At 66.9% G+C, this 56,791-nt stretch carries 56 protein-coding genes and 1 pseudogene (2 of these 57 running past the window's edge); 25 read left to right on the top strand and 32 right to left on the bottom strand.

Features of this window, described 5'->3' with window-relative positions:
• The 6 genes from BTO20_RS05760 to BTO20_RS05735 form a co-directional block, all read right to left on the bottom strand.
• On the bottom strand, positions 1–199 hold the 5' end (the start) of the coding sequence (locus BTO20_RS05760; RefSeq protein ID WP_269770331.1) for an LLM class flavin-dependent oxidoreductase. Its footprint begins 1,196 nt before the window's first position; the window shows 199 of its 1,395 coding nt (coding positions 1–199); it begins with the start codon at positions 197–199; its stop codon lies beyond the left edge, outside the window.
• 12 nt (positions 200–211) lie between these two features.
• A complete protein-coding gene (locus tag BTO20_RS05755) occupies positions 212–1,054 on the bottom strand; it encodes an ABC transporter permease (protein ID WP_087074129.1) in 843 nt (280 codons plus the stop codon).
• Positions 1,047–1,850 (bottom strand): ABC transporter ATP-binding protein, encoded by an 804-nt coding sequence (locus BTO20_RS05750; RefSeq protein WP_087074127.1) that lies wholly within the window; start codon positions 1,848–1,850, stop codon positions 1,047–1,049. The genes BTO20_RS05755 and BTO20_RS05750 overlap by 8 nt, the downstream gene beginning before the upstream one ends.
• Complete coding sequence (locus BTO20_RS05745; protein WP_087081676.1) at positions 1,847–2,911, bottom strand: ABC transporter substrate-binding protein; 1,065 nt, start codon at positions 2,909–2,911, stop codon at positions 1,847–1,849. The genes BTO20_RS05750 and BTO20_RS05745 overlap by 4 nt, the downstream gene beginning before the upstream one ends.
• 95 nt (positions 2,912–3,006) lie before the next feature.
• Positions 3,007–3,963 (bottom strand): TauD/TfdA dioxygenase family protein, encoded by a 957-nt coding sequence (locus BTO20_RS05740; RefSeq protein ID WP_087074125.1) that lies wholly within the window; start codon positions 3,961–3,963, stop codon positions 3,007–3,009.
• Positions 3,964–4,045: 82 nt separating this feature from the next.
• A complete protein-coding gene (locus BTO20_RS05735; protein WP_087074122.1) occupies positions 4,046–4,729 on the bottom strand; it encodes an IclR family transcriptional regulator in 684 nt (227 codons plus the stop codon).
• Positions 4,730–4,826: 97 nt separating this feature from the next.
• Between BTO20_RS05735 and BTO20_RS05730 the strand changes: the two genes are divergently transcribed.
• A complete protein-coding gene (locus BTO20_RS05730; protein ID WP_087074120.1) occupies positions 4,827–6,407 on the top strand; it encodes an FAD-dependent oxidoreductase in 1,581 nt (526 codons plus the stop codon).
• Positions 6,404–6,745 carry a 4Fe-4S dicluster domain-containing protein gene (locus tag BTO20_RS05725; RefSeq protein ID WP_087074118.1) on the top strand — a complete coding sequence of 114 codons (342 nt, stop codon included), beginning with the start codon at positions 6,404–6,406 and terminating at the stop codon, positions 6,743–6,745. The genes BTO20_RS05730 and BTO20_RS05725 overlap by 4 nt, the downstream gene beginning before the upstream one ends.
• Here BTO20_RS05725 and BTO20_RS05720 read toward each other — a convergent pair.
• A complete protein-coding gene (locus BTO20_RS05720) occupies positions 6,738–7,073 on the bottom strand; it encodes an ArsR/SmtB family transcription factor (RefSeq protein ID WP_087074116.1) in 336 nt (111 codons plus the stop codon). The two genes, BTO20_RS05725 and BTO20_RS05720, sit on opposite strands and share 8 nt — an antisense overlap.
• 101 nt (positions 7,074–7,174) lie before the next feature.
• Here BTO20_RS05720 and BTO20_RS05715 point away from each other — a divergent pair, with 101 nt between their 5' ends.
• Both BTO20_RS05715 and BTO20_RS05710 read left to right on the top strand, forming a co-directional pair.
• Positions 7,175–8,389, top strand: a complete 1,215-nt coding sequence (locus BTO20_RS05715; RefSeq protein WP_087081674.1) for an MFS transporter — start codon at positions 7,175–7,177, stop codon at positions 8,387–8,389.
• 52 nt (positions 8,390–8,441) lie between these two features.
• Positions 8,442–9,467, top strand: a complete 1,026-nt coding sequence (locus BTO20_RS05710; RefSeq protein ID WP_083161476.1) for an NAD(P)H-dependent glycerol-3-phosphate dehydrogenase — start codon at positions 8,442–8,444, stop codon at positions 9,465–9,467.
• 3 nt (positions 9,468–9,470) lie between these two features.
• Here BTO20_RS05710 and BTO20_RS05705 read toward each other — a convergent pair whose 3' ends face one another.
• Positions 9,471–10,064 (bottom strand): helix-turn-helix domain-containing protein, encoded by a 594-nt coding sequence (locus tag BTO20_RS05705; RefSeq protein ID WP_232491047.1) that lies wholly within the window; start codon positions 10,062–10,064, stop codon positions 9,471–9,473.
• Positions 10,065–10,182: 118 nt separating this feature from the next.
• Between BTO20_RS05705 and BTO20_RS05700 the strand changes: the two genes are divergently transcribed.
• Positions 10,183–11,322, top strand: a complete 1,140-nt coding sequence (locus BTO20_RS05700) for a zinc-binding dehydrogenase (protein WP_087074114.1) — start codon at positions 10,183–10,185, stop codon at positions 11,320–11,322.
• Between the two features lie 18 nt (positions 11,323–11,340).
• Positions 11,341–12,780 carry an APC family permease gene (locus BTO20_RS05695; RefSeq protein ID WP_087074112.1) on the top strand — a complete coding sequence of 480 codons (1,440 nt, stop codon included), beginning with the start codon at positions 11,341–11,343 and terminating at the stop codon, positions 12,778–12,780.
• Here BTO20_RS05695 and BTO20_RS05690 read toward each other — a convergent pair whose 3' ends face one another.
• The 4 genes from BTO20_RS05690 to BTO20_RS05675 form a co-directional block, all read right to left on the bottom strand.
• Positions 12,781–13,290 (bottom strand): hypothetical protein, encoded by a 510-nt coding sequence (locus tag BTO20_RS05690; RefSeq protein WP_198344270.1) that lies wholly within the window; start codon positions 13,288–13,290, stop codon positions 12,781–12,783.
• A 28-nt stretch (positions 13,291–13,318) separates the two neighbouring features.
• Entirely contained in the window at positions 13,319–13,615 is a 297-nt protein-coding gene (locus BTO20_RS05685) for a hypothetical protein (RefSeq protein ID WP_083161470.1), read from the bottom strand.
• A gap of 130 nt (positions 13,616–13,745) precedes the next feature.
• A complete protein-coding gene (locus BTO20_RS05680; protein ID WP_087074111.1) occupies positions 13,746–15,245 on the bottom strand; it encodes a sensor histidine kinase in 1,500 nt (499 codons plus the stop codon).
• Positions 15,246–15,252: 7 nt separating this feature from the next.
• Positions 15,253–16,026: a response regulator transcription factor gene (locus tag BTO20_RS05675; protein ID WP_087074109.1), complete on the bottom strand. Its 774-nt coding sequence runs from the start codon at positions 16,024–16,026 to the stop codon at positions 15,253–15,255.
• A 465-nt stretch (positions 16,027–16,491) separates the two neighbouring features.
• Here BTO20_RS05675 and BTO20_RS05670 point away from each other — a divergent pair, with 465 nt between their 5' ends.
• Positions 16,492–18,657 carry a SulP family inorganic anion transporter gene (locus tag BTO20_RS05670; protein ID WP_087074107.1) on the top strand — a complete coding sequence of 722 codons (2,166 nt, stop codon included), beginning with the start codon at positions 16,492–16,494 and terminating at the stop codon, positions 18,655–18,657.
• A 105-nt stretch (positions 18,658–18,762) separates the two neighbouring features.
• Here BTO20_RS05670 and BTO20_RS05665 read toward each other — a convergent pair.
• From BTO20_RS05665 to grcC1, 3 genes and pseudogenes are all read right to left on the bottom strand, one after another.
• Positions 18,763–19,401, bottom strand: a pseudogene (locus BTO20_RS05665) (DUF1326 domain-containing protein); the annotation flags it as partial.
• Between the two features lie 191 nt (positions 19,402–19,592).
• The gene (htpX, locus tag BTO20_RS05660) at positions 19,593–20,468 is read right to left on the bottom strand and encodes a zinc metalloprotease HtpX (RefSeq protein WP_029371346.1); all 876 of its coding nucleotides are present in this window, start codon (positions 20,466–20,468) and stop codon (positions 19,593–19,595) included.
• A 68-nt stretch (positions 20,469–20,536) separates the two neighbouring features.
• Positions 20,537–21,544, bottom strand: a complete 1,008-nt coding sequence (grcC1, locus tag BTO20_RS05655) for a nonaprenyl/(2E,6E)-farnesyl/geranylgeranyl diphosphat synthase (RefSeq protein WP_198344269.1) — start codon at positions 21,542–21,544, stop codon at positions 20,537–20,539.
• 21 nt (positions 21,545–21,565) lie between these two features.
• On the opposite strand from grcC1, the gene menJ reads away from it, so the two are divergent.
• Both menJ and BTO20_RS05645 read left to right on the top strand, forming a co-directional pair.
• Positions 21,566–22,795, top strand: coding sequence for a menaquinone reductase (gene menJ / locus BTO20_RS05650; RefSeq protein ID WP_087074099.1), 1,230 nt, complete (start codon positions 21,566–21,568; stop codon positions 22,793–22,795).
• A 42-nt stretch (positions 22,796–22,837) separates the two neighbouring features.
• Complete coding sequence (locus BTO20_RS05645) at positions 22,838–23,197, top strand: hypothetical protein (RefSeq protein WP_232491046.1); 360 nt, start codon at positions 22,838–22,840, stop codon at positions 23,195–23,197.
• A gap of 52 nt (positions 23,198–23,249) precedes the next feature.
• Here BTO20_RS05645 and BTO20_RS05640 read toward each other — a convergent pair whose 3' ends face one another.
• Entirely contained in the window at positions 23,250–23,729 is a 480-nt protein-coding gene (locus BTO20_RS05640; protein WP_087081668.1) for a TspO/MBR family protein, read from the bottom strand.
• Between the two features lie 22 nt (positions 23,730–23,751).
• A complete protein-coding gene (locus tag BTO20_RS05635; RefSeq protein ID WP_087074095.1) occupies positions 23,752–24,750 on the bottom strand; it encodes a CobW family GTP-binding protein in 999 nt (332 codons plus the stop codon).
• A gap of 236 nt (positions 24,751–24,986) precedes the next feature.
• Between BTO20_RS05635 and BTO20_RS05630 the strand changes: the two genes are divergently transcribed.
• From BTO20_RS05630 to BTO20_RS05585, 10 genes are read left to right on the top strand one after another with little or no spacing between them, the layout of a single operon-like run.
• Positions 24,987–25,799: an MlaE family ABC transporter permease gene (locus BTO20_RS05630; RefSeq protein ID WP_087074093.1), complete on the top strand. Its 813-nt coding sequence runs from the start codon at positions 24,987–24,989 to the stop codon at positions 25,797–25,799.
• Positions 25,796–26,653 carry an MlaE family ABC transporter permease gene (locus BTO20_RS05625; protein WP_157680133.1) on the top strand — a complete coding sequence of 286 codons (858 nt, stop codon included), beginning with the start codon at positions 25,796–25,798 and terminating at the stop codon, positions 26,651–26,653. The genes BTO20_RS05630 and BTO20_RS05625 overlap by 4 nt, the downstream gene beginning before the upstream one ends.
• Complete coding sequence (locus BTO20_RS05620) at positions 26,650–28,032, top strand: MCE family protein (protein WP_087074091.1); 1,383 nt, start codon at positions 26,650–26,652, stop codon at positions 28,030–28,032. The genes BTO20_RS05625 and BTO20_RS05620 overlap by 4 nt, the downstream gene beginning before the upstream one ends.
• Positions 28,029–29,075 carry an MlaD family protein gene (locus BTO20_RS05615; RefSeq protein WP_087074089.1) on the top strand — a complete coding sequence of 349 codons (1,047 nt, stop codon included), beginning with the start codon at positions 28,029–28,031 and terminating at the stop codon, positions 29,073–29,075. The genes BTO20_RS05620 and BTO20_RS05615 overlap by 4 nt, the downstream gene beginning before the upstream one ends.
• Entirely contained in the window at positions 29,076–30,131 is a 1,056-nt protein-coding gene (locus BTO20_RS05610) for an MCE family protein (protein WP_087074087.1), read from the top strand.
• Entirely contained in the window at positions 30,128–31,231 is a 1,104-nt protein-coding gene (locus BTO20_RS05605) for an MCE family protein (RefSeq protein WP_087074084.1), read from the top strand. Before BTO20_RS05610 ends, BTO20_RS05605 begins: the two co-directional genes overlap by 4 nt.
• Positions 31,232–31,236: 5 nt before the next feature.
• Positions 31,237–32,295 carry an MCE family protein gene (locus BTO20_RS05600; RefSeq protein ID WP_087081664.1) on the top strand — a complete coding sequence of 353 codons (1,059 nt, stop codon included), beginning with the start codon at positions 31,237–31,239 and terminating at the stop codon, positions 32,293–32,295.
• Positions 32,292–33,515, top strand: coding sequence for an MCE family protein (locus BTO20_RS05595; protein WP_087074082.1), 1,224 nt, complete (start codon positions 32,292–32,294; stop codon positions 33,513–33,515). Before BTO20_RS05600 ends, BTO20_RS05595 begins: the two co-directional genes overlap by 4 nt.
• Positions 33,512–34,090, top strand: a complete 579-nt coding sequence (locus BTO20_RS05590; protein WP_087074080.1) for a hypothetical protein — start codon at positions 33,512–33,514, stop codon at positions 34,088–34,090. The genes BTO20_RS05595 and BTO20_RS05590 overlap by 4 nt, the downstream gene beginning before the upstream one ends.
• Before the next feature lie 19 nt (positions 34,091–34,109).
• Positions 34,110–35,015 (top strand): oxygenase MpaB family protein, encoded by a 906-nt coding sequence (locus tag BTO20_RS05585; RefSeq protein ID WP_087074078.1) that lies wholly within the window; start codon positions 34,110–34,112, stop codon positions 35,013–35,015.
• A gap of 166 nt (positions 35,016–35,181) precedes the next feature.
• On the opposite strand, the gene BTO20_RS05580 is transcribed toward BTO20_RS05585, so the two are convergent.
• Positions 35,182–35,871 carry a demethylmenaquinone methyltransferase gene (locus BTO20_RS05580; RefSeq protein WP_087081662.1) on the bottom strand — a complete coding sequence of 230 codons (690 nt, stop codon included), beginning with the start codon at positions 35,869–35,871 and terminating at the stop codon, positions 35,182–35,184.
• A gap of 26 nt (positions 35,872–35,897) precedes the next feature.
• Positions 35,898–38,537 (bottom strand): magnesium-translocating P-type ATPase, encoded by a 2,640-nt coding sequence (gene mgtA / locus BTO20_RS05575; RefSeq protein ID WP_087074075.1) that lies wholly within the window; start codon positions 38,535–38,537, stop codon positions 35,898–35,900.
• Between the two features lie 177 nt (positions 38,538–38,714).
• On the opposite strand from mgtA, the gene BTO20_RS05570 reads away from it, so the two are divergent.
• A complete protein-coding gene (locus tag BTO20_RS05570; RefSeq protein WP_087074073.1) occupies positions 38,715–39,068 on the top strand; it encodes an ArsR/SmtB family transcription factor in 354 nt (117 codons plus the stop codon).
• Between the two features lie 9 nt (positions 39,069–39,077).
• On the opposite strand, the gene BTO20_RS05565 is transcribed toward BTO20_RS05570, so the two are convergent.
• Positions 39,078–40,217: a glycosyltransferase family 4 protein gene (locus tag BTO20_RS05565; RefSeq protein WP_087074071.1), complete on the bottom strand. Its 1,140-nt coding sequence runs from the start codon at positions 40,215–40,217 to the stop codon at positions 39,078–39,080.
• 107 nt (positions 40,218–40,324) lie between these two features.
• Between BTO20_RS05565 and BTO20_RS05560 the strand changes: the two genes are divergently transcribed.
• Entirely contained in the window at positions 40,325–40,996 is a 672-nt protein-coding gene (locus BTO20_RS05560) for a DsbA family protein (RefSeq protein ID WP_087074069.1), read from the top strand.
• On the opposite strand, the gene BTO20_RS05555 is transcribed toward BTO20_RS05560, so the two are convergent.
• Genes BTO20_RS05555 through BTO20_RS05535 form a run of 5 tightly spaced genes read right to left on the bottom strand, consistent with a single transcriptional unit; the run spans position 40,954 to position 45,687 of the window.
• Positions 40,954–41,496: a DUF3592 domain-containing protein gene (locus tag BTO20_RS05555; protein ID WP_198344467.1), complete on the bottom strand. Its 543-nt coding sequence runs from the start codon at positions 41,494–41,496 to the stop codon at positions 40,954–40,956. The two genes, BTO20_RS05560 and BTO20_RS05555, sit on opposite strands and share 43 nt — an antisense overlap.
• An 8-nt stretch (positions 41,497–41,504) precedes the next feature.
• Positions 41,505–43,163, bottom strand: coding sequence for a 2-succinyl-5-enolpyruvyl-6-hydroxy-3-cyclohexene-1-carboxylic-acid synthase (menD, locus tag BTO20_RS05550; protein ID WP_198344268.1), 1,659 nt, complete (start codon positions 43,161–43,163; stop codon positions 41,505–41,507).
• Positions 43,164–43,172: 9 nt separating this feature from the next.
• Positions 43,173–43,961, bottom strand: coding sequence for an alpha/beta fold hydrolase (locus tag BTO20_RS05545; protein ID WP_087074065.1), 789 nt, complete (start codon positions 43,959–43,961; stop codon positions 43,173–43,175).
• Positions 43,962–43,994: 33 nt separating this feature from the next.
• Positions 43,995–44,708 (bottom strand): DJ-1/PfpI family protein, encoded by a 714-nt coding sequence (locus tag BTO20_RS05540; RefSeq protein ID WP_087074063.1) that lies wholly within the window; start codon positions 44,706–44,708, stop codon positions 43,995–43,997.
• Positions 44,709–44,718: 10 nt separating this feature from the next.
• A complete protein-coding gene (locus BTO20_RS05535; RefSeq protein ID WP_198344267.1) occupies positions 44,719–45,687 on the bottom strand; it encodes a GlxA family transcriptional regulator in 969 nt (322 codons plus the stop codon).
• Between the two features lie 100 nt (positions 45,688–45,787).
• Here BTO20_RS05535 and BTO20_RS05530 point away from each other — a divergent pair, with 100 nt between their 5' ends.
• Positions 45,788–46,132, top strand: a complete 345-nt coding sequence (locus BTO20_RS05530) for a type II toxin-antitoxin system HicB family antitoxin (RefSeq protein ID WP_087081658.1) — start codon at positions 45,788–45,790, stop codon at positions 46,130–46,132.
• A 172-nt stretch (positions 46,133–46,304) separates the two neighbouring features.
• On the opposite strand, the gene BTO20_RS05525 is transcribed toward BTO20_RS05530, so the two are convergent.
• The 5 genes from BTO20_RS05525 to BTO20_RS05505 are packed head-to-tail and all read right to left on the bottom strand — an operon-like array spanning position 46,305 to position 52,831.
• On the bottom strand, positions 46,305–47,450 hold the full coding sequence (locus tag BTO20_RS05525) for an LLM class flavin-dependent oxidoreductase (protein WP_087074059.1): 1,146 nt from the start codon (positions 47,448–47,450) through the stop codon (positions 46,305–46,307).
• A 9-nt stretch (positions 47,451–47,459) separates the two neighbouring features.
• A complete protein-coding gene (locus BTO20_RS05520; protein WP_087074057.1) occupies positions 47,460–48,605 on the bottom strand; it encodes an LLM class flavin-dependent oxidoreductase in 1,146 nt (381 codons plus the stop codon).
• A gap of 45 nt (positions 48,606–48,650) precedes the next feature.
• Positions 48,651–49,610 carry an o-succinylbenzoate synthase gene (locus tag BTO20_RS05515; protein WP_087074055.1) on the bottom strand — a complete coding sequence of 320 codons (960 nt, stop codon included), beginning with the start codon at positions 49,608–49,610 and terminating at the stop codon, positions 48,651–48,653.
• A 15-nt stretch (positions 49,611–49,625) separates the two neighbouring features.
• Positions 49,626–51,185: a long-chain-fatty-acid--CoA ligase gene (locus BTO20_RS05510; protein ID WP_087074052.1), complete on the bottom strand. Its 1,560-nt coding sequence runs from the start codon at positions 51,183–51,185 to the stop codon at positions 49,626–49,628.
• Positions 51,186–51,214: 29 nt separating this feature from the next.
• A complete protein-coding gene (locus BTO20_RS05505; protein WP_087074050.1) occupies positions 51,215–52,831 on the bottom strand; it encodes an amidohydrolase in 1,617 nt (538 codons plus the stop codon).
• 135 nt (positions 52,832–52,966) lie between these two features.
• Between BTO20_RS05505 and BTO20_RS05500 the strand changes: the two genes are divergently transcribed.
• Entirely contained in the window at positions 52,967–53,425 is a 459-nt protein-coding gene (locus BTO20_RS05500) for a YciI family protein (RefSeq protein WP_087074048.1), read from the top strand.
• 50 nt (positions 53,426–53,475) lie between these two features.
• Here BTO20_RS05500 and BTO20_RS05495 read toward each other — a convergent pair whose 3' ends face one another.
• Positions 53,476–53,715 (bottom strand): hypothetical protein, encoded by a 240-nt coding sequence (locus BTO20_RS05495; protein ID WP_087074047.1) that lies wholly within the window; start codon positions 53,713–53,715, stop codon positions 53,476–53,478.
• A 151-nt stretch (positions 53,716–53,866) separates the two neighbouring features.
• Between BTO20_RS05495 and fadD8 the strand changes: the two genes are divergently transcribed.
• On the top strand, positions 53,867–55,465 hold the full coding sequence (gene fadD8 / locus BTO20_RS05490) for a fatty-acid--CoA ligase FadD8 (protein ID WP_087074045.1): 1,599 nt from the start codon (positions 53,867–53,869) through the stop codon (positions 55,463–55,465).
• A 28-nt stretch (positions 55,466–55,493) separates the two neighbouring features.
• Here fadD8 and BTO20_RS05485 read toward each other — a convergent pair whose 3' ends face one another.
• Entirely contained in the window at positions 55,494–55,904 is a 411-nt protein-coding gene (locus tag BTO20_RS05485; protein ID WP_087074043.1) for a hypothetical protein, read from the bottom strand.
• A 400-nt stretch (positions 55,905–56,304) separates the two neighbouring features.
• On the opposite strand from BTO20_RS05485, the gene BTO20_RS05480 reads away from it, so the two are divergent.
• A protein-coding gene (locus BTO20_RS05480) for an RNA polymerase sigma factor (RefSeq protein ID WP_087074041.1) crosses the window boundary here: on the top strand, positions 56,305–56,791 show its beginning. It continues 749 nt past the right edge of the window; the window shows 487 of its 1,236 coding nt (coding positions 1–487); its start codon is at positions 56,305–56,307; its stop codon lies off the right edge, out of view.

The following is a 56,791-nucleotide window of genomic DNA, read 5'->3' as shown; positions in this document are numbered from 1 at the left end:
TGTGCTTGACGCGCGGGTCGACGGCCAATCCGTCGGCGAAGAACACCGAGTCCAGCAGGCCGCGTTCGGCGATCTGTGCGAGATTCTGAAAGTGCTTGACGCTGCTGAGGTTCCGGCTGTCGGTTCGAGGATGTCGCCATGCGGCTTCGTGGTGGCCGACACCCATCAGGAAGGCGTTGAGATGCAGTTGACGCGGCAAGGTACTCCTCTTCTACGTGGTGTGACGCCAGCCCGACAGGCGTCCTTCGATCGCCACGAGGACACCGTTGAAGGCGACCCCGACGAGGGCGATGGTGACGATGCCGGCGTACATGTTCGGAATCTGGAAGTTCAGCTGTGCCGCGGTGATCAGATAGCCGAGCCCGGCCTTGGCGCCGACCATCTCGGCGGCGATCAACACCAGGATCGACGACGCGGCCGCCATCCGCAGGCCGGTGAAGATCGTGGGCACCGCTGCGGGCAGGACCACCTTCTGGAACAGCCGCACCGGGGAAAGACCCAGGGAACGCGCTGATTTGACCAACAACGGGTCGACGGTACGCACCCCGGAGATGGTGTTGAGCAGGATCGGGAAGGCCGACGCGTAGATCACCAGCGCCACCTTGGACGTCTCCCCGATTCCGAGGATGAGCACGAACACCGGGAGCAGGGCCAGCGCCGCGGTATTGCGGAAGAGTTCCAGCAGCGGGTTGAGGAATTCGGCGACGGGTCGATACCACGCGATGGCCACACCCAGCGGGATGCTGACGACGACGGCGACGAGCAGCCCGACGAGTGCTCGCGACAGACTCGCCGAAACATGCTCCCAGAGCTGGCCATTGGCGCCCAGTGCGAACAAGGCACCGACGACCTCGCTGAACGGTGGCAGGAACACCTTGTCCACCAGCCCGATCCGGGGTGCTACCTCCCACAGCGCCAGGAACCCGGCCAGCGCGCTGGTGTAGCGGACCACCCGCCACAGCACCGCCGTACCGCGCCGAGACGAGTGCACCGGTGCCGGCGGAGCGGGCTGGGCGACGACGGGGGCAGCGGCCTCCGCGATGGCACTAGACATGCTGAACCTCCTGAGACTGTGCCCGTTGCACCTCGTCGTGCAGCAAGGTCCAGATGTGATGACGCTGAGCACGGAAACCCGCACTGGACCGCACATCGTCGGCGCTGCGGTCGATGTCGACATCGACAACCGTCTTCACCCGGCCCGGCCGTGACGTCAGAACAGCGACCCGCTGCCCGAGGTAGAGCGCCTCGTCGATGCCGTGGGTGATGAACAGGATGGTCTTGCCGGTGGCCTGCCAGATCCGCAGCAACTCCCCTTGCAGCGATTCCCGGGTCTGCGCGTCGAGCGCGGCGAACGGCTCGTCCATCAACAGCACCTCGGGATCGAATGCCAGGCTGCGGGCGATCGCGACGCGTTGCCGCATGCCGCCCGACAGTTCATGCGGGTAGCGGTCCGCGAAGGCCTGCAGGCCGACCAGCTCCAGATAGTGCTCGGCACGCCGACGACGTTCGGCGGCGCGTAAACCCTTTGCCTCCAGCCCGAATTCGATGTTCTTGCGGGCGGTGCGCCACGGCAGCAACGCGTACTGCTGGAACACGATGCCGCGGTCGAGTCCGGGCCCGGTGATCGGCCGTCCGTCGAGCAGGATCTCCCCTGACGTGGGTGTGCTGAGCCCGCCGAGCAGGTCGAGCAACGTCGACTTGCCGCATCCGCTGGGACCGACCAACACCAGGAACTCGCCGGCGGCCAGCTCGATGCTGATGTCCTCGACAGCGGTGAAACGGGCTTTCTCGCCGCGGATCTCGAACTGTTTGGTGACGTAGCGCATCTGCAACTTCGGTGTGGTGCTCATTTCTGTGCCAGGGCTCGGCCGTCGGGACCACTGCCCTCGGGATACGTCCCGTTGGCGTACGGGTTGAATTCGTTGGTGTAGAGGTCTTTCGCCTTGAGCTGACCGTCCTTGAGTTCCCCGTTGCGGACCAGCCAGTCGATCCAGATCTGCAACTCGCGCTCGGCGATCACCGCTCCGGGGACCGGGATACCCGAGCTGCGCCAGTATTCGATGGTCTTGGTGTCCTCGTTGCGGTTGCGCTTGGCGATGATCTCGTGGAACTTCGCGACCACCTGATCGCGTGGCGTGACCTGGGTCCAGCGGATGGCCCGCGCGGTGCCCTGCACGAAATCGGCTGCGGCTTCCTTGTTCTTGGCGATGAAGTCGTCGCGCATCACATAGGTGCCGTAGCTGAACGCGCCGAACAGCGACTTGTCGGTGAACAGCGGTCTGATGCCGCCACGCTCGGTCGCCGTCTCCCGCCAGATCGTGTTGAGCGCCGCGACATCGATCTGCTTTTCCCGCAACGCTTGTTCGGTGTTGACGGGTGGCACCACGGCGAGGGTGACGGTCTTGATCTCGTCGTTGGTCAATCCCTGCTCGGCCAGCCACTCCCGGGTGAGGAACTCGTGATGGGCACCGAGGGTGTTCATCCCGACCTTCTTGCCGATCAGATCGCGGGCCGTGTGGATCGGGCTGTCGGCCAGGACGTAATAGCCCGTGTATTCATCCTCATCGGCGCCGTACGAGCTCAATACCGAGGTTATCGGCGCACCCGCCGCGTTGAGCTTGACCACCGCCCCGTTGAACGCCGAGCCCACATCGATGTCCCCGGTGGCCACCGACTGGATGTCCTGCGGACCACTCGTGGTGTTGCCCACCCAATCCAGCTTGATGTTCTTGTAGTAGCCGAGTTCTTCGGCGAGTTCCTCGAACTGCACCTCGCCGGTCCAGCCTTGATAGCGGACCACGGTCTTGCCATCCGCAGTGCGGGCCGCGCCACCGGAGGAACCGCACGCAGTGACAAGTACTGCCAGCGCCGCGAACACCGCGACGGCGGACCTCGAACGTATCGACCGCATGACGGTCCTCCCCCTGTGGAATTGCCGGTAGACCTCGCCCATGGTGACAACGAACATCTGCGGGGTAACCCCTTAATCTCGCGCGGAGTCAAACCTCAGGCCTGGCCGCGGAACTCCGCGCCGGCGATCGATGTGGACGTCCGGCCATCGGGTCCCACCGGGATGTCGCCCTCCAACGTGGTGCGGTAGAGCACCCGCGTGACGTCCTGGTCGTCGAGGTCGGTGGGTGCCAGGTGCGCGGTGGCCCGGTTGTCCCAGAACGCGACACTGCCGGGGCGCCAACGGAACCGAACGGTGTATGCCGGTTTGGTCACCTCTTCGAAGAACAGATCGAGCAGCCGATCGCTCTGGGTGGGCGAGACCCCGATGATCTTGGCGGTGAAGCCGGGAGTGACGAACAGCGCGCGCTCTCCGGTCACCGGGTGCACCCGCACCACCGGATGCTCGGTGATGAGCGGGTTCTCCTTGGTTTTCGTCGCGTAGTCACTGTCCTGTGCCCACTGCGCTTTTCGACCGCCGAATCGGTGCTCGGCACGCAACTCGTCGGCCAAGCGGCGCAACGGGGCGGGCAATCCCTCATACGCGGCAACCAGATTGGTCCAGTGGGTGTCACCGCCCTGTTCGGGGACGATGTGCGCGCGCAGTATCGTCGCGGCCGGCGGGTTGATCAACGCGGTCACATCGGTGTGCCACTTGTTGTCGTAGCTGTACTTGCGCCTGCCGAATCGCTTGGCGTACTTACGGCTGTCCACCGCCAGAATCTCCGGAAACCCTTCCGGCGCTTCGTCGTCATACGGATGCGACGGCGTGACGTCGCCGAAGTACCGCGAGAATGCGATCTGTTCGGCGTGCCCGATCTGCTGATCATGAAAGAACAACACCTTGTAGCGGTGCAGGGCCTCGCGTATGGCGTCGGCCTGCGTCGTCGTCAACGTCTGCGACAGGTCCAGACCGTCGACGTCGGCGCCGATATGCCCTGCCACCGGAATGAACCGCAGCTGGGGTGCGGTCGAATCCTGTGTGGTACTCCTGGTTTCGGTGGTGACACTCATGAAAAGTCCCTTCTGCCGGTTGGCTCCAGTTCACCGTCGGAGGCACGTTGGGAGAAGCCGGTTTTCACCAGGTGAAAAAGACTCACCGCGAGGTTTTCTTCGGCATGGTGGCCGGCCGCGGGATCCGCTGTGCGTGGCGGTGCATCACCGGCAGGATGTCGTGGACGAGGTCGTCGGTCAGCCGTCGTCGCAACGCTTGGACACCGACCGCGCCCCAGGCGGCACCGTCGGAACCGAGCACCGGAACCGCGATGGCCCTGACATGGTCACCTTGCCGTCCTGTGGCGTCGGCGTAGCCGCGGCGACGCACGATGTCCAGCGACGGCGCACCGAGCCGCTTGCCGAAGGCAAGCATCGCGATTCCCATCGCGCTGTGCTGCAGCGGCTGACGCGGTCCTGGCAGCTGGTTGCCGCAGAATCTACTCACGGGCCGCGCTGAAAACAGCGTCAGCACATCGTCGTCGGCGAGCACCCCGAAGCTTGCGGTGATCTCGATACCCGCGGCGAGCGAATACAGGTGAGGCGCGAGCATGTGCACGTCGACGTGCTGAAGTGCGGGGGCAGCCAGCGCGACCAGGCCCAGCCCGATGCGGTAATCGTCGCCCGAACGCTCCAGAAGGCCATCGTCGAGCAGGGCCTGCGCCAGTCGGTAGGTGGTGCTGACCGGCAGGCCGGTACGTGCCGCGAGCGAGGTCAACGACAGCTCCGGCTCGGCCGGGCTGAAAGCACGCAATACGGCGATGGCCCGCTGCACAGCTTGGGGCATGAGCCGACGATGCCGCCGCAGGCGCGGCCGGACAACAGTTCCGGTTGCCGTGAGCACAACCCTGACAATCACTTTCGATGTCTGCCACTGTCGGGGCATGCTCGATCTCATCGCGGATGTGATGGTGGTGGGCGGTGGCCCGGCGGCAGCCTGGGCCGCGCTGACCGCAGCGCGTGACGGTGCGGACGTGGTGCTGGCCGACAAGGGCTACTGCGGCACGAGCGGCGCGACAGCCTCTGCCGGCACCGGCGTCTGGTATGTCCGCCCCGATCCGGCCGAACGGGAGGCGGCCATCGCCGCACGGGCAGCGCTCGGCGGTCATCTTGCCGATCATCGGTGGTCAGTGCGCGTTCTCGACGAAACCTATGCGCGGGTCAATGAATTGGCCGAGATCGCGCGATTTCCTTTTCCCACGGCGCCTGACGGGACTCCCTTGCGCAACGGATTGCAGGGACCGGAGTACATGCGCCGGATGCGCATCCTGGTCAAGCGCGCGGGGGTTCGGATCCTCGATCACAGCCCCGTCACCGAGCTGCTGATCGATCCGCAGGGTGCGGTCTCCGGCGCGGCGGGCTACCGCAGGCAGGCCCGGCAAGGCTTCCGTGTGCGGGCCGGCGCGGTCGTCGTCGCGACCGGCGGGTGTGCGTTCCAATCCAAGGCGCTGGGCTGTGACGTCAACACCGGCGACGGCGCACTGTTCGCGGTGGAGGCCGGGGCAGAGCTGTCCGGGATGGAATTCTCCAACGCCTACGGCATCGCGCCGGAGGGCACGTCGGTGACCAAGACGGCGTTCTATCACTTCGCCACGTTCTACCGCTCCGACGGCAGCGTGCTGGACGGCGCCAGCAGCCAGCAGCGCTCCCCCATCGCCGCTGAACTGCTGCGCGACAAGGTGTTCTGCCAACTGGACCGGGCGGCACCAGCAGATCGGGAAGCGATGCGCCGCGCGCAGCCCAACTTCTTCCTGACCTTCGACCGGATGGGCATCGACCCGTTCACGCAGAAATTCGCGGTCACGTTGCTCGCCGAGGGCACCGTGCGCGGCACCGGCGGAATCCGCGTCGTCACCGACGATTGCGCGACGACGGTCCCCGGCCTGTACGCAGCGGGCGATGCCGCGACCCGCGAGTTGATCTGCGGCGGGTTCACCGGCGGCGGCAGTCATAACGCGGCGTGGGCGATGTCGTCGGGCAGCTGGGCGGGACGCGGCGCCGCGCGGCACGCACGCAGCCTTGGGCCGCAAGCGCAGTCGCGACGGCTGCACCCGATCGGCTGCGGCGGGGTCCGCCCCACCGGATCCCGCCGCAGCACCGATCACCGGGCCGTCGTCACCGCCGTGCAACGCGAAGTGTTGCCCTACGACAGGAACTACTTACGGCGCGGTCCGGTCCTGGCCAAGGCGCTCGGCACGCTGGACGGCATCTGGGCCTCGGTTCGCGAGTCACTGTCCGGCGATGGAGAACTGCGGTTCAGGGCACGGGAGGCCGCGGCGATGGCCGCGCACGCCCGGTGGATGTACACCGCTGCCCTGGCTCGCACCGAGACCCGTGGCATGGCCAAGAGGCTGGATTTCCCCGATCAGGATCCCGCTCAGCACCGTCGTCTCGTCACGGGCGGTCTCGACGACATCTGGGTGCGGCCGGAACCGATACGCATGACGGCCGGGATGGCCTCATGATCGAGATCGTCTCCGCGCAGCGGTGCATATCCTGTGACAAGTGCATCGAGGTCTGCCCCACCAACGTCTTCGACCGTGGGCCGGCCGGAATACCGGTGATCAGCAGGCATTCGGATTGTCAGACCTGTTTCCAGTGCGAGGCCAACTGCCCGGTCGACGCGCTCTACGTGTCACCGTTCACGAAGCCGACGCCGTCGGCCGACGAGCACACCCTCGCCACCAGCGGGCTGCTCGGCAGTTACCGCCAGCAGATCGGATGGGGCAAGGGGCGCACGCCCGGTGCCAGGAATGCCATCGGGCCTGCGCTCGGGAACCGCGGCGGGCCGCTGATCAGCTGAGCGCCTCCGATTCGCGATTAGCCTGCGCCACAATCGAACCCAGCAGCCCGGGGATCGCATCGTCGACGTCTTCGATGCGCAGGCGCTGATGTGTGTGCCCCTCAGCGGGCTCGCGTTCGATGATTCCGGCGTCACGCAGGATGTTGAAGTGATGGGTGGCCGTCGATTTGTTGATGCCGTCGTACAGTTCAGCGCACCGCACCGGCCGCCCGGCGTTGTGTAGCCGGCGCACCATTTCCAAGCGCACCGGGTCCTGCAGTGCGCACAGCACCTGCCTCAGCGGCGCGACAGGGTGCCGGACCGGCTCGGCCAACTGCGCCTGAACCATGCTGTGCCCTCCATCACGCGATAATAGGTTTGACCATCATCAAACCCCGGGTAGCCTCATCGATGTTCGATGAACATCAAACTTACCCCACGGGAGTCCCGGTGACGCTGGAAGCAGACCGCACGGTCGGCAGTGACGCTCAGCGGTGGGCATACCCGCTGCTGCTCGTCTTGTGCGGGGTCGCGCTCGGGGTGTCCGGCGTACCTGCGCCGCTGTACGGGCTCTACGAGACGGTCTGGCATCTGACGCCGCTGGCCACCACCATCGTGTTCGCGGTATATGCCGTTGCCGCACTGGCAGCGGTGTTGATCTCGGGCCGGATCTCCGATGTCGTCGGCCGTAAACCAGTGCTGCTGGGCGCGCTCATCGCGATGATCGCCGGTCTCGGCGTCTTCCTGGTGGCCGACAACATGACGCTGCTGCTGGTGGCGCGCGCCATCCACGGCGCCGCGGTGGGCTCGATCGTCGTGGTCGCCGCGGCTGCCCTGCTCGATCTGCGGCCGCAGCACGGCGTGCGATCCGGCCAACTCAGCGGCGTCGCATTCAACATCGGGATGACCGTCGCGATCGTCGGCTCCGCGGTGCTGGCCCAGTACGCCCCGCATCCGCTGCGTACGCCGTATGCCGTCGTCGCGGTGTTCTGCGCCATCCTCGGCGTCGGCGTGGTGGCGTTGCGTGAAACACACACCGTGCGCCAGTCCGGCCCGATCCGTATCTCCAAACCCGCAGTGGCCCAGGACATCCGGTCTGACTTCTGGTTCTCGGCGATCGGCGCGATGGCGTCCTGGTCGGTGCTCGGAGTGCTGCTGTCGCTCTACCCGTCGCTGGCGTCGCACCAGACCCATATCGACAACCTGCTGTTCGGCGGCGGGGTCGTCGGTGTCACGGCATTCGCCGCCGCGATGGCGCAGCTGGCGGCCACCCGGGTCCCGGCGCACCGCGCGGCGATCGCCGGCGACGTCGGCATGGCCGTCACCTTGGTGTTGACCGTGCCGGTGCTGCTGACCCATTCCTGGCCGCTGGTGTTCGTGGCAGCGGCGCTACTGGGTGCGACGTTCGGGCTCGGGTTCGGCGGCTCGCTGCGTCACCTGTCGCATGTGGTGCCGGCCGATCAGCGCGGCGAGACCATGTCGGCGTTCTACGTCCTGGCCTACACCGCGATGGCTGTGCCGACGCTGCTTGCCGGCTGGGCGGCCACCCGCTGGGACCTGGCCACGGTTTTCCCCTGGTTCGCCGCGGCTGTCGCGTTGGCCTGCCTCACCGCGGCCGTCATCGGAGCTCGATCGCTGCAGGCTCAGAACCAGGGACCTGCGTAGGCAGCAACCGAATCGCGTCCCAGGCCGCCGCCGCCGACCTAGTCTGATCGCCATGGCACCAGCGCAACGCGAACCGAACGTCGTCGTCCTCGGTGGAGGGTCGTGGGGCACCACGGTGGCCTCGATCTGCGCGAGGCGGGGACCGACGTTGCAGTGGGTGCGCTCGGATGAGACCGCCACCGACATCAACGAGAATCACCGCAACTCGCGGTATCTGGGCGACGAGGTGGTGCTGCCGGAAAGCCTTCGCGCGACCCATGATTTCTCCGAGGCGGCCAACTGCGCCGACGTGATCGTGATGGGTGTGCCGTCGCACGGTTTCCGCGGCGTGCTGCAGGAGCTGGCGAAGGAACTGCGGCCGTGGGTCCCGGTGGTGTCCCTGGTCAAAGGCCTGGAGCAGGGCACCAACATGCGGATGAGCCAGATCGTCGACGAGGTGCTTCCCGGCCACCCGGCCGGAATCCTGGCCGGACCGAACATCGCGCGCGAGGTCGCCGAGGGCTACGCCGCGGCCGCGGTGCTGGCCATGCCCGATCAGCATTTGGCGGCGAAGCTGGCAGAGTTGTTCCGCACCAAGCGTTTCCGCACGTACACGACTGACGATGTGATCGGCGTCGAGATGGCCGGTGCGCTGAAGAACGTGTACGCCATCTCCGTCGGCATGGGGTATTCGCTGGGCATCGGGGAGAACACCCGGGCCATGGTGATGGCCAGGGCGGTCCGGGAGATGTCCAAGCTCGGCGAGGCCATGGGCGGCCATCGCGACACCTTCGCCGGCCTGGCGGGCATGGGTGACCTCATCGTCACCTGTACATCGCAGCGCAGCCGCAACCGGCACGTCGGCGAGCAGCTGGGGCAGGGCAAGAAGATCGACGAGATCATCGCCTCGATGAACCAGGTCGCCGAGGGCGTCAAAGCCGCGAGCGTGATCATGGAGTTCGCCGAGAAGTACGGACTGAACATGCCCATCGCCCGTGAGGTCGACGGGGTGATCAACCACGGCGCGACGGTCGAGGACGCCTATCGCGGGCTGGCCGCCGAGAAGCCCGGCCACGAGGTGCACGGCTCGGGGTTCTGAGCCTCAGCTCCCGCGCAGCGCGGCGCTGAAGTCCTCGGCGCCCACCGGCGGCGCGATGGTCCACAGCACCTCGGCCTCGCCATCGGTGGGGTTGTGCCAGTCGTGCAACTGGGTCGCCCCGAACGTCATGCTGTCGCCGGTGTCCAACAACGTGGTCTGCCCGTCGACGGTGATGCTCAGCGCGCCCTTGAGCACGTACACGAAAATCGTTGTGGCATCGAGCCGGTAGGCACCGCCCGAGCCGCCGCCGGGACGCATGACGGTGTGCATCACCTGGACGTGCCGCTCGGATTTCGGGGTGAGCAGCTCTTCGCGGACGTCGTGGCCACCCATCTCCAACGGCGCCCCCGCGCCGCTGCGGACGATCGGCGCGGTGGGGTACTCGAAGAGATCGCCGATGCCGATCCCGACCGCGTCGCAGATCCGCATCAGGACGGGCACCGACACGTTGGTCATGCCCCGCTCGGCCAGGCTGAGAAAGCCCTTCGTCACCTCGGCCCGGGCGGCCACCTCGGTGAGGCTCAACCTGCGCTGGGTGCGGAATTCCCGTAACCGCGCCCCCGCGCGGCCCATTCCGGTGTCCTCACCGTCCGCCACTCAAACCCTCCCCTGGCTGTTGACGCCTGTTCGTTTAGTGGTGTAAAACACCGATCAGCGTTTTATGGCATTGAACCCTACCCGCGGTGACAGCCCCTTCCGACCAGAAAGGCACGTAGTGTCCGAAGCTCACGACACCCAGCACAGGACACGCATCAGAGCTGCGGTCTTCGACGGGAACGGCGGCATCTCCGTTGAAGACGTCGACCTCGCCGCGCCCGGCCCCGGCGAAGTCCGCGTCAAGATCGCGGCCGCCGGTGTCTGCCACTCCGATCTGCACGTCACCACCCGCGCCTGGGACGTCCCCGCACCGGTGGTGCTCGGGCACGAAGGCTCAGGAGTGGTCACGGCCACCGGCGCGGGCGTCGACGATCTCGCGCCGGGCGACCACGTCGTGCTCAGCTGGGTGCCCGGCTGCGGCGAGTGCCGGGCCTGCCTGGCGGGGCGGCCCGCACAGTGCTCCCTGGTCGCGTCCGTCGTCGCCACCGGCGGAACGCTGTACGACGGCACCACCCGGTTGTCCAACGAACGCGGCACCATCCACCACTACCTCGGCGTCTCGTCCTACGCGGAAGAGGTCGTGGTCCCGCGCAGCGGTGCCGTCAAGGTGCGCAAGGATGCACCACTGGAAGACATCGCGATCGTCGGCTGCGCGATCGCCACCGGCGTCGGTGCCGTCCGCAATACCGCTGGGGTAGAACCTGATTCGACAGTGGCCGTGATCGGTTGCGGCGGTGTGGGCCTGGCCTGCGTCCAGGGCGCCCGGCTGGCCGGCGCCGCACGCATCGTCGCAGTGGACGTCGTCGCCGAAAAGCTCGACCTGGCACGCAAACTCGGCGCCACCGATGTCGTCGACGCGTCCGCCACCGATGACGTGGTGGCCGCGCTGCGGGACGTGGTCGCCGACGGGTATGACTACGTGTTCGACGCGATCGGCAAGATCGTCACGGTCGAACAGTCCATCGCCGCACTGGGTCTCGGCGGCGCAGCGGTGATCGTCGGACTGCCGCCGCAGGGCGAACGGGCCAGCTTCGACCCGCTGGCCCTGGCCGAAGCCGATCAACGCATCCTGGGATCCAACTACGGCTCGGCGGTGCCCGAGCGCGACATCCCCGCTCTCGTCGACGAGGTGATGGCGGGCAACCTGGACCTCGCCTCGATGATCTCGGGCCGTCGTCCGCTCGATGAAGCCGCGGCCGCACTCGACGATCTCGCCGCCGGGCATGCGCTGCGTCAACTCCTCATCCCCTCAGCCTGACAGGAAACGAGAACCCCAGTGTCCGAAGAGATTCAGATGGGTCCCGATGCCACCAGCGCCGATGCCGGGCTACGCCGGGGCGTGATGGGTGGAGGCGAACTCGCCGCCCAGGCCATCGCCAACATCGCGCCGAGCGCCGTCATCGCGTTCACGGCCGCCGCCATCTACAACACCGCCACCAACGGCACCTGGGTGTCGTTCGCGTTGGCGACCGTGGTCATCCTCTCCGTCGGCTACTGCATCTCGCAGTTCGCCAAACGCCGTTCGTCGGCAGGTTCGCTCTACAGCTACGCGGCAACGGCACTGGGCCCGTTCGGCGCCTACCTGACCGGCGTCAGCCTGCTCATAGGCTGCTTCGGCATCGCGGCCGGGTCACTCAGCGGGTCGGTGGCCTACACCGCGACGCTGCTCAACCAGCTCGGCATCCCGGTCCACGGCACCGTCGCGCAGATCGTGCTGGCGATCGTCCTCGGCGCGCTGGCGACCCTGTTCACCATTCGTGGCATCCGGCTGTCGGCGCGGGTTTCGCTTGTGCTGGAACTGGTTTCGGTGTCCATCATCACGCTGCTGCTGGTGATCACGCTGGTGCACCTGGGTGGCGGTGCGTTCGACGCCGACCAGTTCGAGCTCACCGACGTGAAACCCTCGGGCATCGTGGTGGGCATGGTGCTGGCGATCCTGGGTTTCGTCGGCTTCTCCAGCTCGGACGCCCTGGCCCGGGAGGCCAAGGACCCCTACCGTGCGGTGCCGCGCGCGATCATGTGGAGTGCGGCCGGTGTCGGTGTGCTGTACGTGTTCGCCGCCTACACGCAGGTGGCCGCCCTCGGGCCGGCGCTGGGCTCGTCGGCGCAGCCGCTCGATGACATCGCGACGCTGGTCGGCATGCCGACATGGTTCAACCCGATCCTCAACTTCGGTGTCGCCGCATCGTTTTTCGCCGTCGTCGTGGCCCCGCTGAATGTCGTCGGCCGCATCCTCTACGTGATGGGCAAGGAGGGGGTGGTCAGCCCGGCAATCGGGCGGACCCACCCCACCCACCTGACCCCGCACCGCGCACTCGTATCGGTCGGACCGCTGGTGATCGCCGTGCCCGTGGTGATGTACCTGTTCGGCGCAGACCCGATGAACGTCGTCACGTGGGTGGATACCTACGGGACCTACGGCTACATGGTGGCCTATGCGGCCGCGGCGCTGGCTGCCGTGGTGTTCCTGCGCGGCATCAACGCGCGGGTTCCGCTGGTGTGGCCTGCCGCGGGCGTCGCGATCGTGTCGATGGCATATGTGTTCTACGCCAACGTATATCCCGTTCCGGCGTACCCACTCAATGTCATCCCATGGCTGTTCATCGCGACCGTGGCCGCGGCGCTGGCATGGTACTGGTTGCTGAGTCGTCGTTCACCGCACGTGATTTCGGCGATCGGCACCAGTGAAGTGGAGACTCTGGAAGGGATCGGCTGATCAGCCGATCCGCACCGAGGGCTTGATGCCCGACGGCCGGTCGCCGACGACGTAACTGCCCGCGGGGCTGATCACGAAGCCCGACTGGTTACGCCCGTCGACGCAGGCCGTCATCACCCCGTCCGTGCCGCAGCTGACGGTCTGGTAGCTGATCCGGCTGTTGGCAGGCAGCGGCTTGGCACCGTCGACCACGGAGAACACCGGAGCCGCCGCACTGGCGAAGCCGGGAGCCCCGGTACCACCGCTGACCATGTTGGCGCCGTTGGGCGCGGCGGGGATGGCGCCACTGCAGCCATACCCGCCGTCGCGCTGCAACACGCAGGTGATCCCGTCAGGCGTGGTGAAGGCGTACCACTTGTTGTCCATCACCGCGTATTCCGACGTCTTCACCGGCGTGAACGCGTTGACGTTCGGCAGCGGCGGCGGATCATCCGCTGTCGCGACCCCGGGCACGCCCATCACAGCCGCCCCCGCGGCGCTCATCAGGCCGATCACCACTCTGCTCAGCACCCGGACACCCTAACGTGAAGCCAGTGGATCAGCCACAGGCCAGATCGACGTAGACCGTGGTGTAGCGGACCACCTCGACGGTGTTGCCCCGCGGCGCCGCGGTCAGATCGGTGATCGGGCGTCCGGGCCGCACAGCGCTGACCGTGCAGTTGTCGATCGATCCACTGCCGACCTTGGTCTGGATCACCTTGTAACCCTCGGATTCGAGCTGCTGGATGGTCTGCCGGGCGGTCTGCCCCGACGGCGCCGCCGAGGCCGGCGCGGCCAGTGCGATTCCGGTGGCAGCCAGGCTGACGGCAACGGTGGCGACAACAGGCTTTATCATTTCGAATTCACCCTTCCTATTTCGCTGAATTCTCTTCCAGCCTAGGTGGGCATTCACGCGTCGGCCATCAACTCATATCGAACGCATACGATTTTTCGCATAGGCGTCATTCAGGCTGAATTCATATGGTTCACGACGTGGCCGAGGCCACGCCGGCTGGCCGGGCGGCAAGCGGTATACGCACGGTAAATACGGTTTTTCCGGGGGTTGATGCGACGGCGACAGTGCCATCATGGGCCTGTACTATCGACGCCACAATGGCCAGCCCGAGCCCGGTGCTGCCCAATTCTCGGGACCGCGCTTTATCGGCACGCACAAATCGCCCAAAAAGGTTCGGCAACAATTCCGCTTCAATTCCGGGACCGTCGTCGGAAACGGTCAATTCGGCAAATTCCCCGGCGACAGTCAGCGTCACCACCACCGTCACCCCCGGCGGCGTGTGCACCTTCGCGTTGGTCAGCAGATTGCTCACCACCTGGTGCAGCCGGGCCAGGTCGCCGCGCACCCACACCGGGTCGTCGGGCAGCCGGGTCACCCAATGATGGCTGGGCGCCGCTACCGCCGTGTCGTTGACCGCGTCGACCACGAGGTCGTTGAAGTCGACGTCGTCGGTCTCCAGGTCCTGCCCCTCACCCAGGCGCGACAACAGCAGCAGGTCGCTGACCAGCACCGTCATCCGGCGGGCTTCGGCCTCGATGCGGGCCAATGCGTATTCGGTGGTCGGCGGCAGCATCGTGCTGTCCTGACGCGTGAGTTCGGCGTACCCCTGGATCGCGGCCAGCGGGGTCCGCAACTCGTGGCTGGCGTCGGTGAGGAACTGCCGGGTGCGCCGGTCGGAGGCGGCCAGCTCGGCCAGCGCGCTGTCCACGTTGACCAGCAGCCGGTTGAGCGTCTCCCCCACGATGCCGACCTCGTTGTCCGGGTCGGTGTCACGTTCCCGCACGCGGGCGGTGATGCGGTGATCGTCACCGTCGAGCCGCAGCGTGGCGACCTTCCCCGCGGTCGCGGCGACCCGGCGCAGCGGCCGCAGCGCGAACCGCACCACGAGGACCGTTCCGACGGCCGTCACCATGAGCGCGATGACGATCATCACCGCGACCGTCACGGTCTTGCGGGCGATCACCCGGTTGGCGCTGTCGAGCGAGACCCCTGAGACCAGCACATCCCCGTCCCCAGCCGCCTGGCTGGCCAGCCGATAGGAGCCGAGCACCGGCAGTTTGACCGTGCGAGGATTGTGGTCGGTCCAGGGCTGCGCGTCGAGAGCCTGGGTCACCGCGGCGGGGGCGGGTCGCGGCTCGCCGTCGGAGAACATCGCCGACTGCACCACCTCACCGTCGCGGACCACCGCGATCAGGTTGCCCGGAGCCTGCCCGACGAACGCGGTCAGCGCATCGGGCGCCTCGTCGATCTGATGCGCGGGATCCTGACCACGCAGCTTCTCGAAGGAGTGGCTGAATGCGGCCAAGGACCGCGCCACTTCGTTGTCGCTCATCGTCGACACGTAGGTGTGCAGGCTGTAAACGGACAACGCACCCACCGCGGCCAGCACCACCGTGACGATCGCCGTCACGCCGAGTACCAGTTGTCTGCGGAGCGAACGCGGCCGCCACCAAGGGCTGACCCGGCTCATCGCGGGGCTATTCGGCGGGCCGCAGCATATAGCCGACGCCGCGCACCGTGTGGATCATCGGTTCGCGGTCGGCGTCGACCTTCTTGCGTAGGTAGGAGATGTAGAGGTCGACGATGCTCGACTTGCCGCCGAACCCGTAGTTCCACACCCGGTCGAGGATCTCCGCGCGGCTCAACGCCCGGCGCGGGTTGCGCATGAGGTAGCGCAGCAGCTCGAACTCCGTCACGGTCAACGCAATGGGCTCGCCGCCGCGGGTGACCTCCCGGCTGGCGCCGTCGAGCACCATGTCGCCTACCCTGAGCACCTCGTCGGCCGGAGGTGTGGTGTGACTGGACCGGCGCAGCAAGCCACGCAACCGCGCCACCAGTTCCTCGAGGCTGAACGGCTTGGTCATGTAGTCGTCGGCACCGGCGGTCAGGCCCGACACCCGGTCGAGCACCGAGTCCCTGGCGGTCAGAAACAGCGTGGGCGTGTAGCCCGCGGCCTCGCGCACCCGCTGCAGGATCTGCAAACCATCGATGTCGGGCAACATGATGTCGAGCACCACGACATCCGGCTCCACCTCGTCGAACTTGGCACGAGCCTCCTCGCCGTTGTGGGCCACCTCGACGACCCAGCCCTCGTAGTGCAACGCCATCTTGACGAGGTTTGTCAGCGCCGGTTCGTCGTCCACCAGCAACACCCGAATGGGTGAACCGTCAGCCCGATTGATCCGGGGCAACTGCCCGAGAATGGCCTGGCGCGGCTGGTGAGCACGTGGAGATACCGACATCGTGGTCATACTGCCATTCTCCTGAGCACACAGTTAGTTGTCACGGAGTTCATATCGAGTTCTTACACAAACCCATTCGGCGCCAAAGCTATGACGTGCATCACCTTGCGCGCCACAGGGTGAGCCAGTCGAGAATTGTTGCAATACATATGGTTTCAATCGCTCACGTGAACTCTTGGTTACGCCGTTCGCCGCGCGCGGCGCGTTTTGCCTGCACAACAGGGCAATTCGAGCGCGCGGTGGTCTCCGCAGAAAATTTGCGTTCTCTATGCGTACACCGTCTTTCGTTGACGCTCGCTCACGGCGATAAATACGCTCGCCCATAGCAATTGGATGCTTGAAGCCAGCTGTGAACACTCGACGGATTGTGTATTGCTGCGCTGCAACATCTTTCAATGACACCGTCGTCAATTCGCCGAAAGGTGCGCGGTCGCGCGTGCACCGACAACAGCCCGAATCGAACTGGAGCACGTGATGCAGCAAACTTTTCAACTGGCAGACCGGGCCAGATCCGTCCTGCGCTACGACCTCCCCGCCTCGCTGGTGGTGTTCCTCGTCGCACTACCGCTATCTCTGGGTATCGCGGTCGCGTCCGGGGCGCCGGTGCTGGCCGGGATCATCGCGGCGATCGTCGGCGGCATCGTCGCGGGCGCCCTCGGCGGCTCCCCGCTACAGGTCAGCGGACCGGCCGCGGGGCTCACCGTGATCGTCGCCGGGCTGGTGGCGCAGTTCGGCTGGGCTGTCACGTGCGCGATCACCGTGTGCGCCGGCATCCTGCAGGTGCTGTTCGGGCTGAGTCGCGTGGCCCGTGCCGCGCTGGCCATCTCGCCGGTCGTCGTGCACGCGATGCTCGCAGGCATCGGCATCACCATCGTCCTGCAGCAGGCCCACGTCCTGCTCGGCGGCAGCTCGAACAGCGCCGCCTGGGACAACGTCAAAGAACTCCCCGCGCAGCTCATCGGCGCGCATGGCCACGGCGTCGTCCTGGGCGCACTGGTCATCGCGATCCTGGTCGGTTGGCGCTGGATGCCCGCTGCGGTCAAGAAGGTGCCCGGTCCGCTGGTGGCCATCGCAGGCGTCACGGCCTTATCGCTGCTGGCACCGTTCAGCGACGTCAGCCGCATCCAGCTGAACGGCTCGCTGCTCGACGCCCTGGCACTGCCCAGCCTGCCGGACGGCAATTGGGGCGCATTCGCCACCGGCGTGCTGACCGTGGCGCTGATCGCCAGCGTGGAAAGCCTGCTGTCGGCGGTGTCGGTCGACCGCATGCACACCGGCCCCCGCACCGACTTCGACCGCGAGATGATCGGCCAGGGTGCGGCCAACATGGTGTCCGGTGCCATCGGCGGCCTGCCGGTCACCGGCGTCATCGTGCGCAGCTCCACCAACGTGGCCGCAGGTGCCCGCACCCGGGCCTCGGCCATCATGCACGGCGTGTGGGTGCTGGTGTTCGCGGTGCCGTTCGTCGGCCTGGTCCAGCTCATCCCGACCGCGGCGTTGGCCGGCCTGCTGATCGTCATCGGCTGCCAGCTGGTCAACCGTGCACACATCGAAACTGCCCACCGCACAGGTGATCTCGCGGTGTATGTGGTCACCGTTGTGGCGGTGGTGTTCCTCAACCTGCTCGAAGGCGTGCTGATCGGCCTGGCCCTGGCGGTGGCCCTGACGGTGTGGCGGGTGGTGCGCACGAAGATCGCTGCCGAGCCCAGCGGTGGTGACTCCTGGCGTGTGGTGATCGAGGGTTCCTGCACGTTCCTGTCGCTGCCCAAGCTGACCAGCGCGCTGGCCGAGGTTCCGCCCGGCGTGCCCGTCACCGTCGAACTCTCCGTCGACTTCCTGGACCACGCCGCACACCAGACGATCGAGGAGTGGCAGCGCCAGCACCTGGCCACCGGTGGCACCGTCGATATCCACGACGTGGGTGCGGTCGAAATGCACAGTGCCGTGGCGGGGCCGCCGGTGCGCGGGTTCACGCCGTTCGACAAGCGCTCGGGCGTGGTGCCGTGGAGCTCATGGCAGCGCGACGATTCGCCGTCGGTGCTGCACGGTCTGGCCGCCTACCAACGCCGCACCGCCGCGGTGTTGCGACCCCACATGCAAGACCTGGTCGACGCCCAACGCCCGGAGACGCTCTTCCTCACGTGCGCCGATTCGCGGGTCATCCCCAACGTCATCACCAGCAGCGGGCCGGGCGACCTGTTCACCGTGCGCAACGTCGGCAACATGGTGCCCGCCGGGCAGCGCGACGCCTCCATCGAAGCGGCCATCGCGTTCGCGGTCGATAAGCTCGCCGTCAGTTCCATCGTGGTGTGCGGACACTCCAGCTGCGGTGCGATGACGGCCCTGCTCGGCAAGACCAACCTGGGCGACGAACACCTGAATTCCTGGCTGGCCCATGGCAATCCCTCACTGGAGGCGTTCGACGACGGTCGGCATCCCGTCGCCCGGTCAGCGGCCGAGGCAGGCTTCGGCAGCGTCGATCAGCTGTCGATGGTCAACATCGCGATGCAGGTGCAGACCCTGCAGTCACATCCGCTGGCCCGCCGGGTCAACGTGATCGGGCTGTTCTACGACATCCCCAGCGCCGGCGTGCTGCGGGTTACACCCACGCAGATCGAGGCGCTCGCCGACGCTGCGTAGGTGGTTGCACCTTGCACCTCGCACCTTGCACCGCGAGCGTGCGCGTCTGCTGCCCGACACTCCGTGTTGGGACAGCAGTACGCGCACGCTCGTCGTGCGTCGTCAGGGCCGCCAGTCGAACGGGAAGTGCTTGCTCGAGCCGCCGCGGTACTTGTGCGAGAAGTCGAATCCCACGGCGTCGTCCTTGGTGACCACGCCCCACGTCGCGACCTGACCCGGACCGACCTCGGCGCCGGGAGCGTTGACGGTGGTGACGCGCCGGCTCGGATCCGAGGTCGGACCCGTCAACGCCTGCACCCGCACATCGACCTTGCCCGGAATCTCGGCGCGCCAGTATGCGAGATCCTCGGCGGCATCGAATGTGATGGGTGCGTACTCGATTCCACGCAGGTCCTTGATGAGACTGCCGAACTCCCCCGGCCACCCGCCTTCGTACCCGGTGAAGATCTGCTCGAGCGCCTGGCGCTGCTCCGCGTCGGCCTTGTCGTCGATGTAGAACATCAGCGACATCATGGCGTCGGGATCGCCGACCCACATGTTGCCGGTGAACTCGCCAAGCGCGACCACGCCGAGATCGCTCAGATCCGTTTCCGCGTAATGGCCTTCGTGGATCTTCCAGACCAGAGTGAACAGGCAGTCGCCATGCGTGGGCTCTTGCGCAAAACTGCACGGGCAGGGCAGTTTGCAGCTGCACACGTCGAACCACTCGCCCTTCAGCTGCCAATCCGTCGTCACTGTGGCCATTGCCCGTTCCTCTCGATTTATACCCCTTGGGGGGTATCTAACGGAGCTGACGCTACACAGTCGCCAACGCATGCACAAGTACCCCCTGGGGGTATCTATTTTTGAGGTGGCAGACGCCGCGAGCGTGCGCAAAATGCCGACCGCGAGCGGCGTGTCGGGCAGCAGACACGCACGCTCGCGGTGCAAGGGAACTAGTAGTGGCCCGGGCCGCGGCCTGCCATGTCCTCGAGCCGCCGGATGCGGTCAGCGATCGGCGGATGCGTGGAGAACAGCTTGCCGATGCGCTCGCCGGCCCGGAACGGGCTGGCGATCATGAGGTGCGCCTGGTCGGCCAGCTGCGGCTGCGGGGGCAGTGGAGCCGCCTCGACGCCGCCGGAGATCTTGCGCAGCGCCGACGCCAAAGCCAGCGGATCACCGGTCAGCTCGGCTCCAGACTGGTCGGCCTGATACTCGCGCGACCGCGACACCGCCAGCCGCACGACCGTGGCGGCGATGGGCCCGAGTAGCGAAACCAGCAAGAGCGCAAAGGGATTCGCATTGTCACGGTTACCGCCGAACATGCCTGCGAACATCGCGATATTGGCCAGCGCGGTGATGACCGACGCCATCGCGCCCGCCACGCACGAGATCAGGATGTCGCGGTTGTACACGTGGGACAGCTCGTGGCCCAGCACGGCGCGCAGCTCCCGCTCATTGAGGATCTGCAGGATGCCGGTGGTACAGCAGACCGCGGCATTACGCGGATTGCGGCCGGTGGCGAAGGCATTCGGATTGGCGGTGTCGGAGATGTACAGCCGCGGCATGGGCTGATGCGCGGTGGTCGCCAGTTCGCGGACGATCCGGTAGATCTCCGGGGCCTGCAGTTCGGTGACGGGCTGCGCATGCATGGCCCGCAGTGCCAGCTTGTCGCTGTTGAAGTACACATAGGTGTTCATGCCGACGGCGAACAGCACCGCGAGGTACATCACGTTGCGGCCGAACAACGAGCCGACGAACACGATGAGCGCCGACATGCCCACCAACAGCAGGAATGTCTTGAGTCGGTTGGCGTGAGGATTCCAGGTCATCAGCTTCCTCCTCGAGCTGGGAAGTCTTCGCCGATTAAACGCTCAGCAAGCCCGCCTGGGTTCCGGAATCAGCCGTGCCGGTTCACGGTGTAGTCGACGAGCGACAGCAGGGCCTGGCGGCCCGGGACGTCGGGCAGGCTGTCCAGTTCGACGCGCGCCCGCGCCGCGTACGACGCCACGGTCTCCTTCGCGCGGGCCATGCCCGGGGAGGACCGCAGCAGGCTGAGCGCCTCGGCGACGTCCTCGTCACGCTCCACCGGCCCGGCCAGCAGCACTCGGAGCCGGTCGGCCTCGGGCCCGGTCTCCTGCAGTGCGTACAGCACTGGCAGAGTGTGGACGCCTTCCCGCAGGTCAGTGCCGGGAACCTTGCCTGACTCATCGGGATCGCTGTCGATGTCGATGATGTCGTCGGAGATCTGGAACGCGGTGCCGACGATGCCGCCGAGCCGGTCCAGCCGCTCGATCTGTTCGTCGTCGGCGCCGGAGAAGGTGGCCCCGAACCGCCCCGATGCCGCGATCAGGCATGCCGTCTTCTCGTAGACCACCTTGAGGTAGTGCTCGATGGGGTCGGCCTGCTCGGCAGCGCCGCGGGTCTCCCGCATCTGGCCGGTGACCAGCTGGGCGAATGTGTCGGCAATCACGCGCACGGCGTCGGGGCCGAGCCGCGACACCAGCCGGGAGGCGGTCGCGAACAGGTAGTCGCCGGCCAGGATCGCGATGTTGTTGCCCCACCTGGCGTTGGCGCTCGGTGCCCCGCGGCGGACCTGGGCCTCGTCCATCACATCGTCGTGGTACAGCGTGGCCAGGTGCACCAGCTCGATCACCGAACCCGCGATCGCGACGTCGGGATCGTCGGGGCGGGGCCCGAGCGAGGCGGCCAGCACCGTGAACAGCGGGCGGAAACGCTTCCCACCGGCCTGGAACAGATGCTGAACGGCCTCGGCCATCAACTCATCGGCTTTGCCCAGCTCAGTGGACATCAGATCTTCGATGCGGGCCACGCCACCGCGGACTTCGGCGGCAAACGCCTCGTCCCCGAAATCCACGCCCGCCACCACAGTCGCTGGTGTCCTCATTCGTCCAACATACTGGGACCGATGGACACCAATGCAGATGTGGTCGTTGTGGGCGCCGGTCCGGCGGGGTCGGCCGCTGCGGCGTGGGCGGCGCGCAGCGGCCGCGACGTGCTGGTGATCGACGCCGCGCAATTCCCCAGGGACAAGGCCTGCGGCGACGGGCTCACCCCGCGTGCGGTGGCAGAGCTGGAGCGGCTGGGCATGGGCGGCTGGCTGGACACCAAGCTGCGGCACCGGGGATTGCGGATGTCGGGTTTCGGTGCCGACGTCGAGGTGCCGTGGCCCGGACCGTCGTTCCCTTCCACCGGCAGCGCCGTGCCGCGCACCGAGCTGGACGACCGGATCCGCTCGGTGGCCGCCGACGACGGCGCGAAGATGCTCCTGGGCGTCAAAGCCGTTGGCGTAAGCCATGATTCCAGCGGCCGGGCGGATGCGCTACACCTCGATGACGGCAGCACGATCCGATGCAGAGACCTGATCGTGGCCGACGGGGCCCGCTCGACACTCGGCCGGGAGCTGGGTCGCACGTGGCACCGGGAAACCGTCTACGGCGTGGCGATCCGCGCCTACATCCCCTCCCCTCGGACCGCCGAGCCGTGGATCACCTCGCATCTGGAGCTGCGCTCGCCCGAAGGCGCCGTGCTGCCGGGCTACGGCTGGATCTTCCCGCTGGGCAACGGCGACGTGAACATCGGGGTCGGTGCGCTGGCCACCGCGAAACGGCCCGCCGACGCCGCGCTGCGGCCGCTGTTGAACCACTACACCGAGCTGCGCCGCGACGAGTGGGGGCTGACCGGTCAGCCGCGTGCCGCGCTCTCGGCGCTCCTGCCGATGGGTGGCGCGGTCTCTGGCGTAGCCGGACCGAACTGGATGCTGATCGGCGACGCCGCGGCGTGTGTGAACCCGCTCAACGGCGAGGGCATCGACTACGGCCTGGAGACCGGCCGGCTGGCCGCTGAACTGCTCGGTGCCGGCGGAGCTTCCGGTTACGCGACGGCGTGGCCTGCGGTGCTGCAGGAACACTACGCCCGCGGGTTCTCGGTGGCGCGGCGGCTGGGCGTCTTGTTGACGCTGCCGCGCTTCCTGCCCGTGACCGGCCCGGTGGCGATGCGCTCGACGTTCCTGATGAACGTCGCCGTGCGGGTGATGGGCAACCTCGTCACCGACGAGGACGCCGACTGGGTAGCCCGGGTGTGGCGGGCCGCGGGGCTGGCGTCGCGACGGTTCGATCAGCGCATGCCGTTCGCGTGAGCTGGCCAGTCGGGCGTGTCGCCGGTGGGCGGCATACTTCCCTTGGAGATCGTCAAAATTTTTGACGATATTCAAGGGGGACAGCCGATGGGAACGGCCGACGAACCGGCAAGTGGACCGGCCACCGAACCGTGGTGGGACAACGATCCTGAGCTGCAGGAGATCATTCGTCGCTCAACCGAACAGTTGCAACGCGAAATCGAAGCTTGCGCACCACTGCCGGGACCGCAAGGCGACCCGGTCGTCGAAAATCTCTCGCCCACGGCCGGTCTGCCTCAACTCACCCATATACGTGAAGAACTCGACCGCCTACAGACGCGGTATGAGAAGGCAGTGCTCACAGCTCGCAACGCCGGGCTCTCGTGGGCTCAGATCGGCACTGCGCTCGGCGTCTCAAAATAGAACCTGCACAACCGATTCCGCGACCAAGATCGGGTCATGCAACGGCGGCCGTTCAGCGGTTGAGCATCCAGATCCGCGTGGAGAGCGCCGTCGCGAAGGCACACCACAGCGGATAGGGTGCGAGGACGGCACCACGCGGGCCCTGGGCGGCCACGGCGCGTCGGGTGAGATCGGCACTGCTGGCGGTGAGCGCCGCAGCGACGACGGCTGCGGTGCCGAGCCGCTTCTGCGAGAAGAAGATCCACGACCAGCCGGCGTTCATGACGAGGTTGGCGGCCAGTGCTGCGCTGAATGCGCGAGCCTGATCATCGCGGTTCTCGGCGCGCAAGGTGTCCAGCGTCGTCGCCGACACCGCTGCGATGTCGGTGTAGAGCAGCGGCCACACCACCGGAAAGGCTTGGCGGGGCGGCTGAAACGACGGCTTGCGCAGTTCGGCGTACCACGGTGACTGCGCCGGCCGGCTCGCCAGGCCACCGACCACGGCAGTGGCCAACGCGGCAGATGCACTCTTGATCAATGTGATTGGTCGCATCATTCGTTGCTACCACGATTCGTCAGTCGGCGTAGCGGAGCACCCCGAGGATTGCCTGTTCGTCGGGTGGCTCCGCACTGACACAGTCCTGCAGTGCCGACCGCACGGTGTCGGCGCACATGTCGGTGCCGATCAGGACCAGCGTGGTCGCGCGCTGTTCGGCGCTGTCCCAGCGCCGCCGGGAAAACCGTAACGACCTGCCGACCAGTTGCAGGAGGAACTTGCGCCCGGAACCGGCCGCGCCGAAATCGATGAAACCCTTGGCCCGGTACAGGCCGGCGGGCCGGTCTCGCAGGAAGTCCATCAGTCGGCGGGGGTCGAGTGCCCGGTCGGTGGTGAACTCCACGCTCTGATAGGCCGCATGCTCGTGATGATCGTGGTCGTGTGTGTCCCACAGCAATTCGTCGAGGCTGAGCTGGCCGGCTCGCGGCGCGCGCTCCGGCACGTCGATCAGCAGCGCCGGGTCCACGCGACCGAACTCGGTGGGCAGCACCGGAACTCGTGGATTGAGCTCGCGGACCTTGGCGGTGACGGCGGCCAGCTCGTCGGCGCTCACCTGATCGGCCTTGTTGAGTACGACCAGATCCGCCACGCGCACACTGTGCCCCAGGTCGCCGCGGGCGAATTCGACCGCGTCGACCATCAACACCAGACCCGCGTAGTGATACCGGCTGTCGTCGGCGGTGGCCAGTGTGCGGGCCAACGCGGACGGCTCGGCCACGCCGCTGGCCTCCACCACGATGAGGTCCAGCCGGGGCTTGACCGCCGCGAGCTTGCCCAGCATGTCGGCCGCCTCGTCGGCGTCCACCGCGCAGCAGATGCAGCCGTTGGACAGCGACGCCATCGCGTCCACCTGACCTGCGATCAGCATGGCGTCGATGTTGACCGCGCCGAAATCGTTGACCAGGGCACCGATCCGTACGCCGCGACTGTTGCGCAGCAGGTGGTTGAGCAGCGTGGTCTTACCCGCGCCGAGATGGCCCGCGACAGCAAGTACAGGTACCGATCCCGACGCCGCCATCCGGCCATCGTAAGGACTGCAGGCAACCCCTTACCAGCTAAGTTAATGCTGAATCTGAAATCGGGCGATCACAAAAGTCGCGGTTCCATGCCTAAATACCAGCGATATTGATACTGGTAGCTCGAGAATAGTCATTTACTTAATGCTTGCCGGAGGACCTCCGGATGTGACATGCTCCACACGCGGCCGGGGGGTCGAGAGCTCCCCCACGCGCACACCGTCGCGGAAGGATGTCGATGAGCTACGAGTTGCCCGCACCCAAGGGGCCCATGCGTGACGTCCTGGTCCAGGGCGGCTACGTGCTCGGGTTTTCGGTGCAGGCCATCGTCAGCGTCGTCGTCGCGGTCCTGCGGCGGCGGCTGGTCGCCGACGATGTGGTGGCGCAGACCCTGTTCATCGGCCGCGTCTGCACAGGCCCGGCGCTGCTGCTGATGATGCCGATCGGCGTGTTCATCGCGGTGTCGGTCGGCGAACTCGCCGGGCGGATCGGGGCGGGTGGGTACTCGGGCGCCGTCGTCGCGTTCATCATCGTCGGCCAGGCCGCGGCGCTGGTGTGCGCACTGATGATGGCGGGCGTGGCCGGGTCGGCCATCTGCACCGACCTCGGCTCGCGCACCATCCGCGAAGAGATCGATGCCATGGAGGTCATGGGCCTCGACGTGATCGAACGGCTGGTGGCGCCGCGACTGGTTGCCGCGGTGATCGTCGCGCTGGCGCTGTGCTCGATCGTGACGTTCGGCGGCGTGATGGCCTGCTACCTCTACCACATCGGTGTGCAGCACCTGCCCGCAGGAACGTTCCTGGCCACCTTCAGTCAATACGGACAAGTGTCGGATTTCCTTATGGCACTGACCAAGTCGGCCGTATTCGGCCTCACCGCCACCCTGGTGGCGACCTTCAAGGGCCTGCACACCAAGGGCGGTCCCGGTGGCGTCGCGAACTCGGTGAACGAGGCCGTGGTACTGGCCTTCGCGCTGGTCTTCGTGCTGAACACCACCATGTCGGCGCTGTACACGGTCGTGGTTCCCGCGGTGGGCAACTACCGATGACTGCGATCACCACAAGTGCTGCGCTGCACCGGTTCTCGCGTCCTGCGGTCGCCGGATACGACGCCCTGACGGTCATCGGCCGCCACGTCAGCTTCTACGTGCGCGTCGTCATGTCCCTGCCATACGCGGCGGTGCGCTATCGCAGGCACACCCTGAGCCAGATCGGCGAGGTGACGTTCGGTACCAGCTCACTACTCTCCGGTGGCGGCACCATCGGCATTGTCTTCGCCATGTCGCTCGCGGCGGCCATGATGCTCGGTGTCGAGACCCAGCGGGGACTCGACCTCGTCGGCATGAACACACTGTCGGGCATGCTCGCCGCTATCGCCAACACCCGCGAGCTCGCCCCCGTGGTGGTGGCAATCGCATTGGCCGCCAAGGTCGGAACGGGATTCACCGCGCAGATCGGGGCGATGCGGATCTCCGATGAGATCGACGCGCTCGATGCCATGGCGTTGCGGTCCGTGCCGTACCTGGTCGGCACCCGGGTGCTGGCCTCGGTGGTCTGCGTCATCCCGATCTACATGATCGGCCTGCTCGCCAGCTACCTGTCCACGCGCACCGTGGTGGTGATCTTCAACGGTGCGTCACCGGGGACGTACGACTACTTCTTCCACCTGGCCCTCGGCCCGCGTGACCTGTTGTACTCGGGCATCAAAGCGGTGGTCTTCGCGGTCGTGGTGGCGTTGGTGCATTGCACCTACGGCTATTTCGCCTCCGGCGGCCCGGCCGGAGTGGGTCAGGCGGCAGGCCGTGCCCTGCGTACCGCCATCCTGGCCGTCGGCATCCTCGATGTGCTCCTCACCTTCGCGTTGTGGGGCCTGGTCCCTCAGATCCCGGGGATGGGCGTATGAGGTTGCGCAGACGACGGAACCGTCCGGCCAGTCGCCCCTGGCTGGCGGTGCGCGGCGTGGCGGCCGTCCTCATCGGCATGGCCGTCGCCGCGGTGCTGGTGGCCCGCGCGACCGGAAACCTCGACCGCACCGACGACGTGTTTGTCGGCGTACCCGTGTCAGCGGGCCTCATCACCAGCCAGTCACCGGTGCGCTATCACGGTGTCAACGTCGGTCGCATCTCGGCGATCGAATCGGGCACCGCGACGTCGCGCGTGCGACTGGCCATCGAACCTGGTGCGCTGCAGGTGATCCCATCTTCGGTCGTGGCCCGTATCGTGCCACGGACTTTCTTCGGGGACATCTACCTGCAACTGGTCGACGGCCCCGGTGACCGGTCGGCATCCGGGCTACGCCGCGGCGAGACCATCTCCATCGACCACAGCCCCGACGCGATGGCCCTCTACGACGTGTTCACCAAGATCGTCGACCTGTTCTCGCAGATTCGGCCCGAACGCATGCAGACCGCCCTGACGGCGATCAGCCAGTCATTGGATCACCGCGGCACGAAAATCGGTTCCACCATCGACGATCTGAGCGCAGCAGCCGGCACCCTGACACCGTCGCTCATGCGCTTCCTGGACGCCACCCCGCAGTTCCGCGACGTGATGACCGCCCTGCACACCGCCACCCCGGACATCGTCACGACACTGTCGGCGGCGACATCGGTGTCCAACCGCATGGTCGAGGATCAACGTCACTTCTCTTCGGCGATGGACGGTTTCGCCCGGTTCTCCAGCGTGCTCACGTCATTTCTGTCCGACCACCGCGAACAGATGATCACCGTCGTCGACGCGGCAGGAAAGATCCTCGCGACGACAGCCACCCAGCCGCTCGGCCTGGTGGACACACTGGCCGGTGCGCAGGCCTTCGGCGAGGCCGGTGCCAAGGTGTTCGCCACCGGCAAGTTCAACATCACCGCCGTGGCGACCTTCGCCGGGCCCATGCCGTACGCGTTGTCGGACTGCCCGGTCTATGGCTCCAGATCCGGTGCGCGCTGCGCCGATTCAGCACCGTCGGGCGCGGTTCCCGAGCAGCCGGAGGACCCGCTGCGCAGGCCTGCCGCGGACCTGCCGCTCACGCCCTTCACGCCACCGGCACCACACCTGCCCAACCAGACCGCGTTGCCGCCCGGGCCGGGATTGCCTGCATCGGCACCGATTCCGACAGAAGCGGCACCGGCGTCGGCGGTCATCGACACCGATCGGCAGGCACACGCACTCGCGGTGCTGCAGGACACCGTGGCGCCGCAGGCGGCAGGCCCCGCGACCGCCCCGAACATCGCAACTGTGCTCATACTGGGCCCGCTGGTCCGCGGGACGGAGGTGCGGATCGCATGAATACCCGTGGCCGGTCCTGGATCAAGCTCGGCGGCTTCTGTGCGGCCGGTGTCGTCAGCGCGGTGCTCGTGACGAACACCCTGTCGGTACCGGTCCGCGGCAGGACCGTCACCTACCTCGCGCAGTTCAGCAGCGTGGAAGGGCTCAACGTCGGAAACCCGGTGACCATGAACGGCATTCGGATCGGACGCGTCGAGTCCATCGCGTTCGCCGGTAACCCGGACGGGACCAGCCGAGCCGACGTCGGCATCGAAGTCAAATCCGAGTACACCTTCACCACCGACGTGACCGCGGCGGTCCGCTACGGCGACATGCTCGGCGCGCGCTATGTCGCGCTGTCGGATCCCGACGGCGTCGTCATGAACGTGTCGACCGACGACGCACCGGCCAAACTCGCCGCAGGCGGGATCATCCCACTGGCCCACACCGCGCCCGCGGTGGATCTGACCGCGTTGCTCAACGGTTTCAAACCGCTGTTCGACGCGCTCGCACCCGACCAGGTCAACACGCTGACCCGTGGCTTCGTCGAGACGTTCAGCGGCCAGACCCAGACCCTCACCACGCTCCTCACCCAGATCGCCGCAATGACAACCGCGTTGAGCAACAACGCCGGCATCTTCACCCAGCTCATCGACAACATGTCGACGCTGATGCGGTCGATCCACACCCGTCAACCGCAATTGGAAGAAATGCTCGGTGGGCTGGGCCGGCTCAGTGCGGCGATCACCAGCGGGGACAGGCAACTCGAACTGCTCATCGACCAGGGCAACGCGGTGCTGGCCACGCTGGCGGGCACCGTCGAGCGCGGAGGCGCGGATTACGGCGACACCATAACCAATCTCAAGAACATGCTCGGCTCCTGGCAGCCCAACAGCGACCAGTTCGTCGCGCTGCTCGGCAATCTGCCGCAGTTCGGCGACGCGATCAACCACACCACCAGCTACGGCGGCTTCGTGAGCCTGTACCTGTGCAACTTCACCCTGAAGATCGCCAGCCACGAGGCGAACATCTTCGGCCGCAGGCATTCCGAGGTGTGCCAGTAGATGTTTCTCGTCAAACTGATCGACCTGTTCGTCGGCGCGGTGATCTTTCTCTTCGTCAAGGATCAACGCAAACACAACCCGTCAATTCCCCTGGCGCTCGGCGTGATCGGCACCATAGCCCTGATCACCATCATGCTCATCTCGATCGGCGTGCCACGCGTGGTCTACCAGGTACGCACCAACGCCTACGCCGCCGAACTGGCCAATGCGAGCGGACTGACCAGTGGCGACCCGGTATACGTCGCCGGGGTGCCCGCCGGGCGCGTCGAGCAGGTCGCTCTGGCCGGCAATCGCGTGCGGGTGGGCTTTCGGCTCGACAAAGCGCAACCATTGGGCAACCGCACCACCGTCACCGTCCGGTTGCGGACCGTGCTGGGCAAACGATTCCTCGACGTGATGCCTGCCGGGACCGTCAATCCCGGGGATTCCCACACCATTCCACTTGCTCGCACCACCGTGCCGTACAGCCTCGACGAGGTGGGTCGTCAGGCCGCGCGCGCCGCGACCGGCGTCGAGCAGCAGCCGCTCGCCGACATGATGAACACACTCACCGAGTCGATGCCCGGCGACAGCGCCGAACTCGGCCGGGTGCTGGCCGGGATCAGCAGCGCCAGTTCGGTATTCGCCCAGAACGGCGACAAGGTCGACGAGCTGCTGCGGGTCTCGCGCTCCCTGTCGGAACTGCTGGTACAGCAGACCGATTCTCTGAGTGCCACCGCGGCCAACGCGCAGCACATCGTGTCGGCGCTGACCGCTCGCCGGCAGGCGCTGACCGACATCGTCGCCAATCTCGGTGCGATCGTGCGGCAACTGTCGGAGGTGTACGGCGCCAAGCAACAAGACTTCGGCGAGCTGATCACCGACCTGGCAGCGGTCACCGGCACCCTGAAGGCCAACGCCGACAAGATCGAGCAGACCCTCGTGCAGATGCCACCGGCGATCCGTGCAGTCACCAACGCCACCGGCAACGGCACGTGGGCCGACGTCAACTCGCCGTCCTTGGTGATGCCCGACAACCTGTTGTGCTTCTTGAACGTTCAGCGGGAGTGCCGATGAACCGTCGCATCCTGACCCTGCTCGTCATCGCGGCCTTCCTCGGCGGCGGTGGATGGTTCGTGTTCGGCCGCAGCGACCGGGCCACCACGGTGCACGCCGACTTCAGCTATATCAACGGCATCTATCCCGGCAGCAAGGTGACGGTGCTCGGCGTCCCGGTGGGGCGGGTCACCGCCGTCACGCCGCAGGGCACCACGGTGCGGGTCAGCATGAGCGTTCCCGGTGACGTCGTGCTGCCTGCCGACATCGATGCGTACGTGCTCAGCCCGGCCCTGATCAGCGATCGCAGCGTTGAACTCGGGCCGGCGTACAGCGGGTCCGGACCCACCCTCGCCGACGGCCACGTCATCCCCGCCGACCACAGCCACGCGCCGATCACGTTCGACACCATGCTGGGCAGCCTCAGCACCCTGACGTCGGCGATCGGCCCGGGCCAAGGCGACATCGGCAAGGTCTTGACCCGCGGGGCCGACGAATGGCGTGGCCAGGGAAAGCAGTTCAACGAAGCGATACGCAATCTCAGCGCGGCCAGCGGTGTGGTGGGCGCGCGCGCCGACGACATCGGCGCCGTAGTCGACAACCTGACCACGCTGATGGCGGCGTTCAACAAACGGCAGGTGTCACTCAACCAGGTGATCACCGAACTCAACCAGCTCGGTGGATCGTGGGCGGACGCGAACATCGACATCAGCGCGCCGATGCAGGATCTCAAGTCGGTACTCGAGCAGATCGACCGGTTCGTGGCCGAGCACGGCGACGAACTGGGCGCCATCGCGGCCAACCTCAACGCCGTCGGCGCCGTATTGACCGCCAAACAGCCCGAACTCGCCGAGTTCATGGATCTCGTCCCGCTGATGATGCAGAACCTCTCCAATACCGTCGGACCGGACCGCCGCGGCCGCATCCGGCTGAACGTATCCACGGTGCTCACGCAGTTCGCGGCCGCGCAGAACTTCTGCGACCGGTGGATGCTGCCGATGTGTGTCGGTGCCGGAATTACCAATCCGGTCTCCTATCCGATCAGCAGGTCGGACCCGCTGGGCATCGTGTCGGCCGTCACGGGCACCGCTCCTGCACCGAACCCGAGGTACCCGCGGTGATCAGTATGCGCAGACCTGCATTGCCCGCCGTGTCCACCGCCGGGGCCGTCGTCGCCGCCTGCGTCGCAGTATGGTCGTTGAGCGACATCGGGATTCAGGATCTCCCGGTCGGACGTACCGCTCCCGGCGACACCATGGCCATCACCGTGGTGCTGCCGACCGCGGACGGCATCACCATCGGGGCCGACGTCCGCAACGGGCAGAAGGTGGTGGGCCGGGTCAGCGCGATGACGATGGCAGCTTCCGGTGCCGCGGTGCGGCTCAGCCTGCAGGACGCCAGCGGCCTGGGTGCCAACACCGTCGCCAGCGTGGAACTTCCCTCGGCGCTGGGTAATCCGTTCGTCAGGCTGACGGCTCCCGACCATCCGCCACAGCGGGAGCTGCGTGACGGCGACGTCATCCCACCGAGCCACACGCAGCTGGGACCGCAGATCGAAAGCGCGCTGGCCACTTTCGGGGCACTGCTCAGCCGCAGCGGCGTCGACCAACTGACCACGATCGTCGGGGAACTGGACAAGGCGTTCAGCGGCCGCGGCCCGAAAGTACGTGGCCTGATCGACGCGATGTCGCAGTTGACCGCGAAAGCCGCTGACCACCAGGGCGAATTCGACCAAGCCATGACCCTCGCGGCCAGTATCACCGGGCAGTTCGACCGCGAACAGCAGGCCGTCACCGGCTATCTCGACACGGTGCCGAAAGTCGTGGCCATGCTCGACGTGCAGCGCGCCAAACTGCAGAGCCTGTTCGCCTCGACCACGGCGCTGTCCGCGACCGCCAACAACGTGCTGGCCGGAGCCGACCTGAGTGCCATGGTGACCGACGCCAACACCGTGGTCGGACTCCTCGGCACCTTCAACGACCGCATCGGCGCGACGCTGACGGCGATGAACACCTTCTTGCAGAAGTTCGGCCAGTCGGTGCACGGCGACTACCTGATGTTCGATGGCGCCCTGGACATTCCGGGCACCATCGACAAGCTGCTCACCGGAGGCTTGATCGTCAACGGCACGCCGATCACCGGTGACCAGGCGCTCGAAGGGTTTCTGTCGGGAGGTCTGAAGTGAGACGCCTGGTGGTGGTCCAGCTGGCGATCTTCGCTGCCATCGCGGCGATCGTGGTGCCGTTCGGGGTGCGTTATGTGGCCGGCCCGCAAGGCTTCCGCACACCACTGCTGCTGAACGCGACGATGACCGACGCGTTCGGGCTGACCGCCGGGACCAGCGTCACCGTGCGGGGTGTGCAGGTAGGCACGGTGGATGCGGTGTGGCTGGACCGCGACGGCACCGCAATGGTGCGGTTGGCGCTGGACCCCGGAACGCGGATCCCGCACGACAGCATCATGACCATCGGCATGGGTACCGCAGCCGGGATCCAGAGTGTGGACATCCTGCCGCAGACCGACACCGGACCGTACCTGGCTTCGGGCGACACCATCGCGGCCCCCGCCGACCGCCAACCGGTGCAAATGGACCGCATCATGGGCGACACCGCGCAGCTCGTGAAAGGCATTGATGCACAGTCTGTCCGGGAGGTGGGCACCGAACTGTCGAATGCGTTCGACGGGCTCGGCCCCGGCCTGGCCGCTCTGATCGACAACGGCGCAGACATCTCACGGCGCATCCACCGCCAGGCCGGCCAACTGCAGTTGCTGATCGACGGCACCGCCGACCTGGTGACCACTATGGCCGCGCAGCACGACCCGTTCGTGCGGGGCATGGCGGCCAGCGCCCGGTTGGCGACCCAACTCGACGGCAGCGGCCCGGTGTTCCTGTACCTGACCGATCATGCACCGGCGACGCTCAATTCGTTGCAGCGCGTCCTGGACACCTACCGCGGCACGTTCGGTGCGACCTTGGCCAACCTCGCCACCGTGATGCCGATCATCGGTGACCGCACCGATTCCCTGCAGACCGGACTTTCCACGATCCCGAAGGGTCTGCAGGATCTGACCTCGATCGTCAAGCACGACGCCACCGGCCAGACCCGGGCCGACTTCTCGTTGATCGCGACCCAGGGTCCGGTGTGCAACTACGACGTGGACCGGCGGGCCATCGGCGACGTCAGCCCCACCCAGCCCGATCTGGTGATGTACTGCCCGCCCGCACCGGATCTCGGCATGCGCGGAGCGGTCAACGCGCCCCGGCCCAACGACCTGGGCCTGCAGCACTCCCAGACGCCGGGATATCCGATCGGCCCACCGGTGGTCGACGACCCCGTGAAGATCCCGACCCTGGCCCAACTGGTCTACAAGTGGCGCAGCATCCTGAAAGGCGGACCGCAGTGAATCCTGACGATGACGACGAGGGCGCCGAGACGGTTCTGACCTTGGAGCGCCCAGACTCCGAGCCCGAGCCCGCTGACGACCCCGCGCCGCGGCGCCGGCCCCCGCGGCGGCTGATGATCGCCTTGGTTGGGTTGTTGGTGGCAGCCGCTGTGGCCGGAGTGACCGTGGTGTCGATCGGCGAGTACCGGCACCGGCACACCGAAACGCTGCGAGCACAGGCTGTTTCGATGTCACACGACTATCTGGTGGCGATGGCCGCGTTCGACTACCAGAACCTCGACGCCAACCGTGGGCGTATCGTCGCCGACTCCACCCCGGAGTTCGCCACCAAATACGACGAGATGGTCAAGGCGCTGCGCGACATCGTCGTCACCAGCAAGGGCGTGGCCACCGCGACGGCTGACCATGTTGCCGTCGAGCGGCTCGACAAGGACTCCGCGACCGTGATCGCGTTCGTCGACCAGCACGTCACCAACGTGACTGCACCGCAGGGCAGCAATCAGAAGTACCGGATGGTGGTGTCGCTGGTCCGCAGCGGGGACCGCTGGATCGTCAACGACGTGCAGACCGTGTGAGCGACTCGAAAGGACCTTCATGCCAGCCACTTACGTCGATCTCGCGGCGCCGCCCCGGCTGACCACCGCGGAGACCAGGATCACCATCACCCAGCGGGTACCCCGGTGGAACCGGAAGAAGGACGTCGACCTCACCGACGCGCTGGACTTCTGGTCGGCCGCCGGTGCCGCCGCCAACGTGATCATGCAGATGAGTTGGCCCGAAGTGGGCTATGGGGTGGCGGAAAGCCGTGTCGAGTCGGGCAGCCTGGTGCGTCACCCATGGAAACGCTTGCGCACCACCGCACAGTATCTGGCCGTGGCGATCCTGGGCACCGACGAGGAGCGCGCCGCCTACCGCGAGGCGGTCAACGCCGCGCATCGGCAGGTGCGGTCCACCGCCGAAAGTCCGGTGTCCTACAACGCGTTCAACCGCGAACTCCAGTTATGGGTGGCCGCTTGCCTGTTCATCTTCTACGAGGACACCCATCAGCTGTTGTACGGCAAGCTCACCGATGAACAGGCCGAAGGGTTCTATCAGAGCGCCATGCCGATCGGGACCACGCTGCAGGTGCTCGAAGAGCAGTGGCCGGCCACCCGCGCGGACTTCGACGCGTACTGGAACACCGCGTGCGAGCGGGTGCAGATGACACCGTTCGTCTACGACTACTTGATGCGCCTGGTGCAGCTCAAAATGATCAACCCGGTACTGCGCGTCATGCTGGCTCCGCTGCTGCGGTTTCTCACCATCGGGTTTCTGGCACCGGTGTTCCGCGACGTGATGGGATTCGACTGGACCGACACCGACCGACGCCGGTTCGAGCACCTCTTCCTGTTTGTGTCATTCGTCAACCGGTTCCTGCCGAAGTCCTTGCGCAACGGCAATTACGCTGTGCTGATGACCGATCTGCGCCGACGCATCCGGCGTAAGAAGGCACTGATCTGAGCGTAAGCACGCGCGGTGGCGGGCCAGCCGAGCTATCGGACTTGTCGAATCAGTGTGCGCGATCACCGAGATTCACCACAGGGACAAATGAGCCGCGGAATTTGTCCCTGACGTGAATGTCGGTGCGGTCAGCACCGAAACTTGTCGGTGGCCCATGCAGCCGCGCCTACTCCGGCTTCGTCGCGGCATGTAGCGCGACGATGCCGCCAGTGAGGTTGCGCCAGCGCACATTTGACCAACCGGCTGTTCCGATGCGGCGGGCCAGCTCGGCCTGATCGGGCCATGCCCGGATCGACTCGGCGAGGTAGACGTAGGCCTCGGGGTTGCTCGACACGGCGGTCGCCATAGCCGGCAGAGCCCGCATGAGGTACTCCTTGTAGACCGTGGCGAACGCGCGATTGGTCGGCGTGGAAAATTCGCACACGACGAGCCGGCCGCCGGGCCGGGTTACGCGGGCCATCTCCCGCAGCCCTTCCACATGGTCGACGACGTTGCGCAGCCCAAAGCTGATGGTCACCGCGTCGAACACGCCGTCGGCGAACGGCAGCCGGGTGGCATCGGCCCCGACTTTGGGGACCGGCCGATCCGCACCGGCCGCCAGCATCCCGACCGAGAAGTCCGCGGCGACGCACCACGCGCCCGAGGTGGCCAGTTCGACCGTCGACACCACGGTGCCTGCCGCGAGGTCCAGCACCTTGTCCCCCGGTCCGATGCCCAACGCCGCGCGGGTCTCACGCCGCCAGAACCGGTCCTGGCCCAGCGACATCACGGTGTTGGTCAGGTCGTAGCGCCGCGCCACCGCATCGAACATCGACGCGACCTCGTGCGGGTTTTTCTCCAGGCTCGCTCGACTCACCGTGCTGACGCTACCCGGCCGGTCGGTCACAGCCATGCCCGGTGCCGCCGCAGGTACCGGTGTTTGACGAGCTGCGCGCACGAGGCGTAGCTGACGGCGACCACGGCCAACCACAGCACGTAGCCGGCCGGCAGCGACGTCAGGTGCAGCGGCGCGGCCAACGGCGTCACGGGCAGCACCAGGCCGATGGAGGCCGCACACCACAACGCAAGCACCACAATCGCCGCGGGGCCGGGACGGCGCCACGGCAATTCGCGGGTGCGCAGCACGAGCACGATCAGCAGCTGGGTCAGCAGACCCTCGACAAACCAGCCCGTCTGGAACAACGACGGCGCATTTGCACCGCCGAAAGCCCACCACAGCGCACCGAACGTGGCGAGGTCGAATAGCGAGCTGAGCGGGCCGAACGTGAGCATGAATCCGATGAGCCCGCCAGAGCGCCACCGTTGCGGAACCCTCAGGTAGTCGTCGTCGACGCGATCCCAGGACAGTGCGAGTTGTGCGGTGTCGTACAGGAGGTTCTGGACCATCAGCTGAATGGGCAGGATCGGCAGGAACGGCAGCAGCACGCTGGCCGCCAACACCGAGAGCACGTTGCCGAAATTGGAACTGGCGGTGATCTTGACGTACTTCATGGTGTTGGCCAGCGTGCGACGGCCGTCGACGACACCGCGTGCGACGACGGCCAAGTCGCGGTCGAGCAGGATCAGGTCGGCCGCCTGCTTGGCGACGTCGGCCGCGGTGTCGGCAGCGATCCCGACGTCCGCGATACGTAGTGCGGCCACGTCGTTGACCCCGTCGCCGAGGTAGCCGACGGCGTGTCCTTCCTGCCGCAGCGCCGCGACGATGCGCGCCTTGTGCGCCGGCGTCAGCTCGGCGAACACGTCAGCCGCGCCGGCCAGCGCACGCAGCTCATGATCGCCGGCGTCATCGATGTCTGCTCCGAGAACCGTTGCGTGGGAGTCCAACCCGACGTGGTTGGCCACCTGCGCAGCGACCACGCGGCTGTCGCCGGTGAGGATCTTCACCCCGACGCCGTGATCCGCGAGGCTGGTGACGGTAGCGCCCGCACTCTCCCGGATCGGGTCCACAAAGCCGACGAAACCGACCAGCACCAAGCCGAATTCGTCGGATTCGCCGTAGTCCTCCCACCTCGCGGGTAACTCCTTGACCGCCACGGCCAGCACCCGCATGCCCTGGCGCCGGTAGGTCGCCACGATCTCCTTGGCCTCGGCGGTCAGCTCGTCGTCGAAGGCGATGACGCGGTTGTCGATGCGGATCTCGCTGCAGCGGGCCAACACCTGGTCGGGGTCACCCTTGCAGATCATGATGTGCTCGTCGCGCTGCCGGGTGACCACCACGGTGTTGCGACGCCGGCGATGGTTGAACGCGACCTCATCGACCTTGGCGAACGCGGCGTCGGCGATGAACTCCATCTGCCCGCCACCGAGCAGTTCGAGGATCGCGGCATCGAGTGGGCTGTGCGCGCAGTCCTGGAAATACACGCTCAGATAAGCGAATTCGGCGACGGCCTCATCGGGGCGTCCGGTCACGTCGATGCTGTGCGCGTAGATGATGCGGTCCTCGGTGAGGGTTCCGGTCTTGTCCACACACAGCACGTCCATCGCACCGAGATCCTGAATGGCATTGAGCCGCCGCACGACAACCTTCTCGCTGACCAACCGGGCGGCTCCGCGGGCCAGATTCGTCGTGACGATGACGGGCAGCATCTCAGGGGTGAGGCCGACGGCTACGGCGACGGCGAACATCGCCGCCTGCGCCCACACGCCGCTCACCAGCCCATTGACGACGAACACGATGGGCGCCATGACCAGCATGAAGCGGATCAGCGTCCAGCCGACCGCGCGGACCCCGCGGTCGAAGCTGGACTCCGGACGGATCGCCGCAGCCGATCTGGTCAACGATCCGGTGTAGGTGCGTGGCCCGGTCGCGATCACCACGCCGGTGGCGGCGCCGGCCACCACGGCCGTACCCGACAGACACAGGTTGGGCGCATCGACGACCGCGTCGCGCAGCCCGGCCTCGGCACCCGACGGGCCCGGCCGCGCCGACTTCGACACCGGTAGCGATTCGCCCGACAACACCGACTGATCGACCACGAGGTCGGTGGAGGTGATCAGCCGCACGTCGGCGGTGACGACGTCGCCGGCGCCCAGCAACACGATGTCGCCGGGAACGAGGTCCTGTGGCGACACCTCGCGCTCCATGGGTTCGTCGTCATCGTCGGCGCGGCGACGCACCGTCACCGTCGCGGACACCAGCTCTTCGAGCGCACGGGTGGCGCGCTCCGAACGGGTCTGCTGCCACAGCCGCAGCAGCACCGCCAGGGCGATCATCAGGCTGACGATTCCCACTCCCCGGATGTCGCGGACGAGCAGGAACACCAGGTCGAGCCCGGCCAGCAATGCCACGAAGGGGCTACGGACCGCCGTCCGTAGCCGCGCCCACGCACTGTCCTCGTCGGCGGGCGCGGGGTCGTTGTCACCGAACCGGCTCAGCCGGTCGGCGGCCTCGCATTCGGTGAGACCGCGCGGAGAACTGTGCACCTGGTGAAACAGGGTCAACACGGGTGCAGCGGCGAGCTCGCACAGGCGGTGGTTCTGGTCGTCGAGGACAGTGCCGAGGCCGGCTGCGTCGTCTGTCATCGTCGGCCCCTCACGCGGTCGAAATAGCGTTGTCCACGGTACCCACGCGCGGCGCCGGACCTGGCTGTCGCGTTCGCGTTGATCTGGTCGGACAACAGCGGCCAACCAGGAAACTCAAACACTTGCACAAGTGTTGAGTATGAGACAGTCTAGGTCAGGGACATCGAGAGGAGTTCCGTGCCCGCCCCCACCGCCGCGCCCGACCCGGTCGACCCTGTGTCGCCCCGGGTGCTTCAGGACACCGCGTCGCTGTTCGGTCTGCTGTCGGCCACTGTGCGGCTGCACATCCTGTGGCTGCTCGACAGCGGCGAGCAGGACGTCGGGACCCTGGCCGACAAGACCGGCCAAAGCATCGCCACGGTCAGCCACCACCTCGGCAAACTCAAGCTCGCCGGATTGGTCCGCGCCCAGCGGCAGGGCAAACGGCAGGTGTACGTGGCCACCGACGACAATGCCCTCGCGGTGATCCGCGTGGCGCTCAGCGCAGCTCAGCCCACACTCAGGGCGTCCGACGTCGCCCGCCACGCATAGCGACCCGACTCATCCGGCATGCCGGCGCAGCGTCACGTCGGCGCCCGGCTGCACGGCCTCGTAGTGCCCGAGCAGTTCATCGCAGATCGCCGGCCAGGTGCGCCCCAGCACACTGCGACGCGCCGCCACCGAGTACCGCGCCCGTTCGGCGATCAGATGATCGACCGCCGCGGGCAGCGTGGCCTCGAATTCGTCGACCCCGAGCAGCAGCCCGGTTCGGTACGGCGCCACGAGATCTCGCGGGCCACCGGCGTCGGGAGCAATCACCGGCAGACCCGACGCCATCGCCTCCTGGACCGCCTGGCAGAACGTCTCATGCTCACCGGGGTGGACGAACACATCCATGCTGGCGTACGCCGCGGCCAGCGCCGGCCCGCGTAGTTCACCGGTGAAAACCGCTGAGGGAAGCATTGTTTGGAGTTTTGCGCGGTCGATGCCATCGCCGACGATCACCAGCTGCAGGTCGTCACGCGCCGCGAGGGCGGCCAGCCGTTCCACATGTTTTTCCGGTGCCAGCCGGCCGACGAATCCGACCACCGGGCGACCATTTGGCGACCACGACGCCCGCAGCGCCTCGTCACGCGCGGACGGCGCGAAACCGGTGATGTCCACTCCGCGAGCCCACTTGTAGACCCGTGGAATGCCATGGGCTTCAAGGTTTTCTATCGCAGAGGTGGACGGGGCCAGGGTGCGGTCGGCCTTGGCGTGCAGCCGACGCGTCCACGCCCAGGACGCCCGCGACAGCACGCCGACGCCGTAGCTCTCGGCGAAACCGGCGACATCGGTCTGGAACACCGCGACCGTCGGCACACCCAGGTACCGGGCGGCATGCACGCCGCCCCAGCCGAGCAGCGCGGGTGACGCGAGGTGCACGACGTCGGGCGCGAACCCGCGCAGCACACTGACCATCCGGGGCCGCGGCACGCCCAGCGGCAGCGAGGTCACTTTCGGGAACATGTGCGACGGCACCCGGTGCACCCGGATACCGTCGTAGACCCGGTCGGCCGGCGGTTGCCGGCGCGGGGTGTCCGGCGCGATGACCAGGACCTCATGGCCGGTACGGCGGAGATGTTCGATCACCCGAAGCACGGAGTTGGTGACGCCGTTGACATTCGGGAGGAAGGACTCTGCAACGATTGCCACGCGCACGTCACGATCGTCGCAGCGGCACCTGTCGCAAAGGTTGCCGACGGGGATACGACACGCAAAAACCTGACCTGCCCGCTCCGGACATCCTGGGACTACGCTCAGGTGGCATGCGGTTCACGCGGTTGCTCGGCGCGCTGGCGATGAGCTTGGCACTGACCACCGCGGGCTGCACCCAGGTGGTCTCCGGCACCGCCGCTCCCGATCCCAACGGCCCGCCGACCGAGATCACCAAGGACGGCTCGGGCATTCAGGTGGGGTTCACCGATGCGCCGCTACAGATCGAGATCTTCACCGAACCCCAGTGCCCGCACTGCGCCCAGCTGCAGCACGACTTCGGCGATGAGATCAGCAGCTACATCAACCTGGGTGAGCTCGCCGTCACCTACCGCCCGATGACGTTCCTCGACGTCGACGGCCACGACTACTCGGCCCGGGTGAGCAATGCCCTGTTCCTCGCGGCGGGCCCGGGCACCGGCGGTGTGCAATTCCAGCGCTACGTCGAGGATCTGTGGAGCCACCAGCAGCCCGGTGCCCAGGCACCGAGCGATCAGGAGCTGGCCGACATGGCGCGCGAGAGCGGCGTCGGGTCCGAGCACGTCGCCAAGATCGCCGCCGGTGAGGCCGGTGTCGACACCGGCGAGATGGCCGACCAGAACGTCGAATTCCTCAGCGAGATCCAGGACACCATCGGCACACCGACGGTCTACGACCTGAAGAACGACAACATCATCGACATCTACGACAACAACTGGCTGGCCAAGCTGTTGTCGGCGATCTGACGACGGTCGAGCCGCTTCTGCAGCAACGCCAGCCCGGCCAGTGCCGCACCGGCAACCAGCCAGCCCACCACCGCGATGGACCCGGCCGGAACGATCGCCAAGGACGCGTTGCGGTTGCGCACCCGCACGAGGTCGGGGTCGTTCTTGTCGTATTCGACGTAGATCCGCATGCCGGTGTCGAGTTCAGAGGGATAGAGCACGCCGAGCTCCGGTCGGTAGGTCACCCGGTCGGGCGTGACGAACTCGATGGTCGAGCGCCGCGGGCCCGCGCTGAGCACCTCGGCGGCCGCCACACCCATGTGCCGCTCGATCTGGCGGTCGTTGCGCCAGGCGCCGAGCACCAGCAGCACTGACTGCAACGTCACCAGGCACGCGACGATCACCACCCCGATACGGACCCGGCGGATGACGCGCTGGGAGCGGGTCTCGCAGGCCTCCCCCGAGAGCCGTGGCAGCAGGGTCTGCGCCGACGCGCGCAGCCGATGCACGGCCGCGCTCACGCGCACTCTCACAACGCTGCCTTGATGGACGCGTGCAGCGCGCGCAACGAGGACCGGTCGGCCTTCACCTCCAGCACCCGCATCGCGCCGCCCGGTTCGGCCAGCGCATCGGCCAGCCCGTCGACCTCGATCTGGCGATGCTCGACGTGATAGGCGCGGCACAGGGCACCGACGTCGACGTCGTGTGGCGTGCCGAAGACGCGGGACGAGACGTCGGAGAACCGCGGGTCGCCCTGTTCGAGCAGCTCGAAGATGCCTCCGCCGTTGTCGTTGGAGACGACGATGGTCAGGTCGCGCGGCGTCGGCTCGGTCGGGCCGATCAAGAGCCCGGAGCTGTCGTGCACGAAGGTCAGATCGCCCATCAGCGCGATCGTGCGGCCGACGCGCTCGTGGGCCAGGGCTGCGCCGACGGCTGTCGACACCGTGCCGTCGATGCCGGCCACCCCGCGGTTCGACTGCACCTTCACACCCGTGGCGTCCAGCGCCACCAAGGCGGCGTCCCGCACGGGGTTCGACGCACCGAGCACGAGCTGGTCACCCGGTCGTACGGCTGCGGCCACCGCCGCCGCAACATGCAGGCCGGTGGTCAACGGATGAGCTGTGAGCTGGTCGCGCACCGCGGCCACAGCGTGCCGGTTCATCTCGGCGCAGCGGCGCAGCCACGCCGGGTTCGGAGTCCCCGAGGTGACCGCGCGGGTGCCGGTGGCCTGCGAATTGCCGGAGACATCGGGCCAGCGCGGGCCCGTCGTCAACGCATAGACCGGCACCGAGGGGTCCGCCAGCAGTGACGACACGGGGCGGTGCAGAGTCGGCCGGCCCAACATGATGACCTGTTGCGGATGCACCAGGCGCAGCGCCAGCGGGTGCAGCGGGTTGGCGGCAGGCGGCGCGGTCGGCTCGGCGACCGTCGGCAGCTCCGCCAGGTTCGGATGTACACCCGCGCCATGCCCGGCGATCACCACGGTGTCCGGCGTCAGGTCGATGTCCAACGGCTGATCGAAGGTGACCGGCGGGGTGAATGTCCACGGCTTGCCACCGGGCCTGCCGCCGGGAAACGCCGGGGACGGGCCTGCGGCGTCGTCGGGAACCAGCGGTTCCCGCAGCGGGATGTCGAACTGCACCGGGCCGGCGTTGGCGGTGCGCGAGCCGGTGGCGGCCGCGATCACTCGACACGTCGCCGAGCGCCACTGCGCATTGAGGGCATCCATCTCGCCGTGCGCACCACCGCTGAGGTCGGGGGCCAGCCCGAGGCTGATGTTGGCCCGCACCTGGGTGCCGAAGTAGCCGAGTTGTTCGAAGGTCTGGTTGGCGCCGGTGCCGAGCAGTTCGTACGGCCGGTTGGCGCTCAGCACGATCAGCGGAACCCGAGCGTAATTGGCCTCGACCACCGCGGGCCCGAGATTGGCCACCGCGGTGCCGGAAGTCATGGCCACGCAGACCGGGGCGCGTTGCGTGCCCTCGGCCCCGCAGGCCAGGCCGATCGCCAGGTAGCCGGCGGTCCGTTCATCGATGCGCACGTGCAGCCGGATCCAGCCGGCGCGATCGGCGTCGGACAGCGCGAACGCGAGCGGGGCGTTGCGCGATCCGGGACACAGCACGACATCGCGGACGCCGCCGCGAATGAGTTCGTCGACGACGACACGGGCCTGTGCCGTCGATGGGTTCACCACTACAGCCTATTGGGCTCGTGATTCAGCGAAGAAATTGAGGATCGCGGCGTTGACTTCCTGCGGTTTCTCGATGAAGCCCAGGTGGCCGGTGTCGGGAATCTCCAGGTAGCGGGCGTTCGGTATGGCCTTGGCCACTTCCTGCCCGAGATGTGGCGGCAACACCACATCGTCGGCGAAACCGACGACGAGCACCGGCGTGCGAATGGCTGCGTAAGCGGGCAACCGGTTGCCGTCTGGGCCGACGTCGAGTTGGGTGCGCAGGCCCGGCGTCGGCTTGGTGGGCCACATGGTGAACATCTCGCTCCAGTCGCGCGCCGACACGTCGTTGTTGAGCGTCTTCGGCGAAAAGCTTTCCAGCATGCGCACTTTCGCGTCGAACGTCGGCGGCAGCTGCACCCCGGACTGGTCCAGGTCGCGCTCGGCCTCGCGGAAGAAGTTGCGTGCGCGATCGTGGCGACCACGAGTGGCCAGCAGCACGGCCGAGTGCACCAGCTCTGGGCGGGCCAGCATCAGTTCCTGCGCGATGAACGATCCCATCGACACACCGACGATGCGTGCCGGCGCCGCGTCGAGCTTCTCGATGAGCTCGGCGGTGTCGGCCACCATCTGGGCCGTGTCGAATCCCTCTGCGTTCTCGGTTGCGCCGATGCCGCGGTTGTCGAAGGTGATGCAGCGATAGCCTGCACGCTGGAACTCCGGCACCTGGTGCAGATGCCAGGTGCGGCCGGCGCCACCGCGGCCCGCGATGAACAGCACCGGCTCACCTTTGCCTCGTTCGTCGTAAGCCAGGTTCACCCGGCCGACATTACTGCCCGAATCAGCTCCGACTCAGCGGCGGGCGCGCACGGCGTCGAGCGCGCGGTCCCACAGCAGCAGCGTGGTCGCCTTGAGTGCGGCGGGTTTCATGACGTCTTTCGACAGCATCGCCGTCGCGGCCGCCTTGGTCGCGGCGGACGCCTTGGACATGTGACCGGAATCGAACGGCGGCTGCGGGTCGTACTCGATGCCCAGCTGGATGGCCTTGGCCTTGGCTTCGCCCGCGATCTGGCCGGCCAGCCACATCGCCAGGTCGATGCCCGCCGAGACGCCCGCCGCGGTCACGATCTGGTCCCCTGCGTTGACGATCCGCTCGTCGGAGACCGGCGTCACGCCCAGGGTCTTCAGGACCGGCAATGCCATCCAGTGCGACGTCGCACGGCGGTCGCGCAGGATGCCCGCCGCGGCCAGCAACACCGAACCCGAGCACACCGACGTCGTCCAGCTCGCTGTCTCATGGGCCTGGCGCAACCACGCGATGAGCTTCTCGTCGCGGGTGTGCTCGATGGTCGTCGGCCCGCCGGGCACCAGAATGAGGTCCGGAGAAGGGGTTTCGTCGAACGAGTGGGTCGCGCCGATGACCAGTACGCCGGAGTCCGCGGTGATCGGGCCGGGTTCATGCCACACGAATCGAACCTCGGCGTCGGGCAGGTAGTGCAGGATCTCGTAGGGCCCGATGAAGTCGAGCGCGGTGAAACCCGGGTATAAAACGATGGCGATCTGCATATCTCCTCTTTCAGGCGAAGGTTTTTCGGTATTGGTCGGGCGAAATGCCAATCCGCCGAACGAAGTTGCGGCGCATGGTTTCCGCGGTGCCGAACCCACAGCGCGTCGCGATGACGGTCACGGTGTCGTCGGTCTCCTCGAGTTGACGCCGCGCGGCATCGGTGCGAATCCGCTCGACGTAGGCACCCGGCGCCTCACCGACCTCATCGGTGAACACCCGGGTGAAGTGCCGTGGGCTCATGGCGGCGCGCCGTGCGAGCTCGGCGATGCTGTGCGCACCACCGGGTTGGGCCTCGATGGCCTCCTGCACATCGCGGATCGGTTCTCGTTTGGCGCGCGGCATCCACACCGGGGCGGCGAACTGCGTCTGCCCGCCCGGACGCCGTAGGTAGAGCACCAGCCAGCGGGCGACGGTCTGGGCGACGTCGGTGCCGAAGTCGTCCTCGACCAGCTTGAGCGCCAGATCGATGCCCGAGGTGACCCCGGCTGCCGTCCACACACTTTCGGAGCTGCGGACGAAGATCGGCTCGGGATCGACCGCCACGGTGGGGAATTCCTCGGCTAGTCGGCCGGCCGAGGACCAGTGGGTGGTGGCCGGGCATCCGTCGAGCAACCCGGCCTGGGCGGCGATGAAGGCGCCGGTGCACACCGTGACGACGCGACGGGCGTGCGGCGCCGCGGTTCTGATCCAGTCGATGACAGCTGGATTGGCGCGGGCGGTGTCGGCGCCCACACCGCCCGGGATGACGATGGTGTCGATCGGCAGGTTCGGATCCGGCGGTGGTTGTGCGACGAATTCCAGTCCGGTGAGGGTCGCGACGGGCTGACCGTCGATCGAAACCAGGGCGGCTGTGTAACCGTCGTCGACACGGCCCCGACTGGCCAGGTGCAAGGTCGCGCCGGTGAACACGTCGAACGGTCCGACCAGGTCGAGCGCTTGCACGCCGGCGTAGCCGAGAATCACCACCGATCGCGTCATGACTTCAGTGTTGGCGATGTCGGGCATGTCATCTATGCCATGTACCCCACAGATCAGGACATGAGCTGGTTTGTCGGATGGTGTCGCGATGATCGGCGCTATGACGGAATACACCTATCGTGCCGATTGGTCGCACGAGACGCGCGGGTACCTGGGCCAGTGCCTCGAATTCCCGTATTTGTGGTGGCGGGCGTTTACGCCGGAGGACGCGATCGCCGGAGTCGCCAAGAAAGTCGCCGATGAGGTGGCGGCGATCGTGGCCATCGAGGGCAGACTGCCCGAGCCGCTGACCGATCGCCGATACAGCGGCAAGTTCATGGTGCGGGCCTCGCCGGTGCTGCACGCCAGGCTTGCCGTCGAGGCCGCCGAGCAAGGCGTGTCGCTCAACCAGTGGGTGGTGCAGAAGCTCGCCGCGCGCCTGCAGGCTGTCGCGGAGTACTACTAGCGGTGCGGCGACGCTCGGAGTGTCCGACACTCGGCGTGTCGCGGCTCGGAAGGAATACCACCTCTAAAAATGCGCCACCACCGGCGATACCAAATAAATTGATACCGCCCGCGATAGCGGGTTTCCAGGTGCACCCACCCAACACGTCCAGGTGCTGCTGTGACAGCTGTGATTACAGCTTCTTGAGCTTGCGGACCGCACGACCGAACAAGACAGTCGACAGCAGCCCCTTGCGTAGATGACGTTGCAGTGGACCGATATTGGCGACCACGAGGTGGCGGACGCCATAATCGCGCCACTGAATGGCGCGGTCGATGATCTCGTCGGTCGTCCCGCACAGATACATCTCGCGCAGCACCGACATCGGCACTTTCTTGATGTAGGACAGCGCAGTCTGCTCGTCCCAATCCTGCGGCAGGATGTCTTGCGCGCCAGTGAAGCCGACGCCCAACGGGTGTTCGGCGCCGTGCCTGGCGTAGAACTCATCCGATGCCAGCAGTCCACCGGCTCTGGCCACCGCCGAGTCGAGCGCCTCGTCGACCTCATCCGAGCTACGCCCCGGCACGACCATGACCCACAGCGCAGGCGTGATCGCCATCGGATCCCGCCCGGCATCCGATGCCGCCGACCGCAGAGCATCCAACCGCTGGGCGTACTCCTGCGGAGTGTGCGGAAACGCCGGGAAATACCCGTCGGCGTACCGCCCGACCGCCCGCAGCATGCGCGGTCCGTGGGCGGCGATCCAGATCGGCGGCCACTTTCCGCGATACGCCGGCAGGTCGAAGATCGCGTTGCGCAGCGGAAAATACGGTGAATCCCGGTTCACCAGTTCACCTTTGGAATCCCACAACGCGCGGATGGTCGCCATGGCCTCCTCGAACCGCGCCACCGGCCTCGACCACTCCACCCCATAGGGCTCGTTGCCTTCACGCTCACCGGTACCGATACCGAGGATGAAGCGGCCCCGGGTGAGCAGATTCATCGTCGCCGCCGCCTGCGCGGTGACCGCCGGGTTGCGCCGCCCGGTGTCGGTCACAGAGACACCTAGCCTCAGGCGGGCCATCCGATTGCGAGCCGCGAGGTTACCCAACATGGTCCACGGCTCCAGGTAGGCGTCCGCCGAGGGCAAAACCTTTGCGCCCGCCGCAAACTTCGGCTGCCACAGCGTCCTGGGAAACAACGCATTCAAGTGATCGGGCACCCAGAAGGAGTCGACGCCACACGCGACCGCGCTCAGATAACTGGCCCGAGTGAACGAGTCCACCCGAGGCCGCGAGGCAATCGCCGGATCCATGATGCCGACGCGAAATCCAGACATGGGCGACTCCTAGAGTTTCTTGAGCTTGCGGACGACGGAGTAGAAGAGACGCTGTGCCGCAAGCCCTTTGCGCAGGCTGGGCTGCAGAACAGTGCTGTTGAGCGCGACGACGTAGCGCACCCCGCAGTCTCGCCACTGCGCCGCCCGGTCCATGACCTCGGCTGGAGTTCCGACCAGCCCCATCTCCCGCATCACGCCCGTCGGGATGCCCTTGATGTGGGACAACACGGTTTGCTCGTCCCACTCCTGGGGCAAGACATCCTGTGCACCTGCGAAGCCGACGCCCAATGGATGCTGCGCACCGTGGCGCGCGAAGAACTCATCGGAGGCGAGCAGCGCACCGGCCCGCACGATCTCCGACTCGAGCACGTCGTCCACCTCGGCTCGGGTCGGCGCAGTGAAGATCGAGAGGACCACCGCAGGCGTGATCGACATCGGGTCACGCCCGGCATCCGACGCCGCCGAACGCACCACATCGAGGCGCTGCGCATACTCCTGCGGCGTGTGCGGAAACGCGGGGAAATACCCGTCGGCGTAGCGTCCGACGCTCCGCAACATGCGCGGTCCGTGGGCAGCGATCCAGATCGGTGGCCAGGCACCGCGATACGCCGGCAGGTCGAAGATCGCGTTGCGCAGCGGAAAATACGGCGAATCCCGGTTCACCAGTTCACCTTTGGAATCCCACAGGGCGCGGATGGTGGCCATGGCCTCCTCGAACCGCGCCACCGGCTTCGACCACTCCACCCCATAGGGCTCGTTACCCTCGCGCTCACCAGAGCCGATGCCCAGGATGAACCGACCCCTCGTCAGCAGGTTCATCGTCGCGGCACCCTGCGCGGTGACCGCGGGGTTGCGCCGGCCGGAGTCGGTGACCCCGACACCCAGCCGCAGCCGGCCGACCCGATTACGCGCCGCGAGACTACCGAGCATGGTCCACGGCTCTAGGTAGGCGTCGGCGGACGGCAGGAGCTTCGCACCGCCGCAGTACTTCGGCTGCCACAGCGCACGCGGAAACAGACTGTTGAGATGATCAGGCACCCAGAACGAGTCGATCCCCGCGGCAACGGCACTCAGATAACTGACCCGGGTGAAGCTGTCCACCGCGGGTCGAGAAGCAATGGCCGGATCCAGAAGGCCCACACGCATGCCAGACATTGCACGAGTGTCAAACACCCGCACGAAGTTCCCTAGAGTAAGCGCCTACCCGAATAGCAGCGGATAGCAGGCCCGCACGCGGTCGATCCACCATTGCCTGCGGTCCGGCGCCGCAGCGAGCGCCGCAAGCCGATCCGGCTCCGGGACGACGGGTCCGACCGGCAGGAACCCGTTCGCCGGAACCGCGGGCGCGACGACGTCCTCGACGAAAAGACCGCCGGTGCCCAACCCGCAGGCATGCTGCAGTTGCGGCAGCGCGGCGGCCGCCAGGAGCCCCCGACCGATCCCGACCGCGGAATCCAGTGCACTGGACACCACGATCGGAATGTCGATCTGCGCGGCGATGTCCAGCATTCGCGATACCCCACCCAGTGGCGCCACCTTCAGCACCGCGATGTCAGCGGCCTTCGCCCGCACCACGCGCAGTGGATCCTCGGCCTTGCGGATCGACTCGTCGGCGGCGATCGGCACGTCGATCATCGCGCGCAGCGAAGCCAGCTCTTCTACTGTGGCACAAGGCTGTTCGAGATACTCCAGGTCACCGTCGGCGGTCAGCGCAGCGGCGGCGTCGACCGCCTGCGGCACAGTCCAGCCGGCGTTGGCGTCGACCCGCACGGTCGGCACGCGTTCACGTACGGCGTTGACGCGCGCGACGTCGTCGGCCAGGCACTGCCCGGCCTCCGCCACCTTGACCTTCGCGGTCTGCGCCCCGGGAAACCGGTCGAGCACCTCGGGTACCCGGGCGGCATCGACCGCCGGAACGGTCGCGTTGATCGGCACCCGGTCGCGCAGCACCGGCGGGGCCGGCCGGTAGGCGGCCTCGATGGCCGAGGCCAGCCAGGCCGCGGCCTCGGGCGGCTGGTATTCGACGAACGCGCCGAACTCACCCCAGCCGGCCGGCCCGTCGATCAGCGCGAGCTCGCGGACGGTGATGCCACGGAACCGGACCCGCATGGGCAGGGCGACCACGTAGAGCCGCTCCAGCAGATCATCGAGTGAAGGCACGCCTCACATGCTGCCTCACACGGTGGCGCGGTCGTGCCCCTCCCAGTGGGGCTTGCGCAAGTCCTTCTTCATGATCTTGCCGGTGGGGTTGCGCGGCAGGGCCTCCATGAAGTCGACGGTCTTGGGGCACTTGTAGGCGGCCAGCCGCTCGCGCGCCCACGCGATCAGATCGGCCTCGGAGGCTTCGCCCTCGACGGCGACGACGGCCTTGACGGCCTCACCCCACTTTTCGTCGGGCACGCCGAAGACCGCGACCTCGGTGACGGCGGGGTGCTCGGCCAGCACGCGCTCGACCTCGATCGAGTAGATGTTCTCCCCGCCGGAGATGATCATGTCCTTGAGCCGGTCCTCGACGAACACGTAGCCCTGCGAGTCGATGCGGCCGATGTCGCCGGTGCGAAACCAGCCGTCGGCCGTGATGGCCTCGGCGGTGGCATCGGGTTTGTTGTGGTACCCCTTCATCAATTGTGGTGTGCGGAACCACAATTCGCCCTGCGAGCCGGCGGGAACGTCTTCGAGGGTATCCGGGTCGACGACCCGCACCTCCGCCTGCGGGATGAGCTTGCCTGCACTGACCATCCGCTCCTCGTCACCCGAGCGGTGATCCTCGGGCATGAGCCGGGTGACCACACCGCACACCTCGGTGAGCCCGTACACCTGGATGAACTCGGTCTCGGGCCAGGCCTGCAGGGCCTGGCGCAGCAGCGGCAGCGGCATGGGTGACGCGCCATAGGCGTAGGTCTTCAGGCCGCCGAACAACTGCACGGCTTCGGGCCCGGTGTCGAGCACCTTGGCCAGCACCGCCGGCACCAGGAAGGTCCGGTTCGCGCCGGCCAGGATGCCGCCGGCCAGCGCGACGCCGTCGACATCGCGGGTCATGTAGCTCGGGATGCCGTTGTGCAGGCCGTACTGCATGTATGATGTTCCGCCGACGTGGAACAGCGGCATCGCCACGAGGTTCTTGTCGTCCGGCTCGGCAACCCAGCTGTCGAACGCGTTGATGGTGTGGGCGATGACGTTGGCCTGGGTCAGCGCGACACCCTTGGGCCGGCCCGTGGTGCCCGAGGAGTACATGATGATGCACACGTCGTCGCTCTGGACATCTGCGGCGCGGTCGTGCGGAGTCGCCGCGGCCAGCATCGCCTCGTACTCGTCGTCACCCTCGGGTTTGACCTCGATGATCTCGCCGACACCCGGCAGCTTGTCCCGAATCGCCTCGACGCCCGGCTTCAACTCGGCCCCGACGAACAGCACCTTGGCCCCGGAATCGTTGAGGACATAATCCATTTCGTCGGCGGCGAGCCGAAAGTTGATGATGGCGGTGGCCGCGCCCAGCGACGCCGCGGCCAGCGTCACCTCGGCACACGCCGGATGGTTCTTGTCCAGGAACGCGACGACATCGCCGCGTTTGATGCCCCTGGCGCTCAACGCGCCGGCAGCCCGGCGGATGCGGTCGTACCACTGCGCCCACGTCCACGTCCGGCTCAGATAGGTGATGGCCTCTTCGTCAGGTTTGGTCGCGGCCCAGTGCGCCACCCGCTCGTCGAGAAACTTCGGTGTCGGCAAATCAGACATGTGGTGAGCGTGCCATGGCACGCCGACCGTCAACCCGCTTTCGGGTAAACCTGGCGACCGGCCAGGTAGGTGGCCTGTACCTCCAGGTCGGCGATGGCTTCGGCCGCTACGGACAACGGGTCGGCCGACACCACAACCAGATCGGCGTACTTGCCCACTTCCAACGAGCCGATCACGTTGTCGGCGAACAATTGCCACGCCGCGTCGATGGTCTGCGCCCGGATCCCCTGCTCGACGGTGAGCCGTTCCTCGGGACCGAGCACCCGGCCGCTCGGCGCGGTCCGGGTGGCCGCGACGCTGATGTTGCGCAGCGGCTCCTCCGGCGTCACCGGCGGATCGTTGTGCAACGAGATCCGCATGCCGGTGGCAACGGCCGAACCGCACGGCATCCACGTCTCGCCGTGCTCCGGGCCGAACAACCCGTCGACGATCACGTCACCCCAGTAGTGCAACTGGTCGACGAAGATGCTGGCGGTCACGCCCAGATCGTGGGCGCGCTGCAACTGGACGGGAGTGATGGCGCCGACGTGTTCGAGCCGCAGCCGGTGGTCGTTGCGGGGCCAGCGCGTCAGGGCGTCCTCGTACACGTCGAGGATGGTGTCCACGCCCCGATCTCCGTGCACATGGCAGGACATCTGCCAGCCCTTGGGATAGAAGGTGCCGACGATCTCGGCGAGTTGCTCTTTCGTGTAGTTCGCGTGCCCACAGGATCCCGGCACCACGCCGATGGTCCGGGTGGCGTCGGTGTCCAGGTACGGAAAAGTCAGGTCGATGTTGCCGATCCACGGTGAACCATCGACCCAGATCTTGATTCCGACCTGGCGCACCAGGTCGTCCCCCTCGAACGGGCTGGCATCCGTGTGCAATTCGGCGGTCGACATCTCGTAGGTGCGCAGCCGCACGGTCAGCTGATCGTGCATACCGGCGAGCAGCGGCCGGAACATCGGGTCGAATGCCATCTCCGAGCAGGTCGTCAGGCCGGCGCGGTTGAGCCGGGCGCATTCGGCCAGCAGCATCGCCGGATAGTCCTGCGGGTGAATGGCGCCGCCCAACAACGGGAACACCGCGGCGGATTCCTCGGCGGTGCCGTCGAGATCGCCTGCTGCGTCGCGGCCGTACTTCGCGCCCTTGGGATCGGGGGTGTCCCGCGTCAGGCCCGCGGCCCGCGCCGCCGCGGTGTTGAAATACGCCTTGTGCCCGGAGTTGTGCATGATGACCAGTGGAGTCTCGGCAAGACCGTCGAGCCAGGCCAGCGTCGGTTCAGGTAAGCCATTCTGCAGCAACGGATCCCAGCCGTTGAGGTAAGCGCCGTCGGCCCCTCTCTTGGCGACCTCGGCGTGGATGGCGGCCACCACAGCATCGGCGTCAGGCAAGGTGACGGGACGGATGTCGACCATCCGCTCCGACAGTGCGATCGCCTCCATCAACGGATGCCCGTGCGCCTCAACGAACCCCGGCAACACGCAGCCGTCGACCTCACGGACATCGGTCTCGGCGCCCAGCCAGGGCTGCACTTCCGCACGGGTACCGACCGCGACGATCCGCCCGTCGCGCACGGCAAGCGCCTCGGCGGTCGGTTGGGCGGGGTCGACTGTCAGGATGTTCCCGACGATGACAAGGTCGGCGGACTGCGTCGGGCTGGCCATAGCGTGGATGCTAGGCGGTCGAAAAAAACTTTCGAAAACTTTTCTCCGTTGTGTCGATTCGCCTGCTTGCCGTTCGACGTATGTGCGAGGGCACGATAAGCGGGCCCCTTCCCTACTCCAGAAGGAGACACGACAATGTCGCGCTACATGCTGATCATGCGGTCCACTCCCGAGGCGGAGGCCGCGATGGCCGAGCTCAACATCGATTTCAACGAGATCATCGCAGCGATGGGCCGCTACAACGAAGAGCTCATCAAGGCCGGCGTGCTGCTGGCCGGCGAGGGCCTGACCGGTCCCGAAGAGGGTTTCGTGGTGGACTTCAACGCCGACCCGCCGGTGGTCACCGACGGCCCGTACACCGAGGCCAAGGAGCTGTTCAACGGGTTCTGGATCCTCGACGTGTCCTCGAAGGAAGAGGCGCGGCAGTGGGCCGTGAAGTGCCCGCTGGGCAAGGGCGTCAAGCTCGAGGTGCGCCGCGTCCATGACACCGACGAGTTCCCGCAGGACAACGAATGGGTGCAGAAGGAAATCCAGTGGAAGGCCGATCTCGCCGAGAAGCTGGCCGTCGAAGCGCGTAAGGCCGCCAACCGCTGACGACGGTCCCGCGGTCCCCGGCGGGCGTGCTCACCGCCGGGGACCGGACGTCACAACCTGCACGGTCCGCCCAGTTCGGCCGAGTGCGGCACCAGCGGCAACGGCCGCTGGTACACGTTGTCGGTCGGCAGGAAGAACGGACTGTGGGTATCGAACCTGCATTGTGCGACGGCGTGCGCGGGCCCCGCCGACCCGATGACGCCGAAGCCGGCCGCCGTGAGGGCACCGAAGACGACCAGCAACGCGGTCGAGCGTGGCATGGGCAGTGGATACGTGAATGGGTGTGCCATGACAAACCTCCTCCGATCGCCTGTCACCGATGTCGGATAACTGGCAGATTACGGAGATCGACCTGCACAAACGCGCGTAGTGCACTACCTCAATCGACGGATTGGCCGATCCCTATCGGAGATTTCTGGAACACGTTCTAGTCTGGACGGCATGAGTGACCTGCTGCGCCATCCCCTGCACTCCGGCCACCTCACCGTCGGCGCCCTCAAGCGCAACAAGGACAAGCCGGTCCTGTTCCTCGGCGACACCACCTTGACCGGTGGCCAGCTCGCCGACCGCATCAGCCAGTACATCCAGGCGTTCGAGGCGCTCGGCGCCGGTACCGGCGCGGCGGTCGGGCTGCTGTCACTGAACCGGCCCGAGGTGCTGATGATCATCGGAGCCGGCCAGACCCAGGGCTACCGGCGCACGGCCCTGCATCCGCTCGGATCCCTCGACGACCACGCGTACGTGCTGGCCGACGCCGAGGTGACATCGCTGATCATCGACCCGACGCCGGCGTTCGTCGAACGGGCCCAGGGTCTGCTGGACAAGGTGCCCAGCCTCAAGCAGGTGCTGACCATCGGCCCGGTGCCCACCGAGTTGGAGGGCGTGGCCGTCGACCTGGCCGCCGAAGCCGCCAAGTTCAGCCCGCAGCCGCTGGTCGCCGCCGACCTCGCGCCCGACCACATCGGCGGCCTGACCTACACCGGTGGCACCACCGGCAAGCCCAAGGGCGTCATCGGCACGGTGCAGTCCATCACCACGATGACCACCATCCAGCTCGCCGAGTGGGAGTGGCCGGAGAACCCGCGCTTTCTGATGTGCACGCCACTGTCGCATGCCGGCGCCGCGTTCTTCGTCCCGACCGTCGTCAAAGGCGGTGAGCTGATCGTCCTGACGAAGTTCGACCCGGCCGAGGTGCTGCGGGTGATCGAGGAGCAGAAGATCACCGCGACCATGCTGGTGCCGTCGATGATCTATGCGCTGATGGATCATCCGGATTCGCATACCCGGGATCTATCGTCGCTGCAGACCGTCTACTACGGCGCCTCGGCGATGAACCCCGTGCGCCTGGCCGAAGCCATCCGGCGATTCGGCCCGATCTTCGCGCAGTACTACGGGCAATCCGAGGCTCCGATGGTCATCACGTACCTGTCGAAAAAGGATCACGACGAGAAGCGGCTCACCTCGTGTGGGCGGCCCACCCTGTTCGCGCGGACCGCTCTGCTGGACGCCGAAGGCAACCGGGTGCCCCAGGGTGAGGTCGGCGAGATCTGCGTGTCCGGGCCGCTACTGTCGGGCGGGTACTGGAAGTTGCCGGAGGCCACCGCGGAGACATTCCGCGACGGCTGGATGCACACCGGCGACCTGGCCCGCGAAGACGAGGACGGTTTCTGGTACATCGTCGACCGGACCAAGGACATGATCGTCACCGGAGGCTTCAACGTGTTCCCCCGGGAGGTGGAAGACGTTGTGGCCGAACATCCCTCGGTGGCCCAAGTGTGCGTGATCGGTACCCCCGACGAGAAGTGGGGCGAGGCGGTGACGGCCGTGGTGGTGCTGCGTCCGGACGCCGCTTCCGATGAAGCAGCGGTAGCCGCGATGACCGCCGAGATCCAGGCCGCAGTCAAGGAACGCAAGGGTTCGGTGCAGTCACCCAAGCAGGTGCTCGTGGTGGACTCCGTGCCGGTGACGGCGCTGGGCAAGCCCGACAAGAAGGCGGTGCGCGCCCAGTTCTGGGCGGGCGCTGAGCGGTCGGTGGGCTGAGTCGCCCCGCGGTTCCCGGCGAGCAGAATCAGGTGATCGACGGCTCGCAAACCGCGTTCAACGCCTTGACGATCTTGTTGCGCCGCAGCATCACGATGATGGATTGGAATGGCTCGATCATTCCGAACCGTGACACCCACGCAGACATCCACACCTGGACGTGAGTGCCCGCGTGATCCGGCTCCAGGTTGATGGACACCACGGGACGGCCGTCACGCCCGCCGAGAAAGAAGCCCGGGCGGATGTTGATGGCACCGTCCCCGCCGGAGGTCTTCCATCCGCCACGCAAAGCGCCTGAGCTGTCCAGAACTTCGAAGGCGTCATCGACGGATGCGCCCAGAAGGTGGAAGTCGATCTGCCGCTTCGCCAGCACTGTCAGAATCGCAGCGGCGACGAAGAAGACGGCGACGAACACGAAGAACCCAAAAACAATGTCCATCAGTACCTCTCAGAGATTGGGTGGAATCAACGCGGACGTGTCGGCCACGTTTCGGGATCGAAGCTACGAGCCACACCCACCGTGATCAATCGACCGTTCGGACTACGGCCGGTGGTGGGCAACGGTTTTCGAGTGACGCTCAACCGCGTCTCCTGTCGTTCGAACGAACGATATCGAGGCCTCTCGCCGGGTGGAAGAGTTCCGTGCCGGCAACCACTCTCGAAAGGATTCATGCCATGGAGTGCAAGAAATGTCACCGATCGCTTCACGACTGCCAAGGCTGTAACGGAGGCCGTGCGAGCGGCCTCGGAGGCAAGCTCGGCTGCAGCAAGTGCAACAGCACGGGACTCGTCTGCAGCCAACATGGCGGCCACTGGAAGTAAGGCCGCAGAATGGGGACATGGCAGAGGACCTGCGGGACACCGTCGACGCGGTGTGGCGCATGGAAGCTGCCAAGATCGTCGCGACGCTGACCCGCTCGATCGGGGACGTCGGTCTGGCCGAGGACATGGCGGCCGACGCCCTGGTCGACGCATTGACGCAGTGGCCGCAGACCGGGGTACCCCGCAATCCCGGCGCCTGGTTGACGACGGTGGCCAAGCGCAAGGCGATCGACTACTTCCGGCGCCAGGACAACCTCGACACCAAATACGTCGTGCTGGCTAGTGAACTCGCTGACCACGTCGATGAGGCATGGGATCCCGACCGTATCGACGACGACGTGCTGCGGCTGATCTTCATCTCGGCGCATCCGGTGTTGTCACGGGAAGCGCAGATCGCACTCACCCTGCGGGTGGTCGGCGGCCTGAGCACCGAGGAGATCGCCAAGGCGTTCCTCACGTCGAAGGCGACGATGGCGGCACGCATCACCCGCGCCAAGAAGGCCC

Source organism: Mycobacterium dioxanotrophicus (genome assembly GCF_002157835.1).
Taxonomy (GTDB): Bacteria; Actinomycetota; Actinomycetes; order Mycobacteriales; family Mycobacteriaceae; genus Mycobacterium; species Mycobacterium dioxanotrophicus.
Note: the sequence above shows the minus strand (reverse complement) of the source record. Positions and strands in the feature narration are given on the sequence as shown.

Coding starts and splice junctions, on each gene's coding strand:
- BTO20_RS05755 (WP_087074129.1), bottom strand. CDS start 1,054: ATGTCTAGTGCCATCGCGGAGGCCGCTGCCCCCGTCGTCGCCCAGCCC.
- BTO20_RS05750 (WP_087074127.1), bottom strand. CDS start 1,850: ATGAGCACCACACCGAAGTTGCAGATGCGCTACGTCACCAAACAGTTC.
- BTO20_RS05745 (WP_087081676.1), bottom strand. CDS start 2,911: ATGCGGTCGATACGTTCGAGGTCCGCCGTCGCGGTGTTCGCGGCGCTG.
- BTO20_RS05740 (WP_087074125.1), bottom strand. CDS start 3,963: ATGAGTGTCACCACCGAAACCAGGAGTACCACACAGGATTCGACCGCA.
- BTO20_RS05735 (WP_087074122.1), bottom strand. CDS start 4,729: ATGCCCCAAGCTGTGCAGCGGGCCATCGCCGTATTGCGTGCTTTCAGC.
- BTO20_RS05730 (WP_087074120.1), top strand. CDS start 4,827: ATGCTCGATCTCATCGCGGATGTGATGGTGGTGGGCGGTGGCCCGGCG.
- BTO20_RS05725 (WP_087074118.1), top strand. CDS start 6,404: ATGATCGAGATCGTCTCCGCGCAGCGGTGCATATCCTGTGACAAGTGC.
- BTO20_RS05720 (WP_087074116.1), bottom strand. CDS start 7,073: ATGGTTCAGGCGCAGTTGGCCGAGCCGGTCCGGCACCCTGTCGCGCCG.
- BTO20_RS05710 (WP_083161476.1), top strand. CDS start 8,442: ATGGCACCAGCGCAACGCGAACCGAACGTCGTCGTCCTCGGTGGAGGG.
- BTO20_RS05685 (WP_083161470.1), bottom strand. CDS start 13,615: ATGATAAAGCCTGTTGTCGCCACCGTTGCCGTCAGCCTGGCTGCCACC.
- BTO20_RS05680 (WP_087074111.1), bottom strand. CDS start 15,245: ATGAGCCGGGTCAGCCCTTGGTGGCGGCCGCGTTCGCTCCGCAGACAA.
- BTO20_RS05675 (WP_087074109.1), bottom strand. CDS start 16,026: ATGACCACGATGTCGGTATCTCCACGTGCTCACCAGCCGCGCCAGGCC.
- BTO20_RS05670 (WP_087074107.1), top strand. CDS start 16,492: ATGCAGCAAACTTTTCAACTGGCAGACCGGGCCAGATCCGTCCTGCGC.
- htpX (WP_029371346.1), bottom strand. CDS start 20,468: ATGACCTGGAATCCTCACGCCAACCGACTCAAGACATTCCTGCTGTTG.
- grcC1 (WP_198344269.1), bottom strand. CDS start 21,544: ATGAGGACACCAGCGACTGTGGTGGCGGGCGTGGATTTCGGGGACGAG.
- menJ (WP_087074099.1), top strand. CDS start 21,566: ATGGACACCAATGCAGATGTGGTCGTTGTGGGCGCCGGTCCGGCGGGG.
- BTO20_RS05640 (WP_087081668.1), bottom strand. CDS start 23,729: ATGCGACCAATCACATTGATCAAGAGTGCATCTGCCGCGTTGGCCACT.
- BTO20_RS05635 (WP_087074095.1), bottom strand. CDS start 24,750: ATGGCGGCGTCGGGATCGGTACCTGTACTTGCTGTCGCGGGCCATCTC.
- BTO20_RS05630 (WP_087074093.1), top strand. CDS start 24,987: ATGAGCTACGAGTTGCCCGCACCCAAGGGGCCCATGCGTGACGTCCTG.
- BTO20_RS05625 (WP_157680133.1), top strand. CDS start 25,796: ATGACTGCGATCACCACAAGTGCTGCGCTGCACCGGTTCTCGCGTCCT.
- BTO20_RS05620 (WP_087074091.1), top strand. CDS start 26,650: ATGAGGTTGCGCAGACGACGGAACCGTCCGGCCAGTCGCCCCTGGCTG.
- BTO20_RS05615 (WP_087074089.1), top strand. CDS start 28,029: ATGAATACCCGTGGCCGGTCCTGGATCAAGCTCGGCGGCTTCTGTGCG.
- BTO20_RS05610 (WP_087074087.1), top strand. CDS start 29,076: ATGTTTCTCGTCAAACTGATCGACCTGTTCGTCGGCGCGGTGATCTTT.
- BTO20_RS05605 (WP_087074084.1), top strand. CDS start 30,128: ATGAACCGTCGCATCCTGACCCTGCTCGTCATCGCGGCCTTCCTCGGC.
- BTO20_RS05600 (WP_087081664.1), top strand. CDS start 31,237: ATGCGCAGACCTGCATTGCCCGCCGTGTCCACCGCCGGGGCCGTCGTC.
- BTO20_RS05585 (WP_087074078.1), top strand. CDS start 34,110: ATGCCAGCCACTTACGTCGATCTCGCGGCGCCGCCCCGGCTGACCACC.
- mgtA (WP_087074075.1), bottom strand. CDS start 38,537: ATGACAGACGACGCAGCCGGCCTCGGCACTGTCCTCGACGACCAGAAC.
- BTO20_RS05560 (WP_087074069.1), top strand. CDS start 40,325: ATGCGGTTCACGCGGTTGCTCGGCGCGCTGGCGATGAGCTTGGCACTG.
- BTO20_RS05540 (WP_087074063.1), bottom strand. CDS start 44,708: ATGCAGATCGCCATCGTTTTATACCCGGGTTTCACCGCGCTCGACTTC.
- BTO20_RS05535 (WP_198344267.1), bottom strand. CDS start 45,687: ATGACGCGATCGGTGGTGATTCTCGGCTACGCCGGCGTGCAAGCGCTC.
- BTO20_RS05530 (WP_087081658.1), top strand. CDS start 45,788: ATGACGGAATACACCTATCGTGCCGATTGGTCGCACGAGACGCGCGGG.
- BTO20_RS05525 (WP_087074059.1), bottom strand. CDS start 47,450: ATGTCTGGATTTCGCGTCGGCATCATGGATCCGGCGATTGCCTCGCGG.
- BTO20_RS05520 (WP_087074057.1), bottom strand. CDS start 48,605: ATGTCTGGCATGCGTGTGGGCCTTCTGGATCCGGCCATTGCTTCTCGA.
- BTO20_RS05510 (WP_087074052.1), bottom strand. CDS start 51,185: ATGTCTGATTTGCCGACACCGAAGTTTCTCGACGAGCGGGTGGCGCAC.
- BTO20_RS05505 (WP_087074050.1), bottom strand. CDS start 52,831: ATGGCCAGCCCGACGCAGTCCGCCGACCTTGTCATCGTCGGGAACATC.
- BTO20_RS05500 (WP_087074048.1), top strand. CDS start 52,967: ATGTCGCGCTACATGCTGATCATGCGGTCCACTCCCGAGGCGGAGGCC.
- BTO20_RS05495 (WP_087074047.1), bottom strand. CDS start 53,715: ATGGCACACCCATTCACGTATCCACTGCCCATGCCACGCTCGACCGCG.
- fadD8 (WP_087074045.1), top strand. CDS start 53,867: ATGAGTGACCTGCTGCGCCATCCCCTGCACTCCGGCCACCTCACCGTC.
- BTO20_RS05485 (WP_087074043.1), bottom strand. CDS start 55,904: ATGGACATTGTTTTTGGGTTCTTCGTGTTCGTCGCCGTCTTCTTCGTC.